Consider the following 55,014-nt stretch of genomic DNA (forward strand, 5'->3'; position numbering starts at 1 on the left):
ACCGCATCGCGCTCTACAAGGTATTCGCCAAACTGTTCACCTCCATTGCCATCCGCGTTCCGCAGGAGCAGGCGCAATCGGCATGGGAGCAGCGCGCCGCCGCCAATCTGAACGCCATTGCGCCACGGCCACGCCAGGCTTTCCTGCTGGTCGCGGTCGAAGGCTTCGGTGAAGACGAGGCAGCTGAAATTCTCGATGTCGACGCCAAGGAATTCTCCGAACTGCTTGCCCAGGCGAGCAACGAGATCTCTCGCCAGGTGGCGACCGATGTGCTGATCATCGAGGACGAGCCGCTGATCGCCATGGACATCGAGGAAATGGTCGAGAGCCTCGGCCACCACGTGGTCGGAACCGCGCGCACCCATACCGAGGCGGTGGCGATGTTCGGCAAGACAAGGCCGAAGATGGTGCTGGCCGACATTCAGCTTGCCGATGGCAGCTCGGGTATCGATGCGGTCAACGAAATCCTGTCGTCGACTTCGGTGCCGGTAATCTTCATCACCGCCTTCCCCGAACGTCTGCTGACCGGCGAGCGGCCTGAACCGGCCTTCCTCGTCACCAAGCCGTTCAATCCCGACATGGTCAAGGCGCTGATCAGCCAAGCGCTGTTCTTCGACCGGCAGGCCAAGGCCGCCGCGTGAAGTAGGGCCTTCAATCTCCAACTTTTCGCCGCCTCGCAGCGTTGGCGGCACTGGCGATCGCCTAACCCGGCGATCGGCGGCTGCCCGTCGCGCCGTATGGCGCTCACGCGCGCGAATCAATTCGCGTCCGGGCCCCTTCCAAAGACCTTCTTTTTCGGCAAATGGTGGAACAAACAGCAATCACTCACGTTCTTGATCCAGTATCGGAAGGAGACAGATCATGCTCTACTGGGCGCTCGTATTTCTCGTCGTGGCGATCATCGCCGGCGCGCTTGGTTTCGGCGGCATCGCCGGTACCTCGGCCGGTATCGCGCAAATATTGTTCTTCATCTTTCTCGCCTTCCTCGTCATCTCGCTTCTGGCCGGCCTGTTCAGACGGGCATCGTAGGAGCGGGCGAAGAACACTGGAAGCCGCACCCCTCAAACGGTTTCCAGCCACCGCCGGGCGATGTCCTCCAACGGGACATCGTCCGGCGGACCTTTTCTGGGGACCTACTCAGGAACTGAGTCCAAGTGAATCGTTCGGTCCCGATCAGGTGGACAGGTGATTGATGCGTTCCATTGGCGGAGGCGAGAGCGGACAGGGCGACGAGGTGATCGCACTGCACCCGGCTGAAAGCGGAATGCAGCTTGGCCGGGCCTTGCTTCACGCTCTGCACAATGCCGGCATTTCCGTCCTCTATCAGGATCGTGAATTGAAGACTGTATGGGCCCGCAACATGCGTGCGCCGTGGGTTTCCGACACAGCCGACAGCAACGGCGCGTTGCCACCGGCGCAAGCTGAGCAAATCGCCGCCGCCAAAAGCAATGTGATCGCTTCCGGCAATCCGGAACGCCTTGAACTGAGTGTTCCCACCGGTGATGGCATGCGCTGGTTCCAGGTATGGGTCGATGCCGATCGGGGCCATCGCGGCGACGTGCAGGGCGTCGTCACCACGATGGTGGAAACCACCGAGCAGAAACGCCGCGAACAGACGCTGAAGACGCTGTTGCGCGAAGTCAGCCACCGCTCCAAGAACCTGTTGGCCATCATCCAGAGTATTGCCACCCAGACCGGCCGCTATTCCGAGACACCCGATGATTTCCTGAAGCGCTTTCGCGGCCGCCTGCAGTCACTGGCTTCCTCCCAGGATCTGGTAACGTCGTCGAACTGGCGGGGTGCAGCACTTCGCGAGCTTATCCGCGGCCAGGTCGTTCGCTACGGCGCCGATCCCGCGCAAAGCCTGCGCTTCAATGGCGTCAACCCCTACCTCAATCCCAACGCGGCCATTCATATTGGACTGGCAATGCACGAACTAGCCGTCAATTCATTCAGCTACGGCGCCCTGGCGCGGCCGGACGGCTTTGTCGAGGTAACCGCCGATCTGTCGAACGTCGCAGAGGCCGCAGACAAGCCGGCTTTGTCGCTGACCTGGGTCGAGGCCATTGTCGCCAATGATAACAGGCGCACCGAGAAACGCTTCGGCAGCGTTGCCCTCGAACGTGTCGTGCCGGCATCGCTGAACGGCACGGCGACGCTGGAGATCACCAGTGACCGCCTCGAATATCGCCTCGTCGTTCCGCACGGCAATTTCGAAACCGAATGAGCGGCGGGATTCCTTAACCGGCTGTTCACCATAAAATCCGATGCTGTGGTTCCCAGAGATTGCTGGATCTTGACCGATTCAACCGATGTTTCGGCCGCAGCCTGCAACGCGAGTATGGGAGGAATGATCATGACGGTTGCCGATATGAACAGGCTGGAGCAGGCCGCCCGGGTGTCGATGAGCGGCTTTCAGGATCCTGACGCTTCAGCCTCGCCTTTGCAGCACGCCTGGCATCCCTTGCTTCGCGTCGCCGCTGTCGCGCTCGTCGCCGCTGTTGTGCTGATCGTGGCGTCGCAATTGGTCTGAGCCAGATGCTCAGGTTCACGCTGCTCCCAAGCAGCCTGGCTCAGAAACTGTCCAGCTCGTAGCCGACCAATTATTAACGCCCTTTCGGCACAGGAACTTTGACGGCTGTGGACCGTTCTTATGGCGAGAGGACGTGTCGCCGTGGAACACATCGCCGCTTTGCTTTTGGTAATTGGCTGTTCGAACAACATGACCGAATGCCGTGAACTGCCGGTGCCGGTCAGTGTTTTCGAAACCGCCGAAGCATGCACGGCAGAACGTCCATTCGCTGCCGGCGACGTGCAGGGTCAGGCCGAGCACGTCGTTGCCAAATGTCTTACGGTCGACCCCGCGCTGGAAGATGATTACGACCAGATCGTCTGGAACGTGCGCCCGGACGGCACCCTCGACGCGTCTTTGCAGATTTCCAGTGTCGTGGTCGCGTCGAACGCCACGCGCCGCGAAAAAGACTCTCTTAGCCAACAATAAGATCGAGCGGGCAAAGGCTGCTGTTTTGTGCTAAATAGCGGCTGGAGCTTACTAAAGTGAGGACAAAAGTGAGGAGAGATTCTATGCGGAAATTGATTATTGCCATGGTTGCGGTGGTCGCCGTCAGCGGCTGCAGCACGACCGAGCAGGATGTCGGTGTCGGCGCCGGTGTCGGTGCTTTGGCCGGCGGACTGATCGGCGGCGGCAAGGGTGCGCTGATCGGCGCAGCCGTTGGCGCCGGTTCCGGCCTGCTGGTGCGCAACCTGCGCAACGGCTATTGCCAGTATCGCGACAATCGCGGCCGGCTCTACACCGCTCGCTGCTGATTCGCTTCAAAAGCGTCAGACAATCGCGACGGAGACCGGTCAGCCGGTCTCCGTTTGTTTGCCTGCATGAGGCGGCGGGATCCTGATTTCCACCGTAAGTCCATCGACGCGAAAATCTCGGGCAATCGTGCCGCGCAATTCCTGCGTGACATTGAGGTCGATCAGCTTGGTGCCGAAGCCGGTCTTCGCCGGCGCTTCGAGTTCCTTCTGCCCGGCCTCGCGCCAGTTCAGAACCAGCATCCGCTCGGACCCGCGCCCCTCGAACGACCAGTCGACCTTCAGCGCACCCACGGAATTGCCGGCCTCGCCATATTTCAGCGCATTCGTCGCCAGCTCGTGAAAGGTCAGGCCAAGCGCCTGCGTCGTCCTCTCGTCGAGAAGCACCTGAGGCCCTGACAATATCCCTTCCGGAAGCTCCTTGCCGAACACCTGGCCGAGCTCGATGCGCAGCAGGTCGCCAAGATCGGCCTTCTGCCAGCGCGAACGCGTCAGCATATCCTGGGAAGCCGCCATTGCCTGGAGGCGGGCCGAGAAGGAAGTTGAGAACTCCTTCACGTCGGTTGCTTGCGCTGCCGTCTGGCGCGCAATCGCCAGCACCCGCGTGATCGAATTCTTGATCCGATGCTTCATCTCCTGCAGCATCAAATCCTTTTCGAGCAGGCTTTTTTCCGTCGTTTCATGCAGCAGCGACTTGGCGTCGTAGGCGCGCTCCTGGTAGCGGGCCACCAACGCGATGGCGCCGGCCAGAAGCAGGCCGAACAGCCCGAGCATGACCGGAATGGCGCGCGAGGACGGTTGCGAAAATGCACTTGTCGGCCGAAACAGCACCGTCCACGGCCGACCGGCGACGATGATCTTGCGCGTCACCAACAGCCTGTCGCCAAAGCTCGCGGCCGGCGGCGTTTCGGACTGGAACAGAAGATTGTCGGCGTCCGCCGTGCCGTCATAGACTGCGGTGTTGACCGGCAGCAAAGGCGTGCGGCTGAGCGCGGTCTGGAACAGGTCGCGGGCGCGGAAGGCCGCGTAGAGAAGGCCTGATGTCGATGATCTGGACGCATTGATACCATCCGGCGCGGTTTCTACATTGAGCCTGACGAAGACCAGGAAGCCGGTAAAGGTCTGCGCCGCGCCAGTATCCTGGCCGAGCTGGACCAGACCGCTTGCGTGCTGTGCGTCATCGGCCAGCGCTTTTTCGATCGCCTCGCGCCGCACCGGCTCGGTGAACATGTCGTAGCCGATGGTGGATTCGTTGGCAGGGTCGAGCGGCTCGAACAGCACGACGGGCGTGCGCCATGGCTGTGTCGTGTCCGGATAGACCGTGTGGGCGGCGCCGCGGTCGCGCAACATGTCGCGCTCGACCGCCGCTTCGTCACCGGTCTTGGCCAGCCTGAGATAGCCGATGCCGCGCAGGCCGGCGAAATTGTTATCGACATCGAGGGCGCTGAAGAAGGCCTTGAATTCGCTACCTGAAATCTCGCCATTGCGGGCGTCGAACAGCGCCTGCGTCGAGCGCAGCAGTGACAGATGCAGATCGATACGGCTTTCGATGCGGTTGAGCGCGTCGTCGGCCGTCGCCTCGAACTTGATGCGCGCCGCTTCCTGGGTCGCGAAATAGGCGAAGCCCGCCATCGTCAGGCTGATCAGTGCAACGGCAATGAAGGCAAGGATCGGGAAAAACTTCTTCAACGCAGGCCCATGGACGGTTCGCGACCTTTATGGGCAAGTCGCCGCGGCAAGACAATGGCGCGGCCAAGCCATAATGACAGCTGGCATATCGCGCATATTTAGCCGGCTTATCGATCTCGAGCATCAGTGAACATGACAGCTGACGATAGCGTGGTCTCAGGCCGCGATCTTCAGCGCACCCGGACCGGGAATGGCGCCGGGCGGGCACTTTCCCAGGATGATCATGCCGAGCACTTCGTCCTGCGTCACATCGGTGGTGAGCGCGGTGCCGACGACCTGGCCGTTCTTCATTACGCAGACTCGGTCGGCAAGCTCGAACACGTCGTGAATGTCGTGGCTGATCAGGAAAATGCCGATGCCGTCGGCCTTGAGCTGCTTTACCAGTTCGCCGACCTGCGCCGTCTCCTGCGGCCCAAGCGCGGCCGTCGGTTCGTCCATGATCAGGATGCGGGCGTTGAACAGGATGGCGCGTGCGATCGCCACCGACTGGCGCTGGCCGCCCGATAGCTTGATCACGGGCTCCTTGAAGCGCTGGAAGCGCGGATTGAGCCGGCCCATCACCTTGCGCGCCTCGGCCTCCATGGCGACATCGTCGAGTGTCCCCCACGCGGTCATCAGTTCGCGGCCGAGGAAGAGGTTGGCGGCAGCGTCGACATTGTCGGCCAGCGCAAGCGTCTGGTAGATCGTTTCGATGCCGTATTTCTTGGCGTCGCGCGGATTGGAGATCGAGGCCTCCTGGCCGTTGACCAAGATCTGGCCGGCATCGCGCTTGTAGGCGCCCGACAGGATCTTGATCAGCGTCGACTTACCGGCGCCGTTGTGGCCAAGCAGCGCCACCACTTCGCCCGGGAAAAGATCGATGGACGCATCGTCGACGGCGCGAATGCCACCGAACGCGATCGAGATGTTGCGCATGTCGATCAGTGGCGTACCGGTGGGAGCAGTTTTTTCCATAATCGTTCCTCCCTAGACGCGCTTGCGGTAGACGGTGTCGAGCCAGACGGCGATGACCAGGACAGCGCCAACGACAATGCTCTGCAGCGGCGAGTCGATGCCGAGCAGCACCATGCCGGATTGCAGCGACTGCATCAGAAGCGCGCCGAGCATGGCGCCCATCACCGTTCCGGCGCCGCCCGCGAGCGACGTGCCGCCGATGACAGCGGCCGCGATCACCAAAAGCTCGTCCAGCGTGCCCAGCGCATTGGTCGACGCATTGAGACGGGCCGACGAGATCGCCGCGCTGATTGTAGCCAGCACACCCATGATCATGAACACCTTCATGGTCACCCAGCGCGTGTTGATGCCGGCGAGTTCCGCTGCCTCCGGATTGCCGCCGATGGCGAAGACATAGCGGCCGAAACGCGTGCGCTTGGTGATGAACGTCATGATGATGCCGACAGTCACTGCCATCAGCACCGGTATGGCGATGCCATGCGCGATGAACAGCCCGCCTTCGGGAACGGTGATGCCGTTCTGCTGTGCGTACTGGCGCACGATGCCGATCGGCCATGGATAGGAATTGGCGATCCACACGGCGCCGAGGATGGCCGCGCAAGCGACCACGCCAAGCAGGGTCTCGGCCCAGACGGGGCGCAGTGGAAAGCTGAAGCGCTTGCGCTGCGAGCGACCGTTGAGCAGCGCGAAGGCGACCGCCGCGCAGGCGACGATGCCGACGATCCAGCTGGCAGCGGCGCCAATCGAGCCGCGTGGTCCGCCGCCCATCAGCTGGAAGGTGGCGTCGAGTGGCGCGACCGTGCGCCCGCTAGTGATGAGCCATGCCATGCCACGCCAGACCAGCAGGCCACCAAGCGTCACGATGAAGGCCGGAACCTGCATATAGGCGATGATGAAGCCCTGGAACGCGCCGATCAGCAGACCAAGCACCACGCCGGCGGCAAGCGCGACGACCCAGAGCCAGGGGTTTCCAAGCTGGAGGCCGATGATGCGAATCAGGAATTCGGCCTGTGCCACGCCCATGATCATGCCGATCACGCCTTCGACGGAGCCCACCGAAAGGTCGATGTTGCGCATGACGATGACCAGTACCATGCCGGTCGCCATGATCGCGACCGAGGACGTCTGCACCGACAGGTTCCAAAGATTGCGCGGCGTCAGGAAAAGCCCACCCGACAGGATATGTATGCCGACCCAGATGACCAGCAGCGCGCCGACCATGCCGAGCATGCGCGTGTCGAGCTCGGTCGCTTTCAGGAACCGGGCGGCCGCGCCGAGTTCAGACGCTCGTGCCGTATCGGCCTGCGGATTTGAGGTCGTGTCGGTCATGATGTCCTCCAGCGGCTTGCCGTCTGGCGCGGATGCCGGACCACAGCCTAGAAGTTTGCCGCCGATGGCGGAAACACACAATTCTCGTAGAGAAAACGCCGCGGCTTGACAGCCGCGGCGCCTCATTTCTTCAAGTCGTCGAGATCAGTTGCAAGCCGCGACGCTGCCGGCGGCGACGCCCGTGCAGACTTCGTCCTTCTTGATCCAGCCGGCGTCGATGACGACGTTGAGGTTGTCCTTGGTGATCGCGACGGGGGTCAGGAACAGCGACTTGACGGTGTTGCCGCCAGGCGTGGTGAAGTCCTTGGCGCCGGCAATGTCGCCGGTCTTCTTGCCATCGGCAAGCTGCGAGGCGATCTCGGCGGCGTTCTTGCCGAGTTCGCGCGCGTCCTTCCACACCGACACCGTCTGCGTGCCGAGCGCGATGCGGTTCAGAGCGGCATGGTCGCCGTCCTGGCCCGAGACCGGAACCGTTCCGGCAAGGCCCTGCGCCGTCAGCGCGGCGACAACGCCGCCGGCTGTGCCGTCATTGGCCGCAACCACGGCATCGACCTTGTTGTCGTTGGCGGTCAGGAACTGTTCCATGTTCTTCTGGGCATTGGCCGGCAGCCAGCCATCGGTATAGGCCTCGCCGACATTCTTGATCTTGCCCGAGTCGATGGCTTCCTTGAGCACTTCCATCGAGCCCGAGAACAGGAAATCGGCATTCGGATCCGAGCCAGAGCCCTTGATGAAGACATAGTTGCCCTCGGGCTTCGCCTTGAACACTTCGCGGGCCTGCATGCGGCCGACTTCCTTGTTGTCGAAGGTCAGGTAGAAGACGTCCTTGTTCTCGATCAGGCGGTCATAGCCGACGACCGGAATGCCTTCGTCCAGCGCCTTCTGCACCGCCGGGCCGATGGCCGAGGCGTCCTGCGCCAGGATGATCAGCGAGTTGGCGCCCTGCGAGATCAGGCTTTCGACGTCGGTCAGCTGCTTGCCGGGATTGGACTGCGCGTCGGCGGAAATGTACTTGTCGCCGGCAGCCTCGATCGCCGTTTTCATCGCCGCCTCGTCGGTCTTCCAGCGCTCTTCCTGGAAGTTCGACCACGACACGCCGATGACCTTGTCCTTCGCCTGCGCGACCGAGACCAGCGCCAGCGACATGGCGACGCCCGCCAGCATGGCGGCTGCAAATCTGTTCATTATAACCCTCCCTGCGCCGCGCACGGCGCGACAAAACCGGCCCGAAGGCCTGCACACAGAGGCTCCATTTTTTCGAGCCTCGAAAAAACACTGGTTCAATGATAAAGCGCTGTCAACATGGTTTCTGATGGCCTTGCCGAATTTTTTCGAGCTCCGCAATAAACAATGACAGGGCTGCCGGCGTCTGCCAATATTTGGCTGGTGCCGTCGAACGCCTTCACTATCATGAGGCGCGAGGAGGCCGGGAGGAAACAAATGTCGGTTGGAATCCGCCACGACGATCTGCGCCGTCGCAACCGCGCGATGGTGATTTCGGCCGTGCGCCGGGCCGGCCAGCCGTCGCGGACCGAGATTGCGGCGACCACCGGCCTCAGCCATTCGACCATATCGGCAATCTCGTCTGATCTGATTCAAGAAGGCATCCTGATTGAAGGCAAGCCTGGCGAGACCGGCTCGCTGAAACGCGGCCGGCCGCAGGTCGGCCTTGGCCTCAATCCGGAAGCGGCGGCGGTGATGACCGTGGTGCTGTCGCTGAACTTCCTCTCCGTCACCGTCATCGACTATGCCGGCCAGGTGGTCGCGGAAGAACAGCGCCGGCTCGACACGCTGACCATGCCGCGCGACGAACTGATCGGCGAATGCGTAGCAATCGTCCGGCGGCGGCTTGAGGATCCCGACCTCGATGTCCAGAGCATCGCCCGCATTGCCATGGGCATCCAGGGCATCACCGATTCGCAGGCGCGCGCCATGCTGTGGTCGCCAATCACGCCACTGACCGACATTGCCTTCGCCGACATGTTGGAAGCGGAATTCGGCATTCCGGCCACCATGGAGAACGACTGCAATATGATGGCGGTGGCCCTGCAATGGCGCCAGCCCGAGCGCTACCGCGACAATTTTATCGCGATCCTCTTGTCGCACGGCATCGGCATGGGGCTGGTGCTGAAAGGCGAACTGTTCACCGGCACCCATTCCTCGGGCGGCGAGTTCGGCCACATGATCCACCGTCCGGGCGGCGCGCTCTGCCGCTGCGGGCGGCGCGGCTGCGTGGAAGCCTATGCCGGAAACTACGCCATCTGGCGCAGCGCCAAAATGATGGGCGAGGATGCCGAGCCGGTCGATATCGNGCCTATGCCGGAAACTACGCCATCTGGCGCAGCGCCAAAATGATGGGCGAGGATGCCGAGCCGGTCGATATCGGCGACGCTGATATGCGGGCGCTGGCCGCTCGTGCGCGAGAGACGGACGGACCGGAGCGCGAAGCCTATCGCAGGGCCGGTGAGGCGCTCGGCTTCGGCCTCGGCAGCCTGTTTGCGCTGATCGACCCGGCCCCCGTCGCCATGGTCGGCGTCAGCGCCGCCGCGTTCGACCTGATCGAACCGGCATTGCGCGAAGCGATCGCCCAGACCGCCGGCGGCCAGCACTCGAAATCGATCTCCTTCGACACCGAGCCCAACGAGCTGCCGCTGATCCGCGAAGGCTGTGCCATGCGCGCGCTCGGCTTCGTCGATCAGGAGATTTTCGCGCCGGGCATTCAGGCCAAATCCGGCAAGCATGTCGCCTGAATGGCCGGCAACGGCGCGACGCGCAGCATCCTAGTCTTCCCTGATCGCGTAGCCGGCGCCGCGAATGGTACGGATGACATCCGGCATGCGGCCGTTGTTGACCGCTTTGCGTAAGCGCCCGACATGGACGTCGACGGTTCGCTCGTCGATATAGATCGTCTCGCCCCAGACATTGTCGAGCAGTTGGCTGCGCGAGAACACGCGGCCGGGATGGCGCATCATGAATTCGAGCAGCCGGAACTCGGTCGGTCCGAGCCTGATCTCGCTCTTCTTGCGGTAGACACGGTGCGACTCGCGGTCGAGCACGATGTCGCCGACCTTGAGCACGCTGGACAGCACTTCCGGCTTGGCCCGGCGCAGCAGCGCCTTCACGCGCGCCATGAACTCCGGCGTCGAGAATGGCTTGACCAGATAGTCGTCGGCACCGGTGGACAGGCCGCGCACGCGATCGCTTTCCTCACCGCGCGCGGTCAGCATGATGATCGGCAGCCGCTCGGTTTCGGGCCGCACTCTAAGCCGCCGGCAGAGCTCGATGCCGGAAACAGCGGGCACCATCCAGTCGAGCACCAGGAGATCGGGCACGTTTTCCTGCAGGCGGATCTCGGCCTCGTCGCCGCGTGTCACCACCTCGACCTGATAGCCTTCGGATTCGAGGTTGTAGCGGAGGAGCACGCCTAGCGGCTCCTCGTCCTCCACGACCATGATGCGTGGCGCGATCATAGGCAGTTCACCCTCATCAGGCCGGCGTGGCCATCGCCGTCTCGTCCTGCTTCGGACGATTGGCGGGCAATTGCTGGCCGGTCAGCACATAATACGCATTTTCGGCGATGTTGGTGACATGATCGCCGATGCGCTCAAGATTCTTGGCGCAGAACAAGAGATGCGTGCAGGCGGTGATGTTGCGAGGGTCTTCCATCATGTAGGTCAAGAGCTCACGAAACACGGACGTGTATTTGACGTCGATGCGCTCGTCGTCATTCCTGAGTTTTGCAAGAGCTGCCGCATCGGTGGCGGCATATTCCTCGACGACGCCTTGCACCTGGATCAGCACCAGTTGCGCCATGGCATCGATGGAGTGCGAGAGGTCGCGCGGCGTGACGCTGAGGCCCACGGTGCCGACGCGTTTGGCGATATTCTTGGCGAGATCGCCGATGCGCTCGAGGTCGCCGGCCATGCGGATCGAGCCGACCACGGCGCGCAGATCGTTGGCCATCGGCTGGCGCTTGGCGATCAGCGTGATGGCGCGGTCGTCCAGTTCGCGCTGGCGCGCATCCATGATGGCGTCGTCGGACACGACACGCTGTGCCAGCGCATTGTCCGAATTGAGCAGCGCCTTGGTCGAGCCGCTGACCATCGAGCCGGCCAGATCGCCCATGTCGCGGATCAGCTTACTGATCTGCCCGAGCTCTTCATCGAAGGAGGCGACGGTATGTTCACCCATGATCTTGGTCCTCGTGCCTGAAAATTCACCCGCCGGACGGCTCAGCCGAAGCGGCCGGTAATGTAGTCCTGGGTGCGCTTGTCGTCGGGGTTGGTGAACATCTTGTCGGTGGCGCCCTCCTCGACGAGATAGCCGAGATGGAACATCGCCGTGCGTTGCGAGACGCGCGCCGCCTGCTGCATCGAATGGGTGACGATGACGATCGTGTAGTTCTGGCGCAGCTCGTCTATCAGCTCCTCGACACGGGCGGTGGCGATCGGATCGAGCGCCGAGCAGGGCTCGTCCATCAAGATCACTTCCGGCGACACGGCGATGGCGCGCGCGATGCACAGGCGCTGCTGCTGGCCGCCGGACAGGCCGGTGCCGGGCTCCTGCAGGCGGTCCTTGACCTCGTTCCAGATCGCCGCCTTCTTCAGGCTCTGCTCGACGATCTGGTCCATGTCGGACTTGCGCTTGGCCAGCCCATGGATGCGCGGGCCGTAGGCGACGTTCTCGTAGATGGACTTCGGGAACGGGTTGGGTTTCTGGAACACCATGCCGACGCGGGCGCGCAGTTCGACGACATCGATGTTCTTGTCGTAGATGTCGTCTTCATCGAGCGTGATCTTGCCGGTCACCCGCGCCGAATCGATGGTGTCGTTCATGCGGTTGAGGCAGCGCAGGAAGGTCGACTTGCCGCAGCCGGACGGGCCGATCAGCGCCGTCACCTGGTTCTGGCGGACGTCGAGATTGACGTCGAACAACGCCTGCTTCTCGCCATAGAACACGCCGACCTTGTCGCCGCGCATCTTGATGACTTCGTTCGACTTGGCGTTCATTTTGTCGCCCACTGCATTCTCAAGGGACTGTTCGGTCATGATGTTCATACCAAATTGCCTTTTTTCTACCAGCGCCGCTCGAACCGGCGCCGGAGCACGATCGCGGTGATGTTCATGGCCATGAGGAAGACGAGCAGGATGATGATGGCGCCGGACATGCGCTCGACAAAAGCGCGCTCAGCCTCGTTTGCCCACATATAGATCTGAACCGGCAGCGCGGTCGCCGGATCGAAAGGCGTCGTCGGATAATCGGCGACGAAAGCGACCATGCCGATCAAGAGCAGCGGTGCTGTCTCGCCGAGCGCACGCGCCAGGCCGATGATGGTGCCGGTAAGGATGCCTGGGGCGGCAAGCGGCAGGATGTGATGGAACACCATCTGCATCTTGGAGGCGCCGAGACCTAGGGCCGCCGAGCGGATCGACGGCGGCACCGCGGCGAGGGCGGCGCGCGTGGCGATGATTATGGTCGGCAATGTCATCAAGGTCAGCACCAGGCCGCCGACGAAGGAAGCCGAGCGCGGCATGCCGAGGAAGTTGATGAACACGGCAAGGCCAAGCAGACCGAAGACGATCGACGGCACCGCCGCGAGATTGTTGATGTTGACTTCGATCAGGTCCGTAAAGCGGTTCTTCTTGGCGAACTCCTCCAGATAGATCGAGGCGGCGACGCCGATCGGCAGCGCCAGCAAAAGCACGATCATCATCATGTAGAACGAACCGATGATGGCCACGCCCATGCCCGACGTCTCGGGCCGGCTGGAGGCGCCATAGCTGAACAGGCCGGTGTTGAAATGCTCGGCCATCGCGCCTTCGGCTTTGAGCTTGTTCATCCAGTCGATCTGCTGGTTGGACACCTTGCGGCGCGCTTCATCGACGCCGAGGTCGATCTGGCCCTTGAAGGCCGAGTCGAGATTGGCGGCGGCCAGGATGTCGACGTCACGCGTCGTGCCGATCACCGACGGATCGGCGGAGACGATGTCGCGCAGCTGGACGCGGGCGCCTTCCGACAGGAAGCCCTTGAGCTTCAGCATCATCGGCTTGTTGGCCGGATCGATGCCGAGCTTGGCCACCAGCGCGTTTTCGGCGAGCTTGGGATAGTTCGCCTTGATCAGCACATTCGGGTCTGTGGCACGCTTGTTCGAGGGGTCGATGACCTTCTCATCGAAGGTGATCGGAAGCGTCACCGTCGTCTGCCAGAAGGCGGTGTAGCCTTTCGAGACGATGGTGATCAACATGATGGCCAGGAACGCCAGGCCCACCGAGATCGCAATCACGCCATAGATGCGGAACCGGCGTTCGGCGGCATAGCGCGCCTTCAGCCCGATGTCGCGGCGCGGACGCGCGACGGCGCCCGCCATCGTGTCCAGGGGGATGTCGGTCATTCGTACTGCTCCCGGTACTTGCGCACGATGTAGAGGGCGACGATGTTCATCACCAGCGTCAGCGCGAACAGCGTCAGGCCGAGCGCGAAGGCGACCAGCGTCTGCGGCGAGTTGAACTCGAGATCGCCGGTCAGCTGGTTGACGATCTTTACGGTGATGGTCGTCATCGCCTCGAACGGATTGGCCGTCAGATTGGCGGCGACGCCCGCCGCCAGCACGACGATCATCGTCTCGCCGATGGCGCGCGACGCCGTCAACAGGATGGCGCCGACGATGCCGGGCAGTGCCGCCGGCAGGATCACCCGCTTGATCGTCTCGGAGCGCGTGGCGCCGAGGCCGAGCGAGCCGTCACGCATTGCGCGCGGCACCGCGGTGATGATGTCGTCGGACAAAGAGGACACGACCGGGATCAGCATGACGCCCATCACCAGACCGGCGGTGAAGATGCTCTGGCCCTGGATGAAGGGCGAGCCGCCGGTGAGTGCCGCCGACAGGTCGCGCAAGAACGGTCCGAGCGTGACAACGGCGAAGATGCCGTAGACGATGGTCGGAATGCCGGCCAGCAGTTCCAACGCCGGCTTGACCACCGAGCGCACACCGCGCGAGGCATATTCGGACATGTAGACCGCCGACATCAGCCCGACCGGCACTGCCACCAGAAGGGCGACGGCGGCGATGTAGAGCGTGCCGGCGAGAAGCGGGACCAGGCCGAACTGACCCTGGCTGCCGCCGGAACCGGCGGCGGCGAAACGCGGATCCCACACCGTGCCGAAGAAGAAGCTCACCGGCGACACGCTCTCGAAGAAGGTGATGGTCTGGAACAGCATCGACAGCACGATGCCGACCGTGGTCAGGATGGCGATGGTCGAGGCCGCAAGCAGCCCCCACAGCATCAGCTTCTCGACATTGTTGCGCGCCCTGGCGCGCGGTGCGATCTGCCTCAGCGCATAGAAGGCGCCGGCGATCGACAGAGCGAAGGTCAGCACGGCGCCGAACAGGCCGAGCCGGTCCTGGACCTGGTTCGCCTCGACCGCGATCGGGATCATATAGTCCTGGGTGTCGCTGGCCAGTGCCACGCCCTTGGCGGCGAGCAGCGGCTGCAATTCGGCGAAAGTAGCGGGAAGTGCGGTATCGCCATCGAGCCGACGCAGGCCCTTGGCCAGGCTCTTCACCAGGCTGGCGTCGAGCGCTTCGCTGGCGACCTTTGTGTCGGCGGTGCGCTCGGGCAAAGCGGCATGGATATGCCGGTCGAGATAGAAGGAAGAGCCGATATCCCAGACGGCGAGCAAAAGGACGGCAGGCAGGACCGCGAGCAGAAAGGCCCACCAGCCATGATAATGCGCGCGCGAATGCGGCTTGACCTTGCCGGTATCCAGCGCCGCGGCGCGCTGGCGGCCGACCACAAAAGCGACCACGCCTATGGCAATGACTATGGCGAGTACGAGCAAGGACGACATAACCCACCCCAGGGAAAATTCAGATCGCCGCCGCCGTTGCGGCAAGCGGCGAAATCAGGGCGCGGAGTTCATCCGCGCCCTGATCCGTCCGTTGATTACATTGTCTTTCCAGCGGCGAAGGCGTCGCGCTGGCCCTGACGTTCGGCGTCGGGAGCGGAAACCAGGCCGTACTGGGCGAGCGGGCTTTCCGGGCCGATCATCTGGTCATCAAGGAAGAACTCGACATATTCCTTGAGGCCGGGAACGACGCCCAGATGCGCCTTCTTGACGTAGAAGAACAACGGCCGCGACACGGGGTACGTGCCATCGGCGATGGTCTGCGTCGAAGGCACGATGCCTTCGACGGTAGCGACCTTCAGCTTGTCGGCATTGTTCTCGTAGAAGGCGAGGCCGAACACGCCAACGCCGGTCTTGTTGGAGTCGATGCGGGCCAGCGTCTCGGTGTAGTCGCCGTCAATGTCGACAGCCTTGCCGTCCTTGCGGATGGCGATGCAGGTCTTGCCGATTTCCTTGTCGTCGGCGATGCCGGCAGCCTTCAAAGCGGCCTTGTCGCAGCCGGCGTCGAGCAGCTTGGTCTCGAACACTTCACGGGTGCCGTGCTTCTCACCCGGGATATAGGCGGCGATATCCCAGTCGGGCAGCTTCGGATTGACCTGGTTCCACTTGGTGTTCGGGTTGTCGACCAGCTTGCCGTCGACCACCAGCTTGGCGGCGAGCGCCTTGTAGATGTCGGCGGGAACCAGCGCCCAATCCGGACCCTTGATGTCGGTGGCAAAGACGATGCCGTCATAGCCGATGCGGACTTCCTGGACGTCCTTGACGCCGGCGTCGGCGCAGGACTTCAGCTCGTCCTTCTTGATCGGGCGCGAGGAGTTGGCGATGTCGATCGTGTCTTCGCCGACGCCCTTGCAGAACTCCTTGATGCCGGCGCCGCTGCCGCCGGACTCGACCACCGGGGTCTTGAAGTTGGTGAAGGTTTCGCCGAACTGCTCGGCGACGATCTTGGCGTAAGGCAGCACGGTCGACGAACCGGCGACCTGGATCTGGTCACGCGCAGCGGCGACACCGGACGATGCGGCGAACGCTACCGCCACGGCCGATGCCGTAACGAGGAATTTCTTCATGTGGCCTGCTCCTGTTCGGAAGATGGTCTCTTGGCGCCCTCTTCAAACCGGCGCCCGCTGAGGCCAATAGCCTTCGATTATTACAGTCGCATGACAGTTTCGTGTCAGCCCGGTAACGTCGCACAGACGTCTTGTGGGCCGCCCCCTTTAAGCCGGTTTGTGGGAATGGAAGTTGCCGCTGGAATCAGACGCTTGCGCGATCCGTGCTGGCATCAAGTCCCGGCACACCGCAGGCCGCGATGCCGAGAAAGAAAAACCGGACGGGAGCGCGTTGCCCGTGGCCAGAGCGAATCTTGGCCGAGCCATCGCCAAAAACAGGTCCGTTGGGGTAGATTCGACGCTGTTTCTTGTCGGCGGTCGCTTGCTCCCGCCCGTAACTGAATGAGCGGTTTCGTTGCGACCATTGTCCTGACTGGGCGCCAGCTTTGATATGGTGCGATCGCACCATATCCTTGGCTGTTGCGGCGCGGCCGAATCCCGGCCGGCGCCGCAGGTTGCTATCCAGCGTCTCGTTGGGCTTCGCTTGATATGCCGACCCAGCGCTCGACCTTTTCGAGCAGCGCCCTGGGGCTGATCGGCTTGGGCAAATAGTCATCCATGCCGGCTTCCAGGCAGCGCTCACGGTCGCCCTTCAAAGCATGCGCGGTGACGCCGACGATCGGGATATGCATACCCGTATGTTCTTCAAGCCGGCGAATTGCGGCGGTGGCCTCGAGCCCATTCATCTCCGGCATCGAGACGTCCATCAGGATCATACGCGGATTGAGCCTGCCGAAGGCGTCGAGCGCCTTGCGGCCGTTGCCGACAATTTCGAAACTATAACCGGTCTCGCCGATTATCTGGGTGAACACCATCTGGTTCACCTCATTGTCCTCGGCAACGAGGATGTCGAGCCGGCTTTCATCCCCGGCGGCCCGGGCGCGGGCGCGAACCGGCGGCGGTTGCAGCAAGGCGCGTTCCGGTGCAGCGAGCGGCGGCTTTGCCGGTGACGGTCCGTTCCTGTCGTTGCCGGACCCGCTGCTTGCCGCCGGGAGCACGCGGCTCCCCGTGATATTGTGATGGTGGCGCTGGATGGTAGCGACCAGCGTTTCCAGAAGCACCGAGGAACGCGCCGGCTTGATCAGCTGGGCGTCGATGCCGAGATCGCGATAGCTGGTGTTGGCGAGCGACTGGTCGACCGAAGTCAGCATGATGATCGGCGTGTCGGCCAGCCCTGCGGTGCTGCGCACGACGCGCGCCATTTCGGCGCCGCTCATCCCCGGCATCTGATAATCGAGCACGACGCAGTCGACCGGCACGCCGTAGGCAGCCGCGGCGACCAGCACCTTGAGCCCTTCGGGTCCGCTTTCGGCGGCGCAGGAATCGAAGGTCCATGACGCCATCTGCTCGCTCAGGATCGATCGGTTGACGGCATTGTCGTCGACGATCAGCACCCGTGAGCCGGTCACGTCGACCGGCATGATCCGCCGTCCGGTCCGTTCCTCGGCCCTGGGCAATGTCACGGTGAACCAGAAGGTCGAGCCCTTGCCTTCGGCGCTCTCGACACCGATCTCGCCGCCCATCAACTCGACCAGCCGCGAGGTGATGGCGAGCCCGAGCCCTGTGCCTTCGTGGCGTCTGGTCGACGAGGTGTCGGCCTGACTGAATTTTTCGAAGACGAGCTTCAGTTTCTGCTGCGGAATGCCGATGCCGGTATCGGTGACCGAAACGGTCAGCTTTGTCCCCGTCGGCCCCCTTTGTCCCGTCACGTCGACCAGCACGTGGCCTTCGTCGGTAAACTTCACCGCGTTGCCGACCAGATTGGTGACGATCTGCCTGATGCGACCGACATCGCCGACGAACAGGCTTCCCAGGCCCGGCTCGACGCGCACGATGAGCTCGAGGTCCTTCTCCTTGGCGCGGGTCGATATCAGCGTCGCCACATCCTCGATCGCTTCGGGCAGGTTGAAGGGCGCAGGGTCGAGCACCAGCTGTCCGGCATCGATCTTGGAGAAGTCCAGTATGTCGTTGATGATGGTCAAGAGCGCGTTACCCGATTTGACGATGATGTCGGTGAACGTCTTCTGCTTGGGATCGAGGTCGGATTTGGCCAGCAACTCGGCCATGCCGAGTACGCCGTTCATCGGCGTGCGGATTTCGTGGCTCATATTGGCCAGGAATTCCGACTTGGCGCGGTCGGCCAACACGGCGCGCTGCCGCGCCTCGCGCAGTTCGGCCTCGCGCAGCTTCAGTTCGGTGATGTCGGTGGTCGACCCAATCAGATAGAGCGAACCGTCGGACGCGATCATCGCGCCCTTGCGGGCGAACTGGTGGCGCACGCTGCCGTCGGCAAGCGTCACCGTTTCCTCGATCTCCTGTGTATCGCCTGTGCGCAGCACGGCGAGATCGCTGTTGACGAAGGCTTCGCCGTCCTCGCCGAAAATCTCGATGTCCGTCTTGCCGATCGCGTCTTCCCTGCGGAGGCCGGTGAGGTCGCACCAGCCCTTGTTGACGTAGAACTGCCTGAGGTCGGAGCGCTTGGCGTAGATCGACACCGGCACGTTGTCGATGAGATTGCGGAACACCTCGTTCTCGCGCATGCTCTCTTCCAGCGCCTGCTCGCGCGCCTTGACGTCGGTGATGTCGGTGCTGGAGCCGACAAGGTGCACCGACCCATCGAGCGCCACCAGCCGGCTCTTGCGCGTCATCAATTGCCGCACCGTGCCGTCGCGATGGGTAACGGGCTCCTCGATCTCGCGGCCGCGCCCGGTGACGACGACCTCGGTGTCGTCATGGGTGTAGGTTTCGGCGTCGTCGATGCCGAAAAGCTGGAGATCGGTCCGGCCGATGACCTCCTCCTTGGGGATGCCGGTCAGCGCGCACCAGGCTTTGTTGACGAATTCCATGCTCAGATCCTGCGCCTTGATGAAGGCGGCGACCGGCAGTTCGTCCATGACGTGGCGGAACAGGTCGATCTGGCGCATGCTTTCCTGCAGCGCCTTTTCGCGGCTCTTGATCTCCGAGATGTCGACGCGCACGCCGATAAAGGTGCCGTCCTCGGTGCGCATATCGTAGACCTGATACCAGCGGCCGTCCGCATTGAGGCGCTCATAGGACGAGTTGGGCAGGCGATAGCGGGCGAGGATGGCATTGAGCCAGACATCGGGGTCGCCTTCATAGAGCCTGTCGATTTCTGGATCGCCGCTCGATCGGAAATAGCCGACCGAATGTCCAAGTTCCAGGGCCGCGCGGAAGCTGCGGCCAGGCTGCCATGCCGGTTTCAGCTCCGGCAGCGTGTCCTGCAGCTTGCGGTTTGCAAAGACGAACTTGTCGTCGCGGTCATAGATGATGACGGCCGCCGGCAGCGACTCCAGCACCGTGGTGAGGTTCTTGCGGGCGTCTTCGGCTTCGGTCTCGCGGCGCTTCATGTCGGAGATGTCGAACAGGAAACCGGCGACATAGTTGCGGCCGCTGGGCATGCCGACGCGGTTCTTGCGCACGATGCGCGAGCGGCTGGCGCCCTCGGCGTCGAAAGTCTCCTCGACCTCGTAGGGCGTGCCGGTCGCCAGCACGGCGCGTTCGCTGTCTTCGAACTGCGCGGCGTCCTTTTGCTTGAGGAAGTCGCCGCCGGGCCTGCCCAGCATCGCTTGCGGGCTCTGTCCGAACAGTGCCGAAAACGCCTCATTGACGAAGACGAAACGCAGATTGTCGTCCTTGACGAAGATCGGGTCCTTGACGCCGTTGATCACCGCCTCGGCCAGCCGCGATTTCTCCAGCGCATGGGCGAGTTCAGCCTCGCGATCCTTCATGTTGGTGACGTCGACATAGGAGATCAGCCTTTTGCCGCCGGCGAGCGGCGCCAGCGATGCAATCAGCGTACGGCCGTCATTGCGTGGCAGTTGCCTGGAGCCCACCAGGCCGGCCGAGATTTCTGCTTCGCGCTCGGCGATGTGGTCCTGCCATTCCGCATCGTCAGCACCGTACGGGTCCATATCGCGGCTGGCCTGCATCAGTTCGCGGAAGCCGCAGCCGATCCTGGCGCGTCGGGGATCGATTTCCCAGAAATCATAGAAGGCGCGGTTGATCACCTCCGCCCGCATGTCCGCATCAAGGACGAGCACGCCGATCGGCATCTGGTCGACCATCGTGCGAAGATTGGCGAAGGTCTCCGTGATTTTGGCGTTGGCACTCTCGATCTCTGCGTCGCGACGCTTGAGCTCGGAGACGTCGTAGTAGGTCAACAGCCGCTTGCCGCCGGACAATGCCGTCACCGAGAACATCATCGTCCTGCCGTTGGCATGGAGAAATTCGCGTGGCGCAACCGAGCCGGCGCTGATCTCCTCGATGCGGGTGGCTAGGTAGTGCTGCCACTGCTGTTCATCGAGATCGCCGTAGATGCCGTTGCGGCGGTTGAGTTCCATCAACAGACTGAACGGCGCGCCGACAGTGACGGCGCCATCGGGAATCCTGGAGAGCTCGCGATAGGCCTTGTTGACGATGAGTGTGCCGAGCTTTTCGTCAAGCAGCACGACGCCCATATGCATGGCATCCATCGTCCGCTCGAGATCGGCGAGGTGCTGCGTGGCCTCCCCGGCCGGCGGATCGCTCTCGTCCTGCCGCAGTTCGTCCAGCGCACCGGCCACTGCCGTGACGTTGCGGCCGATGCCGCGATAGCCGATGAATTCGCCTTCGCCGTCGAACCGCGGGGAACCGGTGATCGAAACCCAGCGGCAGCCGGGACGGCCGCCCTTCAACTCATAAACAAAGTCGCGAAACGGCCGATGCGCCTGCAGATCCTCCAGATGCGCGGCGGCGTGTCGATTGCCGTGCACCATCTGCTTGAGGAAATCGAAGCGGAAACGGCCAAGAATGCTGGCGGGATCGATGCCGGTGGCGGCCTGGTAGTTCTCCGAAAGCCAGGAAAAGCGCAGCTCGGCGTCGGTCTCCCAGACCCAGTCGGCGCCGGCCTCGACCAGTTCGCGCAACGCTTCGGGCGAACCCCCGACGGACGTATCCTCGCCGTTCACCACCCCTTTTCGGGAACCGCGTCCGCCGCGTGTTCCAACAGTCCCGTCAGCCATCCCGTTCCCACCCCGAAAGCCAAGGCCGAACCCCCTCAGCGGTTCGCCGGCGGAATTTGCCCGAGAAGCATTAATGATCCGCTAACCATAACCAATCCAGACTGCGGCCAGAGCCACATTGCCCTGCGGTATTCCGCCGGTTGTCGGCGGAACCCCGGCCGGGCTATAAGTCGGCGGGGGTGTTGCTGATGACGGGTTGGATCGTGCCTTGTTTCCTGTGCCTGGCGCTGCTTGCGGGCAGCGGCTGCGCACGCAGCTATGACGGCACGGTGGTGATCCCGAAGCCGCTCGATATCAGGCGGGTCTGGGATCGCGATCCGTCGCAGACTGAGGCCAGCCGGATGCAGGCGGCAGCCGGTGTGTTTCCGACGCCGCCGCCGCAGGAGCCCTACCGGCCCGCGGCACGCAGGCACACAACACAAATAGCTGCGCCAAGGCGGCACGTCAGGTCCAGCCCTCCCAGCATGGCTTCCGAACCGGCCAATCCGCTCACCTGCAAGAATGTCAGCGAACCCGGCAAACGCTACAGGATGGTTTGCGAATAGCTGGTACTAGAGCAATTCCAGGAAAAGTGTGAAACGGTTTTCCGTCCGGAATTGCGTAAAACAAAGACATAGAGCGGTTCGCCGTTTCGGTGAAACGGTGAAACGCTCTAGGCGCAGGTTACTCCGCCGGGAAGAAAGCCGGCCCGACCACCCTGACCGGCCGCGAGCCGGCCAATGGCTCGACCGGTTGTCGCTGGGCGGCGCCCCTGGCCTCTGCAGCGTCTGCGCCAGGCTGGGGAAGTTGCGCCACGGTGCCAAGATCCGGCTTCGCTGACGGCAAAGGAATGATCGCGTTGGCCATATTGGCTGGCGTCACCGTGCGCGCTCTCAGCTCGGCAATGCGCCGGTGATAGCGCTTGAGGTCGCAGGCCCTGAAGTTCGCATCATCGCGATATTTGAAGGCCGTCGGCAGGTCCTTGTAGGATGTGCGCGTATCGAGCGCGACCATCTCTTAGGTTTCAAGGCTTGGGTCACTGAGCATGTACAGGTCGACGCCGGCATCGTCGCAGATGTAGCGGCACTGATCGACCATCTCCTTGACATCGCCGCCTTGCACGAACTGCGATTTCGGCGCCGGGAAGAAATAGCCGTCGGAGAGACGAACGCAAAACAGCATCGAATTGCTGCCGATCATGGCACCAGCCGGACGCTGTCTTTGTTGCCCGGCGGCGGGCCTGCAGCCGAGCGCGACGAGCCTGGCCTGCAGTCCGGACGTATCCCGGCGCGAAATCGCGGCGCCGGCGATCTGGCGTTGCACCCGAGTGTATTATGCCGGTTCCTGTAAATTCGCTATTACACTTTTGTTTCAAGATTGAGACGTAGCCAGGCTTGGGCGAGCCCAGGCCGCCGCAATCATCGATCCCGCGTTGTCGGCCCTTGCGGATGAAACCTTTCTCCGGTGTCTCGCGTTGTGTCGGGCAAAGGAGACGAAGATGTCTATTCACTTCACTGTCTCTGGCCTGACCAGGAACCTGTTCCACTCGCTGGGGCTGGACCATGAGCGGGCGCCGAGAGCGCTCGATCCCGAACAGAGCCTGTTGCTGGAATGCTATCTGGCCGGACAGATTCCGGAATCCGCCTGGGCCGACTACGTCTTCGAGACGCCGGAACTGCAGCGGCATGTCGATATCAGACGCCCGCACAACTGATCAGAGCAACTTCAGGAAAAGTGTGAGTCGTTTTTCCGCCAAAGCGCGTAGCGCTTTCCCCTGGGAATTGCGTCAAGACAACGAGAGAGGGGGTCGCCGTTTCTGTGAAACGGTGAAACGCTCGCCCGCTCGCCTACTGCTTGGGCGAAGCGAATTGCACGGTGAAGACATTGCCTGCGACGCCTTGCGCCAGCGTCGGCGAGAAGCTCAACGGCAGGCACTTTTGCAGGGCAGTGGTTGCGGCGTCGACGAACGACTTCCTGGTATCCGCATCGCCATCGACCTTGATCGCCGTCGGCCGCGGCGGACCGATCAGCGTGCCGTCGCGCTTGAAGCTGAAGCTCAAGGTGACGCTGGCATTTCCAGCACCCGCCGGCGGCGTCCAGCACGCCTGGATGGCATCGCCGACCTCCGCCATCGTGTCGAGCGGCGCGGCATTGCACGGGTAGCCTCCGACCAACACAACACCGGCAATCGCAAACACTCTCGCTACGCCCTTCATCGCAAAGCTCCTCGTGTGTCGTCCGCCGACCATGATGGTAGGGTCGAAGCAGACTGTGGCAATATGCCTGATGTCGGACTTTACGGCATGAGACGGGCCTGATGGCGCATCGGCGAAAAGCAAAAGGCCGGCATTGCGCCGACCTTTCCCTTCACCCTTGCGCCAGTACATCCGTGGTCGCGCGGTGCCTTCAATAGACAGCGTTCTGGTTAATGAATCCTTAGCGTTGCGCGCTGGCCTGCGACTTCACATAGGCGATGTAGCCGCGCACGTCGCCGGCCGGCTCGGCATAGGCCTGGCCGAGTTTCTTCTCCATCGCCGTGACATACTCCTTGGCCCATTTTGGCAGCGCATAGTCGATGACGGCCAGGAACTCCAGCGTCGATGCCAGGCGTATGTCGGCGATCGACGGGTGCTTGCCGCCGATGAACGGCTTGCCGTCCCTGAAGAAGGAGTGAAACACCTCCAGCGGCTCGGCAATTGCCGCCATGGCGGCCTTCTGCGCCTCGGACTTCTTCTCCGGATGAGCGTCGCTATGGCCGACCTCGCCGGCGTAATGCGGAAAACCCAGCGCCGGATAGGTGGCGCGCGCCACATACGGGTAGAGCGTGCCGATCAGGTAGAACATGGCGCTGTCGACCATCGCCCGCTTGGCCGGCGCCTTGGGATAGAATTTCTCCAGTCCGTGCTTGTTGGCGAGATACTGCATGATGGCACAGCTCTCCCAGAGCACGCCGCGCGGCAGCCCCTTGTCCTCGATCATCGGCGTCAGATGCGCCGGATTGCGCGCCATATATTCGGGCGAGCGCGTGTGGCCCCAGGCGTCGGTCTCGGCGGCGTCGAACCCGGCCGCACGGGCAAACACCCGGACGGTCATGTTGTTGACGCTCGGCTTCAGCATCGAGAGCTTCAGCGCCGGTTTTTTCGCCGCCTTGACCTTCGGCGCGGATTTCTTGGCAGCCGGCTTTGTCGCGGCTTTCGCGGCCGGCTTTGCGGCTGCCTTCGGCGCGGCCTTTACGGCCGCTTTTGCCGCCGGCTTCGCAGCCGCTTTCGCCGCAGGCTTGGCCGCTGATTTCCCAGCGCTCTTGATCACTGTCTTTGACATTATGGTCCTCCCCCTTTGCTGGCCGTCAGTATGGATTCTTCGGCGTCCGGTCGTCCGACAAGGTCGCGCGCGACCGTTCGACCAGCGTCTGGATCGCGTCGGCAAGGTGCACTTCGGCGATGTTGTAGTCGCCGCGCGCAACGCGCAGCTTGTGCGCCTGCATCAAGACGTCGGCGTGGGTGAAGCCGGCCGGCGGCTCGAAGCGGTAGGACGCCAGCTCGATCAAAAGGCCGAGCGGATCCTCGAAATAGATCGAATCCATGAAGCCGCGGTCCTTGACGCCGCTGTGCTTGATGGCGCGCTCGTCGAGCCGGGCGACCGCCTGCAGGAAGGTCACGCGCGACACCGAGAACGCAATATGATGGACGCAGCCCGGTTCGGTGGGCGTGCGCCGCTTGACAGGCGTGCGGCTCTCGTCGGTGAAGACGGTGATCAGCCTGCCGTCGCCGGGATCGAAATAAAGATGGCTTTCGCTTGGCTTGTCGAGATTGGGTTGCTCGAAAATGAACGGCATGCCGAGCACGCCCTCCCAGAAATCGATCGAGGTCTGGCGGCCGGCGCCGACGAGCGTGATGTGATGGACGCCCTGCGACTGCAGTTTCTGCATCGGTCTCCTCCTCGCCGACCCTCGCCTATGTTCCCCGGCGTCTTGCGCGCCGCAAAGAGCCCTTTGGCTAGGCTTCGTACAGTGATGCTAGTGCAATTGGCAGCGCCGCGCCAGAAGCTCGCGGAGACTGCCGGCGCTGGATGGTGAAAGAGGCTTAAGGTTGCATGACCTGAGGCTACGCAACGGCTCTGAGTTCGGCCTCCGCCAGGGTACCCAGGCCCGCGCATTCGGCACATGCCATGGTCTGCCCGGGACAGCCGGCCCGATGCGTGCCTTGCGGGCAGCAATGCCCTTTCGACTCACGCCATTTCAAGCAATCGAAAACCTGCCCGCTGCCGTGACAGCACGGGCATATCATTTTTGCCGAATTCATGCCTGCTAGGCCCAACCAAATCCGCGTTGCCGCAGATGCTATCCCCGCACCGCAAGTAACAGAGATCGCTACGCTTTCAAGCGTCGCGGCCTGACTTAAATTGGGTGTATTCGGGTGCGCGGACTTGCCGAATTTCGCTGATGCCGCCGACCCTCGCGGTCACACGCGATCCGCGCGGCTGCTGCCCGAAATTTTCGATGATGCGGAAGGAAAGTCGTTGCTTGGTACGCCCAAGGGGAATCGAACCCCTGTTCCCGCCGTGAGAGGGCGGTGTCCTGACCGCTAGACGATGGGCGCGTTCAAGAACCGGCGATATAGGCTGACGGTTTGGAAAAAGCAACTGGCTTCGAACGGCCGGACCGCTTCTGTGCAATGTCGGTTCGTGGACCTAGCGTTTCGGCTCGATCAGGTCCCACAGATTGCCATAGAGGTCGGCGAAAACCGCCACGGTGCCGTAAGGCTCATGGCGTGGCGTTTCGTGGAACTCGACGCCGTTCTCCAGCATCGTCGCATGGTCCGTGGCAAAATCATCGGTTTCGAGAAACAAAACCACGCGGCCTCCGGTCTGGTCGCCGACGCGGCTCTTCTGCACATCGTCCAACGCCTCCGCCAGAAGCAGCCGGGGCCCTTGCCCGACCGCCGGCGTTACCGTCACCCAGCGCTTGCCGTCGCCGAGCTCGATGTCGTCGCAGAGGACAAAGCCAAGCTTGCCGACATACCAGGCGATCGCCTCGTCATAGTCGGCGACGACGAGCGTGATGGTTGCGATGCGGCGATGTTCGGCAAACCCGGTCATTGTTTCGGCCCGGCTATTTGTTGCGGATGGCGAAGCGGCCGATGATACGGCGCTCGGCGATGTCGTAGACAAAGATGGTGCGGCTGCCGTCGCTGATCTCGGCGTCGATCGAAATGCGATTGCCCGACAGAGCCTGGCTGATCACCTTGGCTCCGACCGGGAGCACTATGTCGGCCGCAAGCGGCTCGCCGGGCGGAACTGGAATGTCGTTGGCGAGCGGCGGGTTCGCGGGCGGCGCTTTGCGCGATTTGTAGACAATGGCCGCGATCACCACCATAAGGGCCAGCAAAAGCAGGCCGAGATTGATGGCCATGAAACGGATGAGCCTGCCGCGCACCTTTTCGATCTCGGGATCGAGCGGCTTTTCTTCTTCGTCGGCAACGGGCCGGGCCATGGCAGAACTTTCCGGAACTTTTTCGATGAGCGCTCATAACGAAGAGACCCCTGAATTGATAGAGGCTGGACAATTCATAGAGGCGGCGCCGACCGTGCTCGAAGCCGGCGCGGAAGCGGCCGGCCAGCGCCTCGACCAATGGCTGGCGAGCGCCCTCGGGCCTGACATGTCGCGCAGCCGGGTGCAGATGCTGATCCGGCAAGGTGCCGTTTCGATCGACGGCAAGCCGGTCGACGAGACCAAGCGCAAAATGAGTGCCGGCGAGCGCGTATCGGTCGTCATGCCCAAGCCCGAACCGGCCGAACCGCAAGGCGAGCCCATCGCGCTCGACGTGCTTTATGAGGACGACGAGCTGATCGTCATCAACAAGCCGGCCGGCCTCGTCGTCCATCCCGGCGCCGGCAACTGGACCGGCACGCTGGTCAATGCCCTGATCCACCACTGCGGCGACAGTCTTTCAGGCATTGGCGGCGTCAGGCGGCCGGGCATCGTCCATCGGCTGGACAAGGAAACCAGCGGCGTCATGGTGGTGGCCAAGACCGACCGCGCCCACAAGGCGCTGTCGGAGGCCTTTGCCGACCACGGCCGCACCGGCGACCTCGAACGTGCTTATTTGGCGCTGGTCTGGGGAATCCCGTCGCGGCCGACCGGAACGGTCGACGCGCCGCTTGGCCGTGCCGCCGACCGCGTGCGCCGCGCCGTCGTGCCGGAAGGCCGTGACGATGCCCGCCACGCCGTGACCCATTTCACCGTCAAGGAGCGTTTCGCCGAGGGCCAGCAGGCGTTCGCCACCGCCAGCCTGGTCGAATGCCGGCTGGAAACCGGCCGCACCCACCAGATCCGCGTTCACATGGCTCATATCGGCCATCCCGTCATCGGTGACCCCGATTACGGCCAGGCCTTCCGCACCAAGGCCAACCGGCTGCCCGAACTGCTGAAGGGTCAGGTCAAGGCATTTTCCAGGCAAGCTTTGCATGCCTGGCTTCTTGCATTTCGGCACCCGGCTACCCATTTATCGATGAGGTTCGAGGCGCCGATACCGGGGGACATGGAGGAACTCGTCGGCGGCTTCCGCAAACTCTGAACCCGAGCAATTCCAGGAAAAGTGTGAAACGGTTTTCCGTCCGGAATTGCGTCTAAACAAGCCAGCTAAAACCTGAGCGGCATTGTTCACTTCAGCGTGACACACTGTTTCGTGTTGAACAAATGCCTGTCTTTTCTGGTTTTGTTCCTATATAAATCAGTTGCCGCGGGCGAGCCTTTTGGTGCTCGCGTCACATGCCCGCCGCGTTTCGGGGGCATCACTCCAATAGAGAGGGGGCGCAATCATGGCCCAGTCACTACCCAGTATTGTTTCCGGCGAAGGCGGCCTCAGCCGCTACCTGGAAGAAATCCGCCGCTTTCCGATGCTTCAGCCGCAGGAAGAGTACATGCTCGCCAAGCGCTACGCCGAGCATGAAGACACTTCCGCTGCGCACAAGCTCGTCACCAGCCATCTTCGGCTCGTCGCCAAGATCGCCATGGGCTATCGCGGCTACGGCCTGCCGATCGGCGAAGTGATCTCGGAAGGCAATGTCGGCCTGATGCAGGCCGTCAAGAAATTCGAACCCGAGCGTGGCTTCCGCCTCGCGACCTACGCCATGTGGTGGATCAAGGCCTCGATCCAGGAGTACATCCTGCGCTCGTGGAGCCTGGTCAAGATGGGCACGACCGCCAATCAGAAGCGCCTGTTCTTCAACCTGCGCAAGGTGAAGGGCAAGATCCAGGCGCTGGACGATGGCGACCTCAAGCCCGACCAGATCACCGAGATCGCCACCCGGCTGAACGTGTCGGAAGCTGAAGTCGTGTCGATGAACCGCCGCCTGTCCGGCGACGCGTCGCTGAACGCGCCGATCCGCGCCAGCGAAGGTGAATCCGGCGAATGGCAGGACTGGCTGGTCGATGACCACGAAAGCCAGGAAGACATGCTGATCGAGCAGGACGAGCTGGAAAACCGCCGCGGCATGCTGTCGGGCGCTCTGGCCGTGCTCAACGATCGTGAGCGGCGCATCTTCGAGGCCCGCCGCCTCGCCGAGGAGCCACTGACGCTGGAAGAGCTGTCTTCCGAGTTCGACATCAGCCGCGAGCGCGTGCGCCAGATCGAGGTGCGCGCCTTCGAGAAGGTGCAGGACGCGGTCAAGGCCGCCGCCAAGCGCCAGATGCAGGCGCTGCGCACGATCGAGGCGCAGCCGGCGGCGTAAAGCCGGGTTCGGCTAAGGAACAGAAGGCGGCGTCGGGAAACCGGCGCCGCCTTTTTTATGTCTTACGCTTACGCTGGCGATTGGCGAAAGCATTCTTGACATCCAATCTCCCCCCTTGCGGGGGAGATCGGCAGCTTCGCCAACTGCCCTCTCAAAGCCCATCAAGCGGAAACTTCAGATACCGCCTCCCATTGGCCTCCGGTTCCGGCAGCCGTCCACCATTCATGTTGACCTGCAGCGCATGCAGGATCAGCCGCGGCATCGGCAGTGTCTTGTCGCGCGCTTCGCGCAAGGCGACGAACTCGGCTTCGCTGCGCGCCGCAACGAGGTGGATATTCTTTGCCCTCTGCTCGGCGACCGTGCTCTCCCAGCACGGCTCGCGCCCGCCGGCCTGATAGTCGTGGCCGACGAACACGCGCGTATCGTCCGGCAGCGCCAGAATGCCCTCAATCGAATGCCACAGCCGCGCGGCACTGCCGCCGGGAAAGTCCGTCCTTGCCGAGCCGCTGTCGGGCATGAACAGCGTGTCGTGGACGAAGGCTGCGTCGCCAATGACATAGGTGATCGAGGCGAGCGTGTGGCCGGGCGAGAACAGCACCTTGACCGGCAGGTTGCCGATCATGAACGTTTCGCCTTCCCCAAACAGCCGGTCCCACTGCGAGCCGTCTGCGGGGAAATCCGGCCAGTTGTAGATCGCCTTCCACAGCGCCTGGACTTCGACGATCCTGTCGCCGATCGCCGTCGGCGCGCCGGTCTTTTCCCGGAGATAGTGCGCCGCCGAGAAATGATCGGCATGCGGATGGGTGTCCAGAATCCACTCGAGCTCCAGCCCGTTTTCGCGGATAAAATCCAGCAAGGCGTCGGCATTCTTCGTCGCCGTCGCGCCGGATTTTTCGTCGAAGTCGAGGATCGGGTCGATGACGGCGCAGCGTCTCGTCACCGGGTCGGTGACGACATACTGGATGGCGCCGGTCGGCTTGTCGTAGAAGCCGGCGACCTCAGGTTTGGCCGAAGCGATGTCCAATGTCCGGCCCCCCTGCCCCTTGCCCGACAGGAACCGTTTTCTCCGTCGGGTTGAACAACAGCATGGTCATCTGGCAAAGCGCGCCGGTCAAGCACGCCTTGCCAGAAATAGGACTGAAGCCCGAAATAGCTCCGACGGAGAAAACCTAGGCTGACGGCTGCTTGGTCTTCCTGAGATAGGGCAGGATCGTCTCGAAAGCGCCAAAACGCTTGACCGCATCTTCGTTCGAAACCGCGGCGGTGATGATCACATCCTCGCCCTGCTTCCAGTTGGCCGGCGTCGCCACCTGGTGCTTGGCGGTCAGCTGCATGGAATCGACCGCGCGCAGGATCTCGTCGAAGTTGCGGCCCGTCGTCATCGGGTAGGTCAGCACCAGCTTGATCTTCTTGTCCGGCCCGATGACATAGACCGAACGCACCGTGGCGTTGTCGGCCGGCGTGCGGCCTTCCGACGTCTCGCCGGCGCCCGCCGGCAGCATGTCATAAAGCTTGGCCACCTTGAGGTCCTTGTCGCCGATCAGCGGGTAATTCACCGTCTGGCCGGTCGCCGTCTTGATGTCGGCCTGCCACTTGTCGTGGCTCGCAACGGGATCGACGGAAATGCCGATGACCTTGACGTTGCGCTTCTTGAACTCGCCTTCGAGCCCCGCCATCGTGCCCAGCTCGGTGGTGCAGACCGGGGTGAAATTCTTCGGATGGCTGAACAGGATCGCCCAGCCGTCGCCGATCCAGTCATGAAACTTGATCGGCCCTTGCGTGGTATCGGCGGTGAAGTCAGGCGCGATGTCGTTGATACGAAGGCTCATGGCATTATTTCCCCAGCAACAGATTTCGTCAGGAGCGGCCGTGGACGGCGTCAACGCTCCGGCATTCCCGCATCTTAGCGCAAAAATCGCGGCTGCAGGACAATAGGAAACTATTATTGGCGACGGAACGAGCACTTTCGTTCTACGGACCGACGTTGGGCCGACAATCTTTCGTTTGTGCGGGGAAGGCTCAGGCCTTGTTGACCGCCAGCGACGTGGCCAGGTCTTCCATGCGCTGGGCGAGCGCGCCGAGCGCGCTGGTCAGCACGGTGTCGTTCTTGTCGGCCTTGGTCAGCGCTTCGTCGCGCGTCTTGCGCAGCGTCTGCACTTCGGTCTCCATGCCCTTGACCCGCTTCTGCAGCTCCGAAAGCTCGTCCATCACCATGATACCGGCCATCACCGTCAGCCGCTGGTCGCCGATCTCGCCGAACGAATCCTTCAGATGCGAGACATAACGGTCGAACCGCTCGGCGAGGTCGATCAGGTGCTCCTCCTGACCCTCGTCGCAAGCCATGCGATACTGCTTGCCGTCGATGGAAACCGTGACCTGTGCCATGGCCTGCAGCTCCTACCTGTCCAGCACCGCGCGGATGGTTTCCATGGCGGTCACCAAGCGGCGCGACACTTCCTTGTTGGCATCTTCCAGCCGTTCGGCGCGGGCTTCGGAATTGTCGAGTTCCTGCGCCAGCCGTGAACGGTCGGCGTTCATGCGCTGCACCTCAGCCTCGGCTTCGGAATAGTCGCGCTCGTGCTCGAGCTTGGCCGCGACGGCGTTTTCCAGCGCCTCGATGGCCTTGCCCAGCCTGTGGATGACTTCCTTGAGTGTGGTTTCGCCGGTCATGGCCTTCGTCCTGTGCCCTGCCCATCACCGAATCGCTTCGCGTTCAGAACGCGTTAACAAGGAAACATTAGGCACCGGGTGAAGGCAACGTCAACAAAGCTCTCGCGACTGTCCCCCGCTAACGCTAATGTAGGTCGCCCCATAAGGTCTCAAAGCCATCACAAGACCGGCAAATGTGCTGCCGATTTGTTGACTAAAAGCCCGTGGCTGCTATGTGTCGCGCACTCTTTCCTGGGCTCTGCCAAGCCCACAAATTCCCACCCCGGAGGTACCATGACGTCGCGTGAACAACATGACCGGATGGCCAATGCGATCCGTTTTCTCTCCATGGACGCCGTCGAGAAGTCCCAGTCCGGCCATCCCGGCCTGCCCATGGGCTGCGCCGACATCGCCACAGTGCTGTTCACCCGCTTTCTGAAATATGATCCGAAGAACCCCCATTGGCCGGACCGAGACCGCTTCATCCTGTCGGCCGGCCATGGTTCTATGCTGCTCTACTCGCTGCTGCATCTGACCGGTTACGAGGACATGACCCTCGACCAGATCAAGCATTTCCGCCAGCTGGGTTCCAAGACTGCCGGCCATCCCGAATACGGCCATGCCACCGGCATCGAGACGACGACCGGCCCGCTCGGCCAGGGTCTCGCCAATTCGGTCGGCTTCGCGCTCGGCGAGCGCATCATGAACGCCGCCTTCGGCAACGACCTCGTCGACCACTACACCTATGTGCTGGCCGGCGACGGCTGCCTGATGGAAGGTGTTTCCCAGGAAGCCATCGCGCTGGCCGGCCACCTCAAGCTCAACAAGCTGATCGTCTTCTGGGACAACAACAACATCTCGATCGACGGTCCGGTTTCGCTTGCAGACAACACCGACCAGGTCGCCCGCTTCCAGGCCTCGGGCTGGAACGCCAGCCACATTGACGGCACCGACCCCGAGGCGATCGCCTACGCCATCGAAGCCGCCCGCCATTCCGACAAGCCGACGATGATCGCCTGCAAGACGACCATCGGCTTCGGCGCCCCGACCAAGGCCGGCACCAACAAGGCGCACGGCTCGCCGCTCGGCGCCGACGAGATCGCCGGCGCGCGGAAATTCTTCAACTGGGACTCGCCGCCCTTCGAGATCCCGGCCGACATCCTCGACGCCTGGCGCACCGCCGGCAAGGCCGGCGCCAAGCCGCGCACCGACTGGGAGGGCCGGCTCGCCAAGGCCAAGCCCGAGATGAAGGCCGAGTTCGAGCGCCGCCTCGCCGGCAAGCTGCCGTCGAACTTCGATGCCGTCATTGCCGACTACAAGAAGAAGCTGTCGGCCGACAAGCCGAAGGTCGCCACCCGCAAATCGTCGGAAATGGCGCTGGAAGTCATCAACGGCGCGGTGCCGGAAACCATCGGCGGCTCTGCCGACCTGACGGGCTCCAACAACACCAAGACCAGCCAGACCAAGAACATCACGCCGGACGATTACGGCCAGCGCTATGTCCACTACGGCATCCGCGAGCATGGCATGGCGGCCGCCCTCAACGGCCTGACGCTGCATGGCGGCCTCATCGCCTACGGTGGCACCTTCATGTGCTTCTCTGACTATGCCCGCCCGTCGATGCGGCTGGCGTCGCTGATGGGCATCCGCTCGATCTTCGTCATGACCCATGATTCGATCGGTTTGGGCGAAGACGGCCCGACCCACCAGCCAGTCGAGCACCTGGCGGCGCTCCGCGCCATCCCCAACCACAATGTCTTCCGCCCGGCCGACGCGGTGGAAACCGCCGAATGCTGGCAGATTGCCATTGAATCGGAAAAGACCCCGTCCACCCTGGCGCTGACCCGTCAGAACCTGCCGACGGTGCGCACCGAGCACTCGGCCAGGAACCTCTCGAGCCAGGGCGCCTATGAACTGGCCGCGGCGAGCGGCGAAGCGGCGGTGACGATCTTCGCCACCGGCTCCGAGGTCGAGATCGCGCTCGGCGCCCGTGATTTGCTTGAAAAGCATGGGCACCCGACCCGCGTCGTCTCGGTGCCTTGCTTCGAACTGTTCGACCAGCAGAGCGACGCCTACCGCAAGGAGACAATCGGCAACGCGCCGATCAAGATGGCGATCGAGGCCGGCATCCGCCAGGGCTGGGATCACCTGATCGGCTCCGACGGCATCTTCATCGGCATGACCGGCTTCGGCGCTTCCGGCACCATCGAGCAGCTCTACCCGCATTTCGGCATCACCGCCGAAGCCGCGGCCAAGGCGGCTGAAGCCCGCCTGCACGGCAAGTAAGATCAGGGTCAGTCCCGCGCACCTCCAAGGCGGATTCGCGGGGCTGGACCAACCTAATCGATTTAAATTCGGCCTTCTGCGGCTGGATTCTTGTGCCATCCGCCGCTATGAAGCTGCGGACCCATCTGCCGCCTCCAGCTCCCAGGGAGAGTAAAATGACCGTCAGAGTTGCCATCAACGGATTTGGCCGCATCGGCCGCAACATCCTGCGCGCCATCCATGAATCCGGCCGCAAGGACATCGACGTGGTCGCCGTCAACGACCTCGGCCCGGTTGAGACCAACGCGCATCTGCTGCGCTATGACAGCGTGCACGGCCGCTTCCCGCACGAAGTGTCGGTCTCGGGCGACCAGATCACCGTCGGCAAGGAGACCTTCAAGGTCACCGCGATCAAGGACCCGGCGCAACTGCCGTGGAAGGAACTCGGCATCGACATCGCGCTCGAATGCACCGGCATCTTCACCGCCCGCGACAAGGCTGCCGCGCATTTGACCGCCGGCGCCAAGCGCGTCGTCGTCTCCGCGCCTGCCGAAGGTGCTGACCTCACCGTCGTCTACGGCATCAACCACGACAAGCTGACCAAGGACCACATCGTCATCTCGAATGCGTCCTGCACCACCAACTGCCTGGCGCCGCTGGCCGCAGTGCTGCACGAGACCGTCGGCATCGAAAAGGGCATGATGACGACGATCCACTCCTACACCGGCGACCAGCCGACGCTGGATACCATGCACAAGGATCTCTACCGCGGCCGCGCGGCTGCCCTGTCGCAGATCCCGACCTCGACCGGTGCGGCCAAGGCGATCGGCCTGGTGCTGCCCGACCTCAAGGGCAAGCTCGACGGCATCTCGATCCGCGTGCCGACCCCCAACGTCTCGGTTGTCGACTTCAAGTTCATCGCCAAGCGCGCCACCACCGTGCAGGAGATAAACGAAGCGGTGATCGCTGCCTCCAACGGCAAGCTGAAGGGCATTCTCGGCGTCACCCATCATCCGAATGTGTCGATCGACTTCAACCACGATCCGCGCTCGTCGATCCTGGCGCTCGACCAGACCAAGGTCATGGACGGCAACTTCGTTTCGGTGCTGTCCTGGTACGACAATGAGTGGGGCTTCTCCAACCGCATGGCCGACACCTCGGTCGCCTTCGGCAAGACCATCGCCTGACCTGAAGGCATCGTCTCGCAGCTTCGAACGCCCGGCTGTGCCCGGGCGTTTTTCGTCAGCGCGCCGGGCAAGGCGCGCCGAGCCGCCAAACGCCGGAAAATCAGCGGCATAAGGCAAAAAGCCATCCTTGCGCCTTGCACCGGCCATGCCTTCGCCCCACTCTCCCGTGAATCGGTAGAAAAGAGGAATTCGAGGGGCAAATCACGGATGGAGCATGCGATCTATCTCGTCACGCTGGTCGGCACAGCGCTAGTCGTCGCCGCAGCGTTCTCGAGCCTGATCGCCTTCCGCTTCGGCGCCCCTTTGCTGCTGCTCTTCCTCTGCATCGGCCTCGCCAGCGGCGTCGATGGTCTCGGTATCGAATTCGACAATGCGCGCGTGGCATATTTTGCCGGCTCACTGGCGCTGGCGGTCATCCTGTTCGATTCCGGTTTCGGCACGCCGCTCAACGCGCTGCGCCAGGCGGCCGGACCGGCGCTGTCGCTGGCGACCTTCGGCGTAATCCTGACCACTGGCCTGTTCGGCGCTGCCGCCTATTACCTGCTCGACCTCAGCTGGCTGGAATCCTTCCTGCTCGGCGCCGCGGTCGCCTCGACCGATGCGGCGGCCGTCTTCTTCCTGCTACGCGCCGGCGAGATCAATCTGCGCGAACGCGTGCGCGCGACACTGGAAGTCGAATCCGGCACCAACGACCCGATCGCCATCTTCCTGACCATCACGCTGGTCGAGATCATCGCCGCCCACGCCAATCCCGAGACCCATGTGCTGGTCACCGACCTGATCCTCGGCTTCCTGCTCAATATGGGGCTCGGCGCCGTCGTCGGCGTGCTTGGCGGGCTCGGCATCGTGCGCCTCGTCGACCGGCTCAACCTTGACCATGGCTTGCTGCCGATCTTCGTGCTGACCCTGTCACTGATGGTGTTCGCCGCGGCCGGCGCCATTGGCGGCTCGGGCTTTCTGGCGGTCTATCTCGCCGGGCTCATTGCCGGCAACTCCGACATCCGCGCCGTCACCATCCTGAAGCGCTTCCAGGACGGCATGTCGTGGCTGGCACAGATCATCATGTTCCTGATCCTCGGCCTGTTCGCGACACCCTCGCAGTTTCCGGCGATCATGGTGCCGGCGGTGCTGCTCGGCCTATTCCTGATGTTTGTCGCGCGCCCTGTCGCCGTCTGGCTCTGCCTTATCCCGTTCCGCCTGCCGCGTCCCGAGATCGCCTTCGTCTCCTGGGTCGGCCTGCGCGGCGCCGTGTCCATCCTGCTTGCCATCACCCCGCTGCTCGGCGGACTGGAGAACGGCCGCACCATCTTCAACGTCGCCTTCATCATCGTGCTGGTATCGCTGGTGGTGCAGGGCTGGTCGGTCGGTCCGCTGGCGCGCCGGCTCGGCCTGATCGTGCCGGCGAGACTCGGGCCGCTCGACAAGGTCGAACTCGAACTGCCGGGCTCCGCCCACCACGAACTGCTCGCCTACCGCGTCGCGCCCGGCAGCCCGGTGGCGCGCGGCGAGCGCATCCCGCGCTGGGCACGGCCCTCGCTGGTGCTGCGCGACGGCCGCTCGATGCGTTTCCAGGACATGGGCCGGCTCGCGGCCGGCGACCAGGTCTACATCTTCGTGCCCGACCGCTATCCGCGCCTGCTTGACAAGCTGTTTGCCAGCCGCGCCGTAGTCGACCCCGAGGATGCCGACTTCTTCGGCGCCTTTGCCGTCGATCCCGCCCGCTCGGCCGCNCGCGCCGTAGTCGACCCCGAGGATGCCGACTTCTTCGGCGCCTTTGCCGTCGATCCCGCCCGCTCGGCCGCAGAGCTCGAGGCCGCATACACTCCGGGATTGAGCGAAGCCGAGCAGAAGCTCACCGTCGGCGCGCTGGTGACGGCGCGGCTCGGCGGCCATGCCGAATATGCCGACCGGGTGCTGATCGGCCCGATCGAATTGATCGTCCGCGACGTCGACGACAAGGGCAAGATCACCGGTCTCGGCCTGTCCTTCGAGCCGACCGCGCCGGTGGCGCGGGTTCCGGTGTTCCTGAGCGCCGGCGAGATCCGCGATCGTGTCTCCGCCTTCATCCGCAACTGGCGCAAGCCGACCGAGACGCAGACTGCAGAGGCGACAGCCAATGAGAAGGCCCTTGAGCCGACGGCGGAAAAGATAACGACAGAAGGCTGACAAGCGATCGGTTCACGCTGACGTCCCGCATCATCACGACAGCCTTCGCCTTGATCTCAAAATTTAGCTCGCACCCCGGCTCAAGCCTTGCATCGTCATCGATGCGAGGTATGGTCCCGGCGATTTTCCACGGAAAGGAACCCGCATGGCCGCCTTCAAGACACTCGACGATATCGGCAATATCAGCGGCAAGCGCGTGCTGGTGCGCGTCGACCTCAACGTGCCCGTCGCCGACGGCAAGGTCACCGACGCCACCCGCATCGAACGCATCGCGCCGACCATCGCCGAGCTGTCCGGCAAGGGCGCCAAGGTCATCCTGCTCGCGCATTTCGGCCGCCCGAAGAATGGTCCCTCGCCCGAATTCTCGCTGGAGCCGATCGCCAAGGCTGCCGCGGAGGTGCTTGGCCGCCCCGTCGGCTTTGCCGGCGACTGCGTCGGCGACACGGCGGGCAGTGCGGTCGCCGCCATGAACAAGGGCGATGTGCTGCTGCTGGAAAACACCCGCTTCCACAAGACCGAGGAGAAGAACGACCCGGCCTTTACAGAGCGGCTCGCCGCCAATGGCGATATCTTCGTCAACGACGCCTTTTCCGCCGCCCACCGGGCGCACTCCTCGACCGAAGGCCTGGCGCGGCTGTTGCCGTCCTATGCCGGCCGCACCATGCAGGCCGAGCTCGAGGCGCTGGAGAAGGGGCTCGGCAATCCGGTCCGCCCTGTCGTCGCCATTGTCGGCGGCGCCAAGGTGTCGACCAAGATCGACCTGTTGATGAACCTGGTGAAGAAGGTCGACGCGCTGGTGATCGGCGGCGGCATGGCCAACACTTTTCTCGCCGCGCGTGGCACCGCTGTCGGCAAGTCGCTGTGCGAGCATGACCTTGCCGCGACCGCCAAGCAGATCATGATCGAGGCCGCCGAAGCCGGCTGCGCCATCATCCTGCCTGTCGACGGTGTCGTCGCCAAGGAATTCAAGGCGGGTGCGGCCAGCGAGACCGTTGCCATTACGGATGTCCCGGCTGACGGCATGATCCTCGATGTCGGCGAAAAGACCGTGAAGACGATCGACGAATGGATCGACCGCGCCGCGACCCTGGTCTGGAACGGCCCGCTCGGCGCCTTCGAGATCGAGCCTTTCGACCACGCCACGGTGGCGGCGGCCAGGCACGCGGCGGCCCGCACCAGGGCCGGCAAGCTGGTCTCGGTCGCCGGTGGCGGCGACACGGTGGCCGCCCTCAATCATGCCGGCGTCGCCGACGATTTCACCTATGTCTCGACCGCCGGCGGCGCTTTCCTCGAATGGATGGAAGGCAAGCCGCTGCCCGGCGTCGACGTGCTGAAGAAACAAGCCTGACCGGATCGGGGGCGCAAAAACGGACGCCAGGAACTTTCAATCGATTCGAGCTTTCCGATCCCATTCCTTTGGCGGTAGACTTCCGTTACGCGCGGAACGTACCCCCTTAGGAGAAGAAAAATGAGCGAACGTCTCGAAGACATTGCCGCCGCGATGGTGGCCGGCGGCAAGGGCCTGCTGGCCGCCGATGAGAGCTCCGGCACCATCAAGAAGCGCTTCGACGTTATCGGCGTCGAATCGACGGCCGACAGCCGCCGCGACTACCGCGAGATGATGTTCCGCGCCAAGGACGCGATGACGAAGTACATCTCCGGCGTCATTCTCTACGACGAGACCATCCGTCAGAAGGCTGCCGACGGCACGCCTCTGGTCGACATCATCAAGGCGGCGGGCGCCATCCCCGGCATCAAGGTCGATGCCGGCGCCAAGCCACTCGCCGGCTTTCCCGGCGATACCGTTACCGAAGGCCTCGACGGCTTGCGCGAGCGGCTCGCGGATTATTACAAGCTCGGCGCCCGCTTCGCCAAATGGCGCGCGGTGATCGACATCGACACCGGCAAGGGCGTGCCCTCGGTCAATTCGATTGCCTCCAACGCCCATGCGCTGGCCCGCTATGCCGCACTGTGCCAGGAGGCCGGCATCGTGCCGATCGTCGAGCCGGAAGTGCTGATGGACGGCGCGCACGACATCGACACCTGCTACGACATCTCGAAGGCAACGCTGATCAAGCTCTATGACGAGCTGCATGCGGCGCGCGTTTTGCTGGGAGGCACCATCCTGAAGCCGAACATGGTGCTGGCCGGCAGGAAGTCGGGCAAGGTGAGCAGCCCCGAAGAGGTCGCGGAAAAGACCATAAAACTGTTCCGCGAAACCGTACCGGCAGCGGTGCCGGGCATCGCCTTCCTTTCGGGCGGGCAGTCGGACGAGGAGGCTACCGCCAACCTCAACGCCATCAACGCCATCGGCCCGCATCCGTGGAAGCTGACCTTCTCCTATGGCCGCGCCTTGCAGGCCGCCCCGCAAAAGGCCTGGAGCGGCAAGGCATCGAACGTCGCCGCCGGCCAGGCCGCCTTCACCCATCGTGCCCACATGAACCATCTGGCGGCGCTGGGACAATGGACGGCGAGCCTCGAACAGGCCGCCTGAGCGCAGTCCTCCCGTTGTCATACAACCCGGGCCGATGCGCCCGGGTTTGTTTATGCAAAGCCCGGCTTGGACGGAGTTCGTCCATCCTTATCTCCTTTTCGGCAAAAGCTGACGGCGATGTCGGTTTCTGCCCACCCCAAACGTCCTTGGGTGAACAGACAGGGAGAACTTCATGACTCGCAGCAAGGTGGTTTCGCGTGAAGACTGGTTTGAGGCGCACAAGGCGCATCTGGCGCGCGAGAAGGAATTGACACGGTTGCGTGAGCGCATCGCCGCCGAGCGGCGTGAACTGCCCTGGATGAAAATCCGCAAGGACTATGTCTTCGAGACCGAGCAGGGTCCGAAGAACCTGGCCGGACTGTTCGGCGCCAACAGCCAACTGATCGTCTACCACTTCATGATGACGCCGGGATCGAACCACCGCTGCGAAGGATGCTCCTTCCTTGCCGACCATATAGACGGCGCCGATCAGCATCTCAGGCACCACGACGTGTCGCTGGTGGTGGTTGCGCGCGCGCCGCTGGCGGAACTGCTGCCTTACAAGCAGCGTATGGGCTGGAAATTCGACTGGGTGTCGTCCTACGCCTCGGATTTCAACTTCGACATGCAGGTCTCCTTCACCGACAAGCAGATCGCGGCCGGCGACACCACCTACAATTTCGAGACGCGTCCGCGCACGTCAAAGGACCTTCCCGGCACCAGTGTTTTCTACAAGGACGAGAACGGCGACATATTCCTTACCTTTATGTCGCGCGCCCGCGGCGGCGAGGCCCAGATCGGCACTTACGACTATCTCGACATGACACCGAAGGGCCGCGGCGAAAATGGCCCTTATCATAGCCTGATGGACTGGGTGCGGCTGCATGACGAATATCAGGACAAGCAGGCGGACAAGCCGAACTGCTGCGACTAGAAGCTCGTTCACCTCAGGCGAAACTTGCGCTAAGGCTGCCGCTGATCTCTAAACGGTATCGCCATGCGCTTCCCGGCCCTTCTTACCTGGCTCGCCTACCCCGTCTATGTCTGGCAGGGCCTCGGCGTGCGCCGCCGCACCACCCGCATGCTGCCGGCACAAGGGCCGGTCATGCACGAAATATCGGGCAAGGCGCCGGCCATCTCGCTGCTGGTGCTGGGCGATTCCTCGGCCGCTTCCGTCGGCATCGGCAATTCCGAGAACGGGCTTGCCGCGCAGCTTGCAATGCTGGTCGCAAAACGAACCGGCCTTGCCGTGCGCTGGCGCGCCGCCGGATTCAACTCGGCAACGTCGGGCCAGATCCGCGACCATGTGCTGCCCAATCTGTCGGCCGATCGGTGGACGCATATAGTGCTGGCCATCGGCACCAACGACACCAAGAATTTCCACTCGGTGCCGCGCTTCAAGAAAGAGTTCGGCGGCCTGCTTTACGCGCTGCGCGCCAAATGGCCGGAGGCCCGCGTCGTCTGGTCGCCGGTGCTGGAATTCACCCGTGCGCCGGCCATGCCGCCGCTGCTCGGCAAGATACTCGAAATCCGCGCTACCGCAATGAACCGCATGGGCGAGCGCCTCTGTTTCGAGCGCGGCGCCGTGCCGGCGCCGCGGCTGCCGATCACCAACCCGGAGGCCGGCTTTGCCTCCGATGGCTTTCATGCCTCGGAAGCCGGTTACCGCGCCTGGGCCGAACATCTGGTCGGATGGGTGCTCGCCGATTGACCTGAGGGGGCACAAGCTCGGACTGGTGGGCTTCAGAGAACTGACATGAGTATTTCCAAATACTGTTGATTGCAGCCTGCTTCCAATGGATCTGAGCCAGAATATCATCCAGCAGCAATGGATGAGCTACGGCCTGGATTCCGAAACCGGCAACGACACCTGCACGCTGACCGGCAACCGCGCCGAATCGAGCAAGCATGTCATTCCGGCCGGCCCGGCCAGCGCCACGCCTTTTATTGCGGCGAACCTGCCGGAATTCATGACGACGCGCGGTGGCGATTACTTCTTCGTGCCCAGCCTCAACGCCATCCGGATGATTGCCATGGGAACGGTGGACCCGACCTGACCCTCAAGGCTATGTCCAGTGCCCCAGCGCACCCGCCAGCGCGATGGCCGCCATGGCGATCAGGGCCAGCTTCCAGAAATCGCCGCGCCGCTTCAGGCCCGGCCAGCCGAGCGGCTTGATCAGCTGAATGGCCATCATGCCGATGATGACGAGCGCGAGGAGTTTCGACATGCCCGCCTTTGAGCAGCATCGCGACAGGCTGTCAAAGCGGTTCTTGCATGGTCTCGGTCGACTTGGCCATTCCTGACAAAAGGCTCGTTTCCGAACCGACCGCCAAGCACCTCGCAGCTTTCTTCAACGACCTGACATGCTCCTGACAGACTGCTGTCAGGAGGGGTATGCAATAGTGTCTCCATCAGAGAAGAGGAGATGGTCATGAACAGCTTTGGTATTTTGAACAGCGTACAGCACTATGTCGGCAAGATCCGCACGATGCGCAATGAAGTTCGTACCCAGCGCTTCCTGAACTCCTTGCCCGCGGACATCCGCAAGGACATTGGCTGGCCGGATATGTATGAGGGTCACAGCCGCATTCGCGAGATCTGAGGCGTTTTACATGACAATGCTTGGATGCGAACCCCGCAACGCCCGGATCATTGACATGGCCCCCCGGGCGGCGACCCCTCGGGCTGGCGCAAAAACTTTGGCGCCTGCTACGGACAATGCTGAAGACTCCTGACAGAATGCTGTCAGGAGCACCATGCCATAAACGTGTCAGGAGACATGAATGGTGAAAAGCTGGAACGACAGGCTGAACACGCCGGGCGTCAACGGCGTGAAGCCGACGCCACGCACAATGGGCGACGTCGTCGAGGGCCAGCCGATGCTGGTGCCGACGCCCCGTCAGGTCGATGATTTCATCCGCACGATCCCCAACGGCCTCGAGATGGATGTACGCGCCTTGCGCACCGCGCTCGCCATCGAGCATGGGGCGCAAGTGACATGTCCGGTCACCATCGGTTATCATCTGCGAACCGTCGCCGAAGCCGCCAATGAGGATCTCGAACGCGGCATGACGCTGAACGATATCACGCCGTACTGGCGTGTGCTCGACGTGAACACGCCGACAACGAAGAAGTTGTCCTTCGGCGCGGAATTCGCCGCCGTGCAGCGCAGGCGCGAAGGACTTAAACCATAATGCGTGTCGCCCAAAAGTGCGCAGCGGTTTTTGGGAGAACGACAAGCATAAAACAGGACATGGATGTCACCCGGAACCGGTTTTGGGACCATGACATTCATAGACAAGCAGTCGAGGGACCATACGATGCGACGTGCCGACAGGCTCTTTCAGATCGTGCAGCACCTGCGTGGCGGCCGGCTGGTCACCGCCCAGAAGCTCGGCACATGGCTCGAGGTTTCCGAGCGGACCATCTACCGCGATATCGCCGATTTGCAGTCGACCGGAGTGCCAATCGACGGCGAGGCCGGCGTCGGCTACATGATGAGGGAGGGTTTCGACCTTCCGCCGCTGATGTTCACGCGTGACGAAATCGTCGCGCTGGTCGCCGGCGCCCGCATGGTGCGGGCCTTTGGCGGCGCGGCCATGGCGCGTGCGGCCGACGAGGCGCTGGTCAAGATCGGCGCCGTCCTGCCCGACGCCGAGAAGGACCGCATCGCCCGCACCGAGATCCACACGCCGATGTGGGTGGTGAGCGACGCCGCGCGTGAGGCGATCGACGTGATCGAGCGCGCTGTCGAGAAGCGACAGGTGCTGACCATCGACTACCGCGACGAGGCCGGCCGCAGCACCGGGCGTGACATCCGTCCGCTCGGTCTGTGGTTCTGGGGCAAGGTATGGACGCTGGTTGCCTGGTGCGAGATGCGCGACGATTTCCGCGCCTTCCGCATCGACCGCATCGCCTCGGTGGTCATCGCCGGCCGCATCTTCAAGCCTGAGCGCGGCAAGCAGCTTGCCGACTTCTACCGCGCCGTCGAACGCTCGGAGGACTATGGCATGACGCCGGACCGGGCGGCGCGCAGCTGAGACTTCGATAATCAATGAAAAAGCCCGCTCGAAGCGGGCTTTTTTGATGAACTGTCGCAAACCTTACTCGTCGTCCGCATCTTCCTTCTTGGACTTGAGCGCCGAGAGCTTGGCGAACACGGCGTTTGCGTCGAGCTCGGCATCCTCGTCCTTCGGCTTCTCCGGCGCCGGCACCAGGCGCTCGGTCACGGCAGCCGGCAGCAGCGTGTCGCCGACAGGCTGCGCCTGCTCGCGGCCGCGCGAGGCGCGGTTGACTTCCATGTCGAGGTCGATCTGCGAAGCGAGACCCAGCGTCACCGGGTCCATCGGCTGCAGATTGGCCGAATTCCAGTGCTTGCGCTCGCGGATCTGTTCGATCGTCGACTTGGTCGTGCCGACCAGGCGCGAAATCTGCGCGTCCTTCAATTCCGGATGGTTGCGGACCAGCCACAGGATGGCGTTGGGCCGGTCCTGGCGCTTCGACAGCGGTGTGTAGCGGGGACCCTTGCGCTTGGATTCCGGCACCCGCACCTTGGGGTCGGACAGTTTCAGGCGCTGGTTCGGATCCTTCTCGGCGCGCGCGATCTCGTCGCGGGTCAGCTGTCCGGTCATGATCGGATCCATGCCCTTGATGCCCTGCGCCGATTCGCCGTCGGCGATCGCCTTGACCTCGAGCGGATGCAACCCGCAGAACTGCGCGATCTGCTCGAAGGAAAGCGCGGTGTTGTCGACCAGCCAGACGGCGGTCGCCTTGGGCATCAGCAGCGTATTGGCCATTTCAAAAATCCTTCTCGTTCGCCCGCGTTCCCGCGCGGGCGGTGGTTTAGAGCCACCAAAATGGGAAATTCGCGGCCTGTATAACCGCTCCGCTGCCGTTTCGCAATGTTTTTGGCGCAGGGCGCAGCCGTCGGACACCGGACAGCGGGGGAGGCCAGGAGGACCTCGGCTCCGGCGATCATTGATGCCGAGTTGTACAGGGGGTCCAAAACGACAAAACCCGCCGGACAGGGTCCAGCGGGCTCGGAACCGGCGACGGGATACCGTCTGCGGCGGCTCTTGCTTCTGCCGCGTGGTCAGGCCTCATCGGCCGACCAGGCTTCGAATTAGATGGCTTTGCGGGCAATCCTCTCGATGTCGCCGCGGCTGATGCCGAGGTCGCTGAGCTGACGGGCGTTGAGCTTGTTCAGCTCGCGCACGGTTTCGTTGTACATACGCCAGTTACGGAAAGCGCGGATCGGGTTCATGGTTGTCCTCCAGTTGTTGGATCAAATCGTTTCGATGACGCTTAGATAGGCAGTGCTGCCCACGAATTGAACAGACGTCTTTGCATAGCCGCAATGCAAATGCTGCATTGCAGCATTAAGCTTCTGTTCATCTTGCCGACAGGCTGAGCGCGGAGCATGGCGCGAGGTTCAGGTCAGGCCGAGCAGAGAATGGCGGCTCCCGAGAACCGGAGCGAAGCGTACTCCAGTACGAAGCACCGGCCTACGCCGGCCGTAGCCTTAACTGCCGCAACGCCTCATGAGGGCTTCGGCCGGCGAAGGCCGGAAGCGCAGGGAGCCGCCATTCGCAGGCCGGCCTCACCTGAATCTCGCCCCATCTAGCCGACGTCGAGAACGATCTTGCCTATATGCTCGCCCTCTTCCATGCGCTCATGCGCCCGCCAGGCGTCGGTCAGCGGGAAGATCATGTCCATCACCGGCGCTACCTTCCGGGTGCCGAGCAGCGGCCACACCTGTGCTTCCAGTGCGGCGGCGAGCGCCGCCTTGAACTCGACCGTGCGAGGCCGCAGCGTCGAGCCGGTGTGGGTCAGCCGCTTGACCATGATTTTCGAGAAATCGGCGCTCGCCACCGCGCCGGCCTGGACGGCGATCTGGACGATCCTGCCCTCGACCGCGGCGGCCTCGTAGTTGCGCGCGATATAGTCGCCGCCGACCATGTCGAGAATGACGTCGGCCCCCTTGCCGCCGGTCGCATCCTTGACCGCCGCGACGAAATCCTCCTCGCGGTAGTTGATCGCCCGGTCGGCGCCGAGCTTCAGGCAGGCGTCGCATTTCTCCTTCGAGCCGGCGGTGGTGACGACATACGCGCCGAAGGCCGACGCCAGCTGGATCGCCGTGGTGCCGATGCCCGATGAGCCGCCATGGACCAGCAGCGTCTCACCCTTTTTCAAGCCGCCGCGCTCGAACACATTGTGCCAGACGGTGAAATAGTTTTCCGGAACCGCGGCCGCCTCCGTGTGGGTGAAGCCGGCGGGCAGCGGCAGCACGCTGCCGGCATGAACCTTGACATATTCGGCATAACCGCCCCCCGGCGTCAGCGCGCAGACCCGGTCGCCGATGCGCCAGCGCGATATCTCGTCGCCAAGGGCGGCCACTTCGCCCGATGCCTCGAGACCGGGCAGGTCGGAGGCGCCGGGCGGCGCCGGATAGGCGCCCTTGCGCTGCTGCACGTCGGGGCGGTTGACGCCGGCCGCACGCACCCGGATCAGGATTTCGCCGGGACCAGGCACCGGCACGTCGCGCGTTTCCGGTTTCAGCACCCGCGGCCCGCCCGGTTGCGAGATTGCGATGGCCGTCATCGTGGCTGGAATTTTATGTCCGCTCGCCATGAAATTTCCCGTCTCGGTCCGCCGGTCTGTCGCCGGCTGCCAGCTTCTTGCCGGCTGTTTGCATCTGCGCCCCTGCCCTATGTATGCTGATTGCCGGATCAGGCAAATGGCCAAATCAGCCCAATACTGAATAGGGAGAGCGACGATGGCGATCTTCGACGACGAACCCAAAAAGAAAGCCCGCCCGCATGAGATCGGACAGGATCTGTCGCTGCTTTCGGTCGGTGACCTTACCGAACGGATCAGCATCCTGCGCGAGGAGATTGCCCGGCTCGAAGCCGAGCTCCAGACCAAGGGCAGCACCAAATCGGCGGCCGAAGCCCTGTTTCGCCGCGGCTAGTTTTCGCGTTAGTTTCGGCGTTGAGCATCCGCCGCCGAAAAGCCCGAATGCGCCTGTCTTCAGACCCCGCCACCGAATCTCCAGACGGATCAAACAATGTTTGCAAGCTACAGGCCGATCCTCTCGCTGCTTCGCGGCACCGCTTTCCTGCTTGCGGCTTCGGGATTGCACGGCCTGTTGTTGCCGTTGCGCGGCCAGATCGAAGGGTTTTCGACCGCATCGCTCGGTCTGATGGGCACGGCCTGGGCCGGTGGCTTCGTCACCGGCTGCTTCTTCGCACCGCGCCTGGTGCGCCGCGCCGGCCACGTCCGGGCGTTCGGCGCCTTTGCCGCTTCGGGCGCCATCGTGGCGTTGCTTACTGGCCTGATCATCGACGAATATGTCTGGATCCTGCTGCGCGCTTTCACCGGCTTCACCATGGCCGGAGCCTTCATGGTCATCGAAAGCTGGCTGAACGAGAAGGCCACCAACGAGAACCGCGGCACCGTCTTCGGCCTCTACATGATGGTCACCTATGCCTCGATCATGGGCGGCCAGATGATCGTTGCGGGCGGCGACGTCAGATCGGCGTCGCTGTTCATGATCACCGGCATATTGTTCTGCCTGTCGCTGATCCCGACCGCGGTGTCGTCGGCTTCGTCTCCCAAGCCTTTGCAGGACGTCAAGCTCGATGTCAAAGGTCTCTACGCCAACTCGCCGGTGTCGGCGATCGCCTGCCTGTTGGTCGGCATCGCCAATGGCGCCTGGGGCACGCTTGGCGCCGTCTACGGCGCCCGTATCGGCATCTCCACCGCCCAGATCGCACTGATGATGAGCCTTGTCGTTATTGCCGGCGCGGCCATGCAGCTTCCGGCCGGACGCCTCTCCGACAAGACCGACCGCCGTTTCGTGCTGGCGGGCGCGGCTTTCGGCGCCGCACTGTTCGCCATCCTGATCTTCCTGTTCGAACCGCGTTCCGCCGTCCTCGTCATTGTCTTCGCCGCCGCCTACGGCGCCTTTGCCTACACGCTCTATTCGATCGCCGTGGCGCATGCCAACGACCACGCCCGATCGGAGGATTTCGTCAAGGTCTCGGGCGGCCTGCTGCTTCTGTATGGCTTCGGAACCATGATCGGGCCCTTGCTGGCTGCCGCCCTGATGGGCTGGCTCCGCCCCGAAGGCCTGTTCCTGGCCACCGCGCTGGCGCATCTCAGCCTCGCCGCCTACACGCTGCTGCGCATCAGCCGCCGCGCGCCGGTGCCTATCGAAGACCGCGACGCCTTCAAGACCCAGCCGGCCGATCGCTCGGTCACCCCTGAAGCACTGCGGCTCAGAAAAGCGGAAGCCGACGGTTGAGATTTGAAAAGCTTTGCCCCACAAGTATAGGCATGATCTTTTCTGACGCCTTCATGGCGATTGCCGACCCCAACCGGCGCTATCTTCTGGAAGAGCTCCGGCGTGGCCCGAAAACCGTCAACGAACTGGCTTCGGGCCTGCCAGTCTCCCGCCCGGCCGTGTCCCAGCATTTGAAAGTGTTGCTGGACGCCGGTCTGGTTCAGGCCAAGGCCGAGGGCACGAGGCGGGTCTATACAGTCAGCAGTGGCGGCTTCCTCAAGCTCAATATTTGGCTTGATCAGTTCTGGGAAGCATAGGCCGCGATTCCAGCTCGCCTCCCTGGCTTCAAGTGTCCGTTGCCAGCGCCTTGCCCNCTTGCCCAGCGCATCGAGCAGGAATCCGGTACCATGCTCGCGCGATGACGGTGTGTCGTGCCCATCGAGAAACGCGCCCTGCTCGGTCAGCACCAGACGCGTGCCCGTGCCTTCCGGGCGAAGCTCAATTGTCGCCAGCGAAACCGAGATTCTGACATCACCGAACAGCATGTCGTAGCTGTAGACGATGCGCTGGTTGGGCACGATATCCTGATAGGTGGCGGTATAGGTGTGGATCGGCCCGTCCTTCGGCCCGCCGGCATTGACCTCCTGGCCGCCGACGCGAAAATCCATTTCGTGCCTGTGGGTCATCGGGTTGTCGGGGTCGGCGAACCAGCGCCGCTTGGCGGCCGGATCGCTGAGCGCGAAATAGACTTTCGCCGGTGCAACTGGATAGAGGCGCTCGAGGACGAAGGTGGAGTGGACGACGGATCGTTCGGCCATGGTCAGGTCCTCTTGGTCAGCTTGATGGTTTCTGCGCGACGAAGACGCCGTCGCGATAGGACGCGCCGAAATAGACTTCGACGGCGCGCAACCTGTCGTCATGGAACAGATGCAGTTCGGTGTTGCGGAAGGTCTTTCCGTCCGCCGTCTCGCAGCGATAGAGGACAAAGGCGGCGTCCTCGTCCTCGCATATCCGCTCGATGACGATCGAGCTGAAGGCCGGGCTGTCCGGCCAGCAGCGCTCGAAATAGGTCGCACGGTCGATGGCGTCGTCATAGGGGCTGGTGAAGGTGAAATCGTCGGCGAGAACCGCCGCGACGGCAGCCTTGTTATTCGCCTGGTAGGCGGAAAAATAGCCGCGGATCAACTCCGCTCTGCTTTTGCCGGGCATGGTCATTTCTCCTCTGCTTCAGGTCATTCGGTCCCGGCGAGAAAATCGCCGAGCCGGTCGAGCCGACGCTCCCATGTCAGCCGCCGTTCGTTGATCCAGTGTTCTGCACTACGCAGCGCCTGCGGCGCGATCTGGCAGGTGCGCACGCGGCCGAGCTTTTCCGAGCGCACCAGCCCGCTTGCTTCGAGCACGTTGAGATGCTGGACGACGGCCGACAGCGACATCGCCAGCGGTTCGGCCAACTGGCTGACCGAGGCCGGCCCACGCGACAGCCGCTCGACCATGCTGCGCCTGGCCGGGTCCGCGAGCGCCTGGAACATCAGGTCGAGCTGGGCGGGATCGTGCAGCATCGCGATCAGCCGTTATTGTAGGGAAAGAACTTGAAGTAGGGCTGCGCCTCCTCGACCACCCGGGCGAAGGACGGCCGCTTGAGCAGGCGGTCGTGGTAGCGTTTCACGGCCGGATAACTGTCGCCGAATGGCTCGACCTTGTTGGCGTAGAACAGCGCCGGCGAGGCCGCGCAGTCGGCCATGGTGAAGGTGGGGCCGGCCGCCCAGAGTTTCGAACGCATCTCCTCCCCGATGATCGCATAGGCGTTGCGCAATTGCGCGCGCGCCTCGTCGACCCCGAACGGATCGATCTTGTCCTGCGGGCGCAACCTGTCGCCGACGATCTTCTGCATCGGCGCCTGCACGTAGAAATCGTAGAAACGGTCGGCCTGGCGGACCTGGAGAGCAAGGTCGGCCTCGGCCGGGATGAGCTCGACCGGCCCGGGATAATGCGCGGCCAGATATTCGATGACGATGGTCGATTCCAGCACCGTGCGGTTGCGTGCATCGTCACGCAGCGCCGGCATCTTGCCGGTCGGCGACACCTTCAGGAACGCTGCCCGCGACTGCTCATCGCCGAGGTCGACGATAACCGGCGTGAAGGGCGTATCGTTCTCGTAAAACGCTATCAGCGGTTTCCAGCAGAACGATGCCAGCGGATGGAAATGGAAGGTCAGGTACATTTTTTGCTCGTCTGTTTGCGGTTCGTCGATGCTGGAGCGGTGCCAGCCAGCGCCAACACTGAAGCATTTACTTAACTATTTCCGTGAGGCGAATGTGTCAAGGTTCCAGACTGCCTTCAGGGTTTGGTATGCGCCACGATGGCGGCGACGATCGTGCCCCAGTCGTCGGGATGCAGTTCGTGGCCACCGCCTTCGATGCGGACAAGCCGCCCGCCGGCAACAGCGTCGGCAAGGGCTGCGCCATGGTCGACCGGAAAGATCGGATCCGATGTCCCGTGAATGACGAGCAGCGGAACCTTGATCTCGCGCAGGCGTCCTTTCAGATCCTCGCCGCCCTTCAGCATGAAATGGTTAGTCGCGCTCAGGAAGCCGCCGGATCGGTCGTAGTCCTGTTGGACGAACGCGCGCATCGCCTTCTCGTCGAACGGATGCGCGGTGCTGGCGATCGTACGCGCGTCCTTGACGACGAAGTCGATCACCTGGTCGCGGTTCGACCAGTCGACCCTGGCGCCATCGGCCGAGTGCTCCATATAGGCTTCGGTCGTTCCCGGCAGCTGCGATGTGTCGATCCCCACCGGCGAACTGCTGATTACGATCAGCGAGATGACACGCAAGGGATGTTTCAACACCAATCGTTGCGCGATCATGCCGCCCATCGACATCCCGATCACATGCGCCTTGCCGATGCCGCAACTGTCGAGGACGCGCACCGCATCGTCCGCCATGTCGTCGAACGTATACGGCGGCTCGCCCGGCGTATATTTGGTCGACAGGCCGGTGTCACGATTGTCGTAGCGGATCACGAAGCGGGCCTTCGCCGGCGAGTTTTTTGCAGAGCGCCTCCGGCCACCAGAGCATCGAGGCCATGGCGCCCATGATCAGCAGAATGGCTGGATCTCCGGGATCGCCAAACGTCTGGGAGACGATTTCGGGTGCTGCGGCCCTTGTCATGGGACTCTCCTCCTATCGGCCAATCAAAGGCCAATCAAACTGGTTGCATTTTGCAATCGGTTGCACGATAATAAAACTGATACGATAATGCAACCGGTTTTTTGAGGAGAGTCGGATGAAAACCGAACACCGCTCGGGATGCCCGATCAATCTGTCGCTGGAAGTGTTCGGCGATCGCTGGAGCCTGATCATCCTGCGCGACATGATTTTTGGCGGCAAACGCCACTTTCGCGAACTGCTCAACGGCTCGATCGAGGGCATCGCTTCCAACATCCTGGCCGACCGGCTGAAGCGGCTGATGGAACTCGGCATGCTGACCAAGGCCGACGACCCCTCGCACAAGCAGAAGGCGATCTACAGCCTGACCGAGATGGCCATCACGCTGGTGCCGATCATGGCGCATCTCGGCGCTTGGGGCCGCGTCTGGCTGCCGGTGAGCGAGGAGCTTTCGATCCGCGCCGAACTGCTGGAGAAAGGCGGGCCGCCAATGTGGGAGCAGTTCATGGACGAGTTGCGCCACGACCATCTGGGCACGCCTGTCGCCACACCCGCGCAGCCTTCCGTCCGCGCTACATTGCAGGCCGGATATGAGGCGGTGGTCGCCCGCAAGGCGTCGAGCGGCATCCAGGCCCCGGCCGCTTGACCAACTTATTTCCCCATTATCAGGCCGGCTCTGCTATCAAGGGGCTGAAAAACATAATTTATGGGATGGATAACGCTCTTGGTCGAGAACTCTAAGGATACTGCCCGCGCCCGGGCGGATATGCGTTTCAAGAAGCAGGAAGAGGCCGCCACGGTGCGTCAAAAGGCGATGGCGGAGTATGTCGCCGAGGCCGACGCCCGCCAGGCCAAGACCAACAAGCTCCGGGCGTTGCGCCTTGCCAAGGAAGCGGAAGACCTCGCCAACGCCCCCGCCGCTCCGGTCAAGAAAGCGGCCCGAGCCAAGAAAAAATAGCGCGGTCTTCTTCATCGACATCCGATCTGATGCCGGCGGGATCGTATCCGCCATGTGCCACGATCCGCAAAAGCCCGCCATTCCGCTTTCCCGCGCGAAGCAATTTCAACCGCAACCGGGATTTCGCATCCCGCATGTCAGGTCGATGATTGACGCGTTTTGATCAGGAGACAGCCATGACCGCACTGACCCTCGAAAAAGCCAAGCACATCATCGACGCCGCCTTCGCCAAGGGCGCCGAGCTGAAGCTCAAGCCGCTCGGCGTTTCCGTGCTGGACGCCGGCGCGCATCTCGTCGCCTTCCAGCGTCAGGACGGAGCCTCGTTCCTGCGCCCGCAAATGTCGGCCGGCAAGGCCTATGGCGCGCTCGCCATCGGCATGGGCTCGCGCCGTGTCGAGGCTTTCGCCAAGGAGCGGCCGCATCTCGTCGCCGGCATTTCCGACGTCTCGGGTGGACGCGTGTTGCCGGTCGTCGGCGGCGTGCTGATCCGCGACAAGGCAGGCGCCGTCATCGGCGCCGTCGGAATTTCGGGAGATACGTCGGACAATGACGAAGCCGCCGCCATCGCCGGCATCGAAGCGGCGGGCTTCACCGCCGATCCGGGCTGAGGGGGAGCTTCTTCATCCCAGGGCGAAGCAGGAGCGAAACTCCGTCGCGAAGACCCTGGGATCCATGCCGCGACCTTTGCCGCAAGTGTAAGCGGAGCAGAATTCTGAACCGTTGCACCGCCTTAGCTTCACGGAATGGATCCCAGGGTCTGCGCCGCGTCGCTTCGCTCCTTGCTTCGCCCCAGGATGACGACCAGAAAGAGCAGCCACGCCAATCGCGAACGGATGCGACCATCCAACGAAGGCGGCTAGTTCAAATTTATGTCTCTACTCGCCGACCGCATCGACACCGAAAACCCGGCCAGCACATCGAACAGGGCGATCACCATCAGCGTGAAGAAGACGGAGTGCGCCGCGCCCTTCACCAGCAGGAACTCGACCAGGAACGCCACGAAGACCAGCGTCGACAACAGATGGTCCATGATCGAGGCGTTCGTGGTGCGCACCGACTTCACCATTTCGAGGAACAGGAAGATCAGCCCGATCACCACCATCAGGTCGCCGAGCGTCATCGAGAACACCCCGCCCGACATCATGCTGAACGAGAAGATCTCGGTCGCCCACGGATCGTCGCCGCTGCCGAATATTCCGAGGAGTCCGAGATTGTAGGCCACGAAGGGCACGATCAGCAGCGGGATGGCACCGAACATCAGGCGTCTCCTCTAGCAATTCCAGGAAAGCGGTTTCCCAAGGAATTGCCTAAACAGTGGGGGCACCTTCTGTAGAATGCCCCGCAGGCACGCCGTCAAGATTTTTCGCTAGCGCCCGCAAACACGGAAAAAGACCGCGCGAAACAACCTTGTCAGCCGCAATTGCCCCGGCTGACCACCGACACGCCGGGATTCAGCGCTTGAACTGGCCTCTCCGCACGGCGGCTCCAATAGCGTTGAGGATGAAAAGGCCGGCGGTGATCGAGGTGATCTCGTTGACGTCGCGCGCCGGCGCGATCTCGACGATGTCGATGCCGACGACACGTCCCTTGGCGAACAGCCCCTTGATCAGCTCGATCGTCTGCCGGTAGCTGATGCCGCCAGGCGCCGGCCCTTCGACCGCCGGCATGACAGCGGGATCGAGACCGTCGGCATCGATGGTCAGGTAATAGCGGCCGCCGTCCGGGATGCGCTTGAGCAGCGCCGCCGTACCGATATCCTGCCATTCATTGGCGGTGACGATGTTGGAGCCGTAGGCGCGGGCCGCCTCGACCTCCTCGAGCCGGGCGCTGCCCTGGCCGCGGATGCCGAGCTGGAAAATCCCGGCTATATGCGCCATCTCCGAAGCGCGGCGGATGGGGCTGGAATAGCCTTCCCTGACCCCGTTGACATTGTCGCGCCAGTCGAGATGGGCATCGATCTGAACCAGGGTGATCGGCCCTTCGCCATCAAGCGCCCGCAGGATCGGGATCGGAATGCCGTGGTCGCCGCCAATGGTGATCGGCAAGGCGCCGGCGACGCGGATCTTGCGGATCGCCGCTTCGGCCAACCTGTAGTGGCCGCCGGCGGCATCGCCGGGGACATCGCCGACATCGACCACCTTGACGTCCTGTCCGTCGAACAGGGTTCCGCCAATGTCGAAATCATAGCGGTCGAGCCCGAGGCTGATGCGCTGCGACGCGCGCCGCACCGCGGTCGGCGCGTTGGTCTGGTCGTTGACCAGCTCGTCGATCGTGTAGGGACTGCCGTAAGGCATGCCGATGATGGCGACATCCGCCTTCAGCGCATCGAGGTCCTCGACCAGCGGGAAGTTCATGAAGGTCTGGAAGATATCGCGCGGTGCTGTGGTGAGTTTGGTCATGCGGTCCCTCTGAAGCCGGCCGATCATCGCGCGGAAGCGCCGCGACAAGGCATGACTCAATACAGCACCGCCGCCGCAGCTTGTATCGCCACGGACGCCCGGTCTTTGGCATAGTTGGCGGCGCGGCGCGCACCAAACGCAAAAAACCGGCCAATGGCCGGTTCTTTTGGCATTCAATCCCTTCGAAAGCTGGTCTCAGCTTTCCTTGGGCGTCAGCACCTGGCGACCGCGATACATGCCGGTCTTCAGGTCGATATGGTGCGGGCGGCGCATTTCGCCGGAATTCTTGTCCTCGACATAGGTCGGGGCCTTGAGAGCGTCGGCCGAGCGGCGCATGCCGCGCTTGGACGGAGAGGTTTTTCGTTTCGGAACGGCCATGGATATGCTCCACTACATGGTCAAAATGCCCCGATAGCCCTCGTGAA

Annotated in this window: 57 protein-coding genes, 1 tRNA gene and 4 pseudogenes (1 of these 62 only partly in view); 28 read left to right on the forward strand and 34 right to left on the reverse strand. The window is 63.1% G+C overall.

The window, feature by feature from the left end:
* The 6 genes from X756_RS144990 to X756_RS144965 all read left to right on the forward strand — a co-directional run.
* Positions 1–641: the 3' portion of a response regulator gene (locus X756_RS144990; RefSeq protein WP_023670097.1), read on the forward strand. 154 nt of this gene lie to the left of the window's left edge; 641 of the gene's 795 nt are visible here — the last part of the coding sequence; the start codon falls outside the window, past its left edge; it ends in the stop codon at positions 639–641.
* Positions 642–861: 220 nt separating this feature from the next.
* Positions 862–1,029 carry a DUF1328 domain-containing protein gene (locus X756_RS1000000167875; protein WP_023670098.1) on the forward strand — a complete coding sequence of 56 codons (168 nt, stop codon included), beginning with the start codon at positions 862–864 and terminating at the stop codon, positions 1,027–1,029.
* A gap of 163 nt (positions 1,030–1,192) precedes the next feature.
* Positions 1,193–2,227, forward strand: coding sequence for a PAS domain-containing sensor histidine kinase (locus X756_RS144980; protein WP_023670099.1), 1,035 nt, complete (start codon positions 1,193–1,195; stop codon positions 2,225–2,227).
* 129 nt (positions 2,228–2,356) lie between these two features.
* Positions 2,357–2,533, forward strand: coding sequence for a hypothetical protein (locus X756_RS1000000169455; RefSeq protein ID WP_023683964.1), 177 nt, complete (start codon positions 2,357–2,359; stop codon positions 2,531–2,533).
* Positions 2,534–2,674: 141 nt separating this feature from the next.
* On the forward strand, positions 2,675–3,001 hold the full coding sequence (locus tag X756_RS144970) for a hypothetical protein (RefSeq protein ID WP_023670101.1): 327 nt from the start codon (positions 2,675–2,677) through the stop codon (positions 2,999–3,001).
* An 83-nt stretch (positions 3,002–3,084) separates the two neighbouring features.
* On the forward strand, positions 3,085–3,327 hold the full coding sequence (locus X756_RS144965) for a YMGG-like glycine zipper-containing protein (protein ID WP_023670102.1): 243 nt from the start codon (positions 3,085–3,087) through the stop codon (positions 3,325–3,327).
* A 39-nt stretch (positions 3,328–3,366) separates the two neighbouring features.
* On the opposite strand, the gene X756_RS144960 is transcribed toward X756_RS144965, so the two are convergent.
* The 4 genes from X756_RS144960 to xylF form a co-directional block, all read right to left on the reverse strand.
* Positions 3,367–5,013 carry a CHASE domain-containing protein gene (locus X756_RS144960; RefSeq protein WP_023730792.1) on the reverse strand — a complete coding sequence of 549 codons (1,647 nt, stop codon included), beginning with the start codon at positions 5,011–5,013 and terminating at the stop codon, positions 3,367–3,369.
* Positions 5,014–5,169: 156 nt separating this feature from the next.
* The gene (locus X756_RS144955; RefSeq protein WP_023683966.1) at positions 5,170–5,967 is read right to left on the reverse strand and encodes an ATP-binding cassette domain-containing protein; all 798 of its coding nucleotides are present in this window, start codon (positions 5,965–5,967) and stop codon (positions 5,170–5,172) included.
* A gap of 12 nt (positions 5,968–5,979) precedes the next feature.
* Positions 5,980–7,296, reverse strand: coding sequence for a sugar ABC transporter permease (locus tag X756_RS144950; protein ID WP_023730793.1), 1,317 nt, complete (start codon positions 7,294–7,296; stop codon positions 5,980–5,982).
* A 144-nt stretch (positions 7,297–7,440) separates the two neighbouring features.
* Positions 7,441–8,481, reverse strand: a complete 1,041-nt coding sequence (gene xylF / locus X756_RS144945) for a D-xylose ABC transporter substrate-binding protein (RefSeq protein WP_023670106.1) — start codon at positions 8,479–8,481, stop codon at positions 7,441–7,443.
* A 255-nt stretch (positions 8,482–8,736) separates the two neighbouring features.
* Between xylF and X756_RS01000000165835 the strand changes: the two are divergent.
* Positions 8,737–10,046: pseudogene (locus tag X756_RS01000000165835) on the forward strand (ROK family protein).
* A 30-nt stretch (positions 10,047–10,076) separates the two neighbouring features.
* Here X756_RS01000000165835 and phoB read toward each other — a convergent pair.
* From phoB to X756_RS144910, 7 genes are all read right to left on the reverse strand, one after another.
* Positions 10,077–10,766 (reverse strand): phosphate regulon transcriptional regulator PhoB, encoded by a 690-nt coding sequence (phoB, locus tag X756_RS144940; protein WP_023822590.1) that lies wholly within the window; start codon positions 10,764–10,766, stop codon positions 10,077–10,079.
* Positions 10,767–10,782: 16 nt separating this feature from the next.
* Positions 10,783–11,487: a phosphate signaling complex protein PhoU gene (gene phoU, locus X756_RS144935; RefSeq protein ID WP_023730794.1), complete on the reverse strand. Its 705-nt coding sequence runs from the start codon at positions 11,485–11,487 to the stop codon at positions 10,783–10,785.
* Between the two features lie 41 nt (positions 11,488–11,528).
* On the reverse strand, positions 11,529–12,353 hold the full coding sequence (gene pstB / locus X756_RS144930; protein WP_023670110.1) for a phosphate ABC transporter ATP-binding protein PstB: 825 nt from the start codon (positions 12,351–12,353) through the stop codon (positions 11,529–11,531).
* Positions 12,354–12,370: 17 nt separating this feature from the next.
* Positions 12,371–13,687 (reverse strand): phosphate ABC transporter permease PstA, encoded by a 1,317-nt coding sequence (pstA, locus tag X756_RS144925; protein ID WP_023730795.1) that lies wholly within the window; start codon positions 13,685–13,687, stop codon positions 12,371–12,373.
* Positions 13,684–15,144: a phosphate ABC transporter permease subunit PstC gene (gene pstC / locus X756_RS144920; protein ID WP_023730796.1), complete on the reverse strand. Its 1,461-nt coding sequence runs from the start codon at positions 15,142–15,144 to the stop codon at positions 13,684–13,686. Before pstC ends, pstA begins: the two co-directional genes overlap by 4 nt.
* A gap of 95 nt (positions 15,145–15,239) precedes the next feature.
* Positions 15,240–16,268: a substrate-binding domain-containing protein gene (locus X756_RS144915; protein WP_023670113.1), complete on the reverse strand. Its 1,029-nt coding sequence runs from the start codon at positions 16,266–16,268 to the stop codon at positions 15,240–15,242.
* 497 nt (positions 16,269–16,765) lie between these two features.
* Complete coding sequence (locus X756_RS144910; protein WP_023730797.1) at positions 16,766–21,274, reverse strand: PAS domain-containing protein; 4,509 nt, start codon at positions 21,272–21,274, stop codon at positions 16,766–16,768.
* Positions 21,275–21,516: 242 nt separating this feature from the next.
* On the opposite strand from X756_RS144910, the gene X756_RS144905 reads away from it, so the two are divergent.
* Positions 21,517–21,873 carry a hypothetical protein gene (locus X756_RS144905; RefSeq protein WP_023693676.1) on the forward strand — a complete coding sequence of 119 codons (357 nt, stop codon included), beginning with the start codon at positions 21,517–21,519 and terminating at the stop codon, positions 21,871–21,873.
* A 118-nt stretch (positions 21,874–21,991) separates the two neighbouring features.
* Here X756_RS144905 and X756_RS1000000167880 read toward each other — a convergent pair.
* A pseudogene (locus tag X756_RS1000000167880) lies at positions 21,992–22,507 on the reverse strand (DUF2865 domain-containing protein).
* Positions 22,508–22,805: 298 nt separating this feature from the next.
* Here X756_RS1000000167880 and X756_RS144900 point away from each other — a divergent pair.
* Complete coding sequence (locus X756_RS144900) at positions 22,806–23,021, forward strand: hypothetical protein (protein ID WP_023690098.1); 216 nt, start codon at positions 22,806–22,808, stop codon at positions 23,019–23,021.
* Between the two features lie 133 nt (positions 23,022–23,154).
* Here the strand turns inward: X756_RS144900 and X756_RS144895 are convergent, their stop codons facing one another.
* The 6 genes from X756_RS144895 to X756_RS144870 form a co-directional block, all read right to left on the reverse strand.
* A complete protein-coding gene (locus X756_RS144895; protein ID WP_023701341.1) occupies positions 23,155–23,523 on the reverse strand; it encodes a hypothetical protein in 369 nt (122 codons plus the stop codon).
* A gap of 220 nt (positions 23,524–23,743) precedes the next feature.
* A complete protein-coding gene (locus tag X756_RS144890) occupies positions 23,744–24,628 on the reverse strand; it encodes a glutathione S-transferase family protein (RefSeq protein WP_023730800.1) in 885 nt (294 codons plus the stop codon).
* A 25-nt stretch (positions 24,629–24,653) separates the two neighbouring features.
* Positions 24,654–25,235, reverse strand: a complete 582-nt coding sequence (locus X756_RS144885; RefSeq protein ID WP_023711666.1) for a VOC family protein — start codon at positions 25,233–25,235, stop codon at positions 24,654–24,656.
* A 595-nt stretch (positions 25,236–25,830) separates the two neighbouring features.
* Positions 25,831–25,905 (reverse strand) — tRNA-Glu (locus tag X756_RS144880).
* Between the two features lie 91 nt (positions 25,906–25,996).
* Entirely contained in the window at positions 25,997–26,404 is a 408-nt protein-coding gene (locus X756_RS144875) for a VOC family protein (protein WP_023670121.1), read from the reverse strand.
* A gap of 13 nt (positions 26,405–26,417) precedes the next feature.
* On the reverse strand, positions 26,418–26,798 hold the full coding sequence (locus X756_RS144870; RefSeq protein ID WP_023701325.1) for a hypothetical protein: 381 nt from the start codon (positions 26,796–26,798) through the stop codon (positions 26,418–26,420).
* 25 nt (positions 26,799–26,823) lie between these two features.
* On the opposite strand from X756_RS144870, the gene X756_RS144865 reads away from it, so the two are divergent.
* Both X756_RS144865 and rpoH read left to right on the forward strand, forming a co-directional pair.
* Positions 26,824–27,882, forward strand: a complete 1,059-nt coding sequence (locus X756_RS144865) for an RluA family pseudouridine synthase (protein WP_023715025.1) — start codon at positions 26,824–26,826, stop codon at positions 27,880–27,882.
* 244 nt (positions 27,883–28,126) lie between these two features.
* Positions 28,127–29,038, forward strand: coding sequence for an RNA polymerase sigma factor RpoH (rpoH, locus tag X756_RS144860; protein WP_023670124.1), 912 nt, complete (start codon positions 28,127–28,129; stop codon positions 29,036–29,038).
* Positions 29,039–29,189: 151 nt separating this feature from the next.
* Here rpoH and X756_RS144855 read toward each other — a convergent pair whose 3' ends face one another.
* From X756_RS144855 to X756_RS144840, 4 genes are all read right to left on the reverse strand, one after another.
* Positions 29,190–30,062 carry an MBL fold metallo-hydrolase gene (locus X756_RS144855; protein WP_023711664.1) on the reverse strand — a complete coding sequence of 291 codons (873 nt, stop codon included), beginning with the start codon at positions 30,060–30,062 and terminating at the stop codon, positions 29,190–29,192.
* Positions 30,063–30,207: 145 nt separating this feature from the next.
* Positions 30,208–30,867 carry a peroxiredoxin gene (locus tag X756_RS144850; protein WP_023711663.1) on the reverse strand — a complete coding sequence of 220 codons (660 nt, stop codon included), beginning with the start codon at positions 30,865–30,867 and terminating at the stop codon, positions 30,208–30,210.
* 190 nt (positions 30,868–31,057) lie between these two features.
* Entirely contained in the window at positions 31,058–31,423 is a 366-nt protein-coding gene (locus X756_RS144845) for a cell division protein ZapA (protein WP_023670127.1), read from the reverse strand.
* Between the two features lie 12 nt (positions 31,424–31,435).
* Positions 31,436–31,708 carry a DUF4164 domain-containing protein gene (locus X756_RS144840; RefSeq protein ID WP_023730801.1) on the reverse strand — a complete coding sequence of 91 codons (273 nt, stop codon included), beginning with the start codon at positions 31,706–31,708 and terminating at the stop codon, positions 31,436–31,438.
* 273 nt (positions 31,709–31,981) lie between these two features.
* Here X756_RS144840 and tkt point away from each other — a divergent pair, with 273 nt between their 5' ends.
* The 8 genes from tkt to X756_RS144800 all read left to right on the forward strand — a co-directional run bounded on the left by tkt (position 31,982) and on the right by X756_RS144800 (position 41,835).
* Positions 31,982–33,973, forward strand: coding sequence for a transketolase (gene tkt / locus X756_RS144835; protein ID WP_023730802.1), 1,992 nt, complete (start codon positions 31,982–31,984; stop codon positions 33,971–33,973).
* Between the two features lie 155 nt (positions 33,974–34,128).
* A complete protein-coding gene (gap, locus tag X756_RS144830) occupies positions 34,129–35,139 on the forward strand; it encodes a type I glyceraldehyde-3-phosphate dehydrogenase (RefSeq protein WP_023683984.1) in 1,011 nt (336 codons plus the stop codon).
* A gap of 207 nt (positions 35,140–35,346) precedes the next feature.
* Positions 35,347–37,305: a potassium/proton antiporter gene (locus tag X756_RS144825; RefSeq protein ID WP_023730803.1), complete on the forward strand. Its 1,959-nt coding sequence runs from the start codon at positions 35,347–35,349 to the stop codon at positions 37,303–37,305.
* A 145-nt stretch (positions 37,306–37,450) separates the two neighbouring features.
* Complete coding sequence (locus X756_RS144820) at positions 37,451–38,653, forward strand: phosphoglycerate kinase (protein WP_023730804.1); 1,203 nt, start codon at positions 37,451–37,453, stop codon at positions 38,651–38,653.
* Between the two features lie 120 nt (positions 38,654–38,773).
* Complete coding sequence (locus X756_RS144815) at positions 38,774–39,799, forward strand: class I fructose-bisphosphate aldolase (protein ID WP_023708586.1); 1,026 nt, start codon at positions 38,774–38,776, stop codon at positions 39,797–39,799.
* 172 nt (positions 39,800–39,971) lie between these two features.
* Positions 39,972–40,712 carry a thioredoxin family protein gene (locus tag X756_RS144810; RefSeq protein ID WP_023670134.1) on the forward strand — a complete coding sequence of 247 codons (741 nt, stop codon included), beginning with the start codon at positions 39,972–39,974 and terminating at the stop codon, positions 40,710–40,712.
* A gap of 63 nt (positions 40,713–40,775) precedes the next feature.
* A complete protein-coding gene (locus X756_RS144805; protein WP_023706280.1) occupies positions 40,776–41,489 on the forward strand; it encodes an SGNH/GDSL hydrolase family protein in 714 nt (237 codons plus the stop codon).
* Between the two features lie 85 nt (positions 41,490–41,574).
* Positions 41,575–41,835 (forward strand): hypothetical protein, encoded by a 261-nt coding sequence (locus tag X756_RS144800; RefSeq protein WP_023670136.1) that lies wholly within the window; start codon positions 41,575–41,577, stop codon positions 41,833–41,835.
* Between the two features lie 9 nt (positions 41,836–41,844).
* Here the strand turns inward: X756_RS144800 and X756_RS1000000167885 are convergent, their stop codons facing one another.
* Positions 41,845–42,006 carry a hypothetical protein gene (locus tag X756_RS1000000167885; protein ID WP_023670137.1) on the reverse strand — a complete coding sequence of 54 codons (162 nt, stop codon included), beginning with the start codon at positions 42,004–42,006 and terminating at the stop codon, positions 41,845–41,847.
* Between the two features lie 204 nt (positions 42,007–42,210).
* On the opposite strand from X756_RS1000000167885, the gene X756_RS1000000167890 reads away from it, so the two are divergent.
* The 3 genes from X756_RS1000000167890 (at position 42,211) to X756_RS144790 (ending at position 43,819) form a co-directional block, all read left to right on the forward strand.
* A complete protein-coding gene (locus tag X756_RS1000000167890; RefSeq protein ID WP_023670139.1) occupies positions 42,211–42,381 on the forward strand; it encodes a hypothetical protein in 171 nt (56 codons plus the stop codon).
* A gap of 181 nt (positions 42,382–42,562) precedes the next feature.
* A complete protein-coding gene (locus X756_RS144795) occupies positions 42,563–42,973 on the forward strand; it encodes a hypothetical protein (RefSeq protein ID WP_031238996.1) in 411 nt (136 codons plus the stop codon).
* Positions 42,974–43,099: 126 nt separating this feature from the next.
* Positions 43,100–43,819, forward strand: coding sequence for a YafY family protein (locus X756_RS144790; protein ID WP_023670141.1), 720 nt, complete (start codon positions 43,100–43,102; stop codon positions 43,817–43,819).
* A 63-nt stretch (positions 43,820–43,882) separates the two neighbouring features.
* Here the strand turns inward: X756_RS144790 and X756_RS144785 are convergent, their stop codons facing one another.
* The 3 genes from X756_RS144785 to X756_RS144780 all read right to left on the reverse strand — a co-directional run bounded on the left by X756_RS144785 (position 43,883) and on the right by X756_RS144780 (position 46,409).
* The gene (locus X756_RS144785) at positions 43,883–44,575 is read right to left on the reverse strand and encodes a DUF1013 domain-containing protein (RefSeq protein WP_023670142.1); all 693 of its coding nucleotides are present in this window, start codon (positions 44,573–44,575) and stop codon (positions 43,883–43,885) included.
* A 326-nt stretch (positions 44,576–44,901) separates the two neighbouring features.
* The gene (locus tag X756_RS1000000167895; RefSeq protein WP_023670143.1) at positions 44,902–45,042 is read right to left on the reverse strand and encodes a DUF1127 domain-containing protein; all 141 of its coding nucleotides are present in this window, start codon (positions 45,040–45,042) and stop codon (positions 44,902–44,904) included.
* Positions 45,043–45,398: 356 nt separating this feature from the next.
* On the reverse strand, positions 45,399–46,409 hold the full coding sequence (locus X756_RS144780; RefSeq protein WP_032887144.1) for an NAD(P)H-quinone oxidoreductase: 1,011 nt from the start codon (positions 46,407–46,409) through the stop codon (positions 45,399–45,401).
* A gap of 145 nt (positions 46,410–46,554) precedes the next feature.
* Between X756_RS144780 and X756_RS144775 the strand changes: the two genes are divergently transcribed.
* The 3 genes from X756_RS144775 to X756_RS144765 all read left to right on the forward strand — a co-directional run bounded on the left by X756_RS144775 (position 46,555) and on the right by X756_RS144765 (position 48,380).
* Positions 46,555–46,749: a DUF1192 domain-containing protein gene (locus tag X756_RS144775; protein WP_023670145.1), complete on the forward strand. Its 195-nt coding sequence runs from the start codon at positions 46,555–46,557 to the stop codon at positions 46,747–46,749.
* Between the two features lie 96 nt (positions 46,750–46,845).
* On the forward strand, positions 46,846–48,084 hold the full coding sequence (locus X756_RS144770) for an MFS transporter (RefSeq protein WP_023670146.1): 1,239 nt from the start codon (positions 46,846–46,848) through the stop codon (positions 48,082–48,084).
* A gap of 32 nt (positions 48,085–48,116) precedes the next feature.
* Positions 48,117–48,380 carry a metalloregulator ArsR/SmtB family transcription factor gene (locus X756_RS144765; RefSeq protein WP_023670147.1) on the forward strand — a complete coding sequence of 88 codons (264 nt, stop codon included), beginning with the start codon at positions 48,117–48,119 and terminating at the stop codon, positions 48,378–48,380.
* A gap of 69 nt (positions 48,381–48,449) precedes the next feature.
* Here X756_RS144765 and X756_RS1000000167900 read toward each other — a convergent pair.
* The 5 genes and pseudogenes from X756_RS1000000167900 to X756_RS01000000165845 all read right to left on the reverse strand — a co-directional run.
* Positions 48,450–48,983: pseudogene (locus tag X756_RS1000000167900) on the reverse strand (SRPBCC family protein); the annotation flags it as partial.
* Complete coding sequence (locus tag X756_RS144760) at positions 48,898–49,272, reverse strand: nuclear transport factor 2 family protein (protein WP_032887163.1); 375 nt, start codon at positions 49,270–49,272, stop codon at positions 48,898–48,900. The gene X756_RS144760 and the pseudogene X756_RS1000000167900, both read right to left, overlap by 86 nt.
* A 23-nt stretch (positions 49,273–49,295) precedes the next feature.
* A complete protein-coding gene (locus X756_RS0135045; protein WP_023699361.1) occupies positions 49,296–49,622 on the reverse strand; it encodes a metalloregulator ArsR/SmtB family transcription factor in 327 nt (108 codons plus the stop codon).
* Positions 49,623–49,627: 5 nt separating this feature from the next.
* On the reverse strand, positions 49,628–50,284 hold the full coding sequence (locus tag X756_RS144755) for a glutathione S-transferase family protein (protein ID WP_023730806.1): 657 nt from the start codon (positions 50,282–50,284) through the stop codon (positions 49,628–49,630).
* Positions 50,285–50,400: 116 nt separating this feature from the next.
* Positions 50,401–51,235: pseudogene (locus tag X756_RS01000000165845) on the reverse strand (alpha/beta hydrolase).
* 115 nt (positions 51,236–51,350) lie between these two features.
* On the opposite strand from X756_RS01000000165845, the gene X756_RS144750 reads away from it, so the two are divergent.
* The 3 genes from X756_RS144750 (at position 51,351) to X756_RS144740 (ending at position 52,798) form a co-directional block, all read left to right on the forward strand.
* Positions 51,351–51,878 (forward strand): helix-turn-helix domain-containing protein, encoded by a 528-nt coding sequence (locus X756_RS144750; RefSeq protein ID WP_023730807.1) that lies wholly within the window; start codon positions 51,351–51,353, stop codon positions 51,876–51,878.
* 78 nt (positions 51,879–51,956) lie between these two features.
* Positions 51,957–52,190, forward strand: coding sequence for a hypothetical protein (locus X756_RS144745; RefSeq protein ID WP_023670152.1), 234 nt, complete (start codon positions 51,957–51,959; stop codon positions 52,188–52,190).
* A gap of 176 nt (positions 52,191–52,366) precedes the next feature.
* On the forward strand, positions 52,367–52,798 hold the full coding sequence (locus X756_RS144740; RefSeq protein WP_023690074.1) for a heme-binding protein: 432 nt from the start codon (positions 52,367–52,369) through the stop codon (positions 52,796–52,798).
* Between the two features lie 248 nt (positions 52,799–53,046).
* Here X756_RS144740 and X756_RS144735 read toward each other — a convergent pair whose 3' ends face one another.
* From X756_RS144735 to rpmF, 3 genes are all read right to left on the reverse strand, one after another.
* A complete protein-coding gene (locus X756_RS144735; RefSeq protein ID WP_023670154.1) occupies positions 53,047–53,448 on the reverse strand; it encodes a hypothetical protein in 402 nt (133 codons plus the stop codon).
* Positions 53,449–53,641: 193 nt separating this feature from the next.
* Entirely contained in the window at positions 53,642–54,589 is a 948-nt protein-coding gene (locus tag X756_RS144730) for an agmatinase (protein ID WP_023730808.1), read from the reverse strand.
* Positions 54,590–54,784: 195 nt separating this feature from the next.
* Positions 54,785–54,967: a 50S ribosomal protein L32 gene (rpmF, locus tag X756_RS144725; RefSeq protein WP_008834724.1), complete on the reverse strand. Its 183-nt coding sequence runs from the start codon at positions 54,965–54,967 to the stop codon at positions 54,785–54,787.
* Positions 54,968–55,014 lie beyond the last annotated feature (47 nt).

The organism is Mesorhizobium sp. LNJC405B00 (assembly GCF_000502615.1).
Lineage (GTDB): Bacteria > Pseudomonadota > Alphaproteobacteria > Rhizobiales > Rhizobiaceae > Mesorhizobium.

Bases quoted from the DNA above. Each gene is read 5' to 3' on its own strand.
- gap (WP_023683984.1), top strand. From the start codon at position 34,129: ATGACCGTCAGAGTTGCCATCAACGGATTTGGCCGCATCGGCCGCAAC.
- X756_RS144735 (WP_023670154.1), bottom strand. From the start codon at position 53,448: ATGTTCGGTGCCATCCCGCTGCTGATCGTGCCCTTCGTGGCCTACAAT.
- X756_RS144770 (WP_023670146.1), top strand. From the start codon at position 46,846: ATGTTTGCAAGCTACAGGCCGATCCTCTCGCTGCTTCGCGGCACCGCT.
- X756_RS144790 (WP_023670141.1), top strand. From the start codon at position 43,100: ATGCGACGTGCCGACAGGCTCTTTCAGATCGTGCAGCACCTGCGTGGC.
- pstC (WP_023730796.1), bottom strand. From the start codon at position 15,144: ATGTCGTCCTTGCTCGTACTCGCCATAGTCATTGCCATAGGCGTGGTC.
- pstA (WP_023730795.1), bottom strand. From the start codon at position 13,687: ATGACCGACATCCCCCTGGACACGATGGCGGGCGCCGTCGCGCGTCCG.
- X756_RS144820 (WP_023730804.1), top strand. From the start codon at position 37,451: ATGGCCGCCTTCAAGACACTCGACGATATCGGCAATATCAGCGGCAAG.
- pstB (WP_023670110.1), bottom strand. From the start codon at position 12,353: ATGAACATCATGACCGAACAGTCCCTTGAGAATGCAGTGGGCGACAAA.
- X756_RS144800 (WP_023670136.1), top strand. From the start codon at position 41,575: ATGGATCTGAGCCAGAATATCATCCAGCAGCAATGGATGAGCTACGGC.
- X756_RS144780 (WP_032887144.1), bottom strand. From the start codon at position 46,409: ATGGCGAGCGGACATAAAATTCCAGCCACGATGACGGCCATCGCAATC.
- X756_RS144895 (WP_023701341.1), bottom strand. From the start codon at position 23,523: ATGAAGGGCGTAGCGAGAGTGTTTGCGATTGCCGGTGTTGTGTTGGTC.
- X756_RS144740 (WP_023690074.1), top strand. From the start codon at position 52,367: ATGACCGCACTGACCCTCGAAAAAGCCAAGCACATCATCGACGCCGCC.
- X756_RS144905 (WP_023693676.1), top strand. From the start codon at position 21,517: ATGACGGGTTGGATCGTGCCTTGTTTCCTGTGCCTGGCGCTGCTTGCG.
- X756_RS144950 (WP_023730793.1), bottom strand. From the start codon at position 7,296: ATGACCGACACGACCTCAAATCCGCAGGCCGATACGGCACGAGCGTCT.
- X756_RS1000000167875 (WP_023670098.1), top strand. From the start codon at position 862: ATGCTCTACTGGGCGCTCGTATTTCTCGTCGTGGCGATCATCGCCGGC.
- X756_RS144785 (WP_023670142.1), bottom strand. From the start codon at position 44,575: ATGGCCAATACGCTGCTGATGCCCAAGGCGACCGCCGTCTGGCTGGTC.
- X756_RS144760 (WP_032887163.1), bottom strand. From the start codon at position 49,272: ATGCCCGGCAAAAGCAGAGCGGAGTTGATCCGCGGCTATTTTTCCGCC.
- X756_RS144915 (WP_023670113.1), bottom strand. From the start codon at position 16,268: ATGAAGAAATTCCTCGTTACGGCATCGGCCGTGGCGGTAGCGTTCGCC.
- xylF (WP_023670106.1), bottom strand. From the start codon at position 8,481: ATGAACAGATTTGCAGCCGCCATGCTGGCGGGCGTCGCCATGTCGCTG.
- X756_RS144765 (WP_023670147.1), top strand. From the start codon at position 48,117: ATGATCTTTTCTGACGCCTTCATGGCGATTGCCGACCCCAACCGGCGC.
- X756_RS144890 (WP_023730800.1), bottom strand. From the start codon at position 24,628: ATGTCAAAGACAGTGATCAAGAGCGCTGGGAAATCAGCGGCCAAGCCT.
- rpoH (WP_023670124.1), top strand. From the start codon at position 28,127: ATGGCCCAGTCACTACCCAGTATTGTTTCCGGCGAAGGCGGCCTCAGC.
- X756_RS144845 (WP_023670127.1), bottom strand. From the start codon at position 31,423: ATGGCACAGGTCACGGTTTCCATCGACGGCAAGCAGTATCGCATGGCT.
- X756_RS144730 (WP_023730808.1), bottom strand. From the start codon at position 54,589: ATGACCAAACTCACCACAGCACCGCGCGATATCTTCCAGACCTTCATG.
- X756_RS144965 (WP_023670102.1), top strand. From the start codon at position 3,085: ATGCGGAAATTGATTATTGCCATGGTTGCGGTGGTCGCCGTCAGCGGC.
- X756_RS144900 (WP_023690098.1), top strand. From the start codon at position 22,806: ATGTCTATTCACTTCACTGTCTCTGGCCTGACCAGGAACCTGTTCCAC.
- X756_RS0135045 (WP_023699361.1), bottom strand. From the start codon at position 49,622: ATGCTGCACGATCCCGCCCAGCTCGACCTGATGTTCCAGGCGCTCGCG.
- phoB (WP_023822590.1), bottom strand. From the start codon at position 10,766: ATGATCGCGCCACGCATCATGGTCGTGGAGGACGAGGAGCCGCTAGGC.
- X756_RS144840 (WP_023730801.1), bottom strand. From the start codon at position 31,708: ATGACCGGCGAAACCACACTCAAGGAAGTCATCCACAGGCTGGGCAAG.
- X756_RS144775 (WP_023670145.1), top strand. From the start codon at position 46,555: ATGGCGATCTTCGACGACGAACCCAAAAAGAAAGCCCGCCCGCATGAG.
- X756_RS144980 (WP_023670099.1), top strand. From the start codon at position 1,193: ATGCGTTCCATTGGCGGAGGCGAGAGCGGACAGGGCGACGAGGTGATC.
- X756_RS144755 (WP_023730806.1), bottom strand. From the start codon at position 50,284: ATGTACCTGACCTTCCATTTCCATCCGCTGGCATCGTTCTGCTGGAAA.
- X756_RS144955 (WP_023683966.1), bottom strand. From the start codon at position 5,967: ATGGAAAAAACTGCTCCCACCGGTACGCCACTGATCGACATGCGCAAC.
- X756_RS144875 (WP_023670121.1), bottom strand. From the start codon at position 26,404: ATGACCGGGTTTGCCGAACATCGCCGCATCGCAACCATCACGCTCGTC.
- X756_RS144805 (WP_023706280.1), top strand. From the start codon at position 40,776: ATGCGCTTCCCGGCCCTTCTTACCTGGCTCGCCTACCCCGTCTATGTC.
- X756_RS144750 (WP_023730807.1), top strand. From the start codon at position 51,351: ATGAAAACCGAACACCGCTCGGGATGCCCGATCAATCTGTCGCTGGAA.
- rpmF (WP_008834724.1), bottom strand. From the start codon at position 54,967: ATGGCCGTTCCGAAACGAAAAACCTCTCCGTCCAAGCGCGGCATGCGC.
- phoU (WP_023730794.1), bottom strand. From the start codon at position 11,487: ATGGGTGAACATACCGTCGCCTCCTTCGATGAAGAGCTCGGGCAGATC.
- X756_RS1000000167885 (WP_023670137.1), bottom strand. From the start codon at position 42,006: ATGTCGAAACTCCTCGCGCTCGTCATCATCGGCATGATGGCCATTCAG.
- X756_RS144885 (WP_023711666.1), bottom strand. From the start codon at position 25,235: ATGCAGAAACTGCAGTCGCAGGGCGTCCATCACATCACGCTCGTCGGC.
- X756_RS144815 (WP_023708586.1), top strand. From the start codon at position 38,774: ATGAGCGAACGTCTCGAAGACATTGCCGCCGCGATGGTGGCCGGCGGC.
- X756_RS1000000167890 (WP_023670139.1), top strand. From the start codon at position 42,211: ATGAACAGCTTTGGTATTTTGAACAGCGTACAGCACTATGTCGGCAAG.
- X756_RS144850 (WP_023711663.1), bottom strand. From the start codon at position 30,867: ATGAGCCTTCGTATCAACGACATCGCGCCTGACTTCACCGCCGATACC.
- tkt (WP_023730802.1), top strand. From the start codon at position 31,982: ATGACGTCGCGTGAACAACATGACCGGATGGCCAATGCGATCCGTTTT.
- X756_RS1000000167895 (WP_023670143.1), bottom strand. From the start codon at position 45,042: ATGAACCCGATCCGCGCTTTCCGTAACTGGCGTATGTACAACGAAACC.
- X756_RS1000000169455 (WP_023683964.1), top strand. From the start codon at position 2,357: ATGACGGTTGCCGATATGAACAGGCTGGAGCAGGCCGCCCGGGTGTCG.
- X756_RS144795 (WP_031238996.1), top strand. From the start codon at position 42,563: ATGGTGAAAAGCTGGAACGACAGGCTGAACACGCCGGGCGTCAACGGC.
- X756_RS144810 (WP_023670134.1), top strand. From the start codon at position 39,972: ATGACTCGCAGCAAGGTGGTTTCGCGTGAAGACTGGTTTGAGGCGCAC.
- X756_RS144865 (WP_023715025.1), top strand. From the start codon at position 26,824: ATGAGCGCTCATAACGAAGAGACCCCTGAATTGATAGAGGCTGGACAA.
- X756_RS144870 (WP_023701325.1), bottom strand. From the start codon at position 26,798: ATGGCCCGGCCCGTTGCCGACGAAGAAGAAAAGCCGCTCGATCCCGAG.